This is a genomic window from Burkholderia stagnalis (genome assembly GCF_902830275.1).
Taxonomy (GTDB): domain Bacteria; phylum Pseudomonadota; class Gammaproteobacteria; order Burkholderiales; family Burkholderiaceae; genus Burkholderia; species Burkholderia stagnalis.
The window spans coordinates 167,265-222,147 of sequence record NZ_CADESW010000006.1; the positions used below are offsets into that span (position 1 = coordinate 167,265).

57 protein-coding genes and 1 pseudogene (1 of these 58 running past the window's edge) are annotated in these 54,883 nt (G+C 69.0%); 33 read left to right on the forward strand and 25 right to left on the reverse strand.

Annotated features, from left to right (window positions below):
- Positions 1-7: 7 nt before the first annotated feature.
- A complete protein-coding gene (locus HWY45_RS13400; RefSeq protein ID WP_059563734.1) occupies positions 8-520 on the reverse strand; it encodes a winged helix DNA-binding protein in 513 nt (170 codons plus the stop codon).
- A 149-nt stretch (positions 521-669) separates the two neighbouring features.
- Between HWY45_RS13400 and pxpB the strand changes: the two genes are divergently transcribed.
- The 4 genes from pxpB (at position 670) to HWY45_RS13420 (ending at position 3,617) form a co-directional block, all read left to right on the forward strand.
- Positions 670-1,326, forward strand: coding sequence for a 5-oxoprolinase subunit PxpB (gene pxpB, locus HWY45_RS13405; RefSeq protein ID WP_059886526.1), 657 nt, complete (start codon positions 670-672; stop codon positions 1,324-1,326).
- A complete protein-coding gene (locus HWY45_RS13410; RefSeq protein ID WP_059886528.1) occupies positions 1,323-2,390 on the forward strand; it encodes a 5-oxoprolinase subunit C family protein in 1,068 nt (355 codons plus the stop codon). The genes pxpB and HWY45_RS13410 overlap by 4 nt, the downstream gene beginning before the upstream one ends.
- Before the next feature lie 68 nt (positions 2,391-2,458).
- A complete protein-coding gene (gene pxpA, locus HWY45_RS13415) occupies positions 2,459-3,223 on the forward strand; it encodes a 5-oxoprolinase subunit PxpA (RefSeq protein WP_059886530.1) in 765 nt (254 codons plus the stop codon).
- Between the two features lie 76 nt (positions 3,224-3,299).
- Positions 3,300-3,617, forward strand: a complete 318-nt coding sequence (locus tag HWY45_RS13420) for a hypothetical protein (protein WP_150999289.1) — start codon at positions 3,300-3,302, stop codon at positions 3,615-3,617.
- A gap of 154 nt (positions 3,618-3,771) precedes the next feature.
- Here HWY45_RS13420 and HWY45_RS13425 read toward each other — a convergent pair whose 3' ends face one another.
- The 10 genes from HWY45_RS13425 to HWY45_RS13470 all read right to left on the reverse strand — a co-directional run bounded on the left by HWY45_RS13425 (position 3,772) and on the right by HWY45_RS13470 (position 15,235).
- Positions 3,772-4,920, reverse strand: a complete 1,149-nt coding sequence (locus HWY45_RS13425) for a TraB/GumN family protein (protein WP_059563730.1) — start codon at positions 4,918-4,920, stop codon at positions 3,772-3,774.
- Positions 4,913-5,932 (reverse strand): peptide ABC transporter ATP-binding protein, encoded by a 1,020-nt coding sequence (locus HWY45_RS13430; RefSeq protein ID WP_059803442.1) that lies wholly within the window; start codon positions 5,930-5,932, stop codon positions 4,913-4,915. The genes HWY45_RS13425 and HWY45_RS13430 overlap by 8 nt, the downstream gene beginning before the upstream one ends.
- On the reverse strand, positions 5,929-6,975 hold the full coding sequence (locus tag HWY45_RS13435) for an ABC transporter ATP-binding protein (protein ID WP_059563728.1): 1,047 nt from the start codon (positions 6,973-6,975) through the stop codon (positions 5,929-5,931). The genes HWY45_RS13430 and HWY45_RS13435 overlap by 4 nt, the downstream gene beginning before the upstream one ends.
- A gap of 105 nt (positions 6,976-7,080) precedes the next feature.
- Positions 7,081-7,998, reverse strand: coding sequence for an ABC transporter permease subunit (locus tag HWY45_RS13440; RefSeq protein ID WP_059886532.1), 918 nt, complete (start codon positions 7,996-7,998; stop codon positions 7,081-7,083).
- Between the two features lie 3 nt (positions 7,999-8,001).
- Positions 8,002-9,012 carry an ABC transporter permease subunit gene (locus HWY45_RS13445; protein ID WP_059563726.1) on the reverse strand — a complete coding sequence of 337 codons (1,011 nt, stop codon included), beginning with the start codon at positions 9,010-9,012 and terminating at the stop codon, positions 8,002-8,004.
- Positions 9,013-9,124: 112 nt separating this feature from the next.
- Positions 9,125-10,753: an ABC transporter substrate-binding protein gene (locus HWY45_RS13450; protein WP_059886534.1), complete on the reverse strand. Its 1,629-nt coding sequence runs from the start codon at positions 10,751-10,753 to the stop codon at positions 9,125-9,127.
- Between the two features lie 245 nt (positions 10,754-10,998).
- Positions 10,999-12,306, reverse strand: coding sequence for an MFS transporter (locus tag HWY45_RS13455; protein WP_059886536.1), 1,308 nt, complete (start codon positions 12,304-12,306; stop codon positions 10,999-11,001).
- 183 nt (positions 12,307-12,489) lie between these two features.
- Complete coding sequence (locus HWY45_RS13460) at positions 12,490-12,807, reverse strand: high-potential iron-sulfur protein (protein ID WP_059803446.1); 318 nt, start codon at positions 12,805-12,807, stop codon at positions 12,490-12,492.
- A gap of 206 nt (positions 12,808-13,013) precedes the next feature.
- Positions 13,014-14,123 (reverse strand): NAD(P)/FAD-dependent oxidoreductase, encoded by a 1,110-nt coding sequence (locus tag HWY45_RS13465; RefSeq protein ID WP_059886538.1) that lies wholly within the window; start codon positions 14,121-14,123, stop codon positions 13,014-13,016.
- A 131-nt stretch (positions 14,124-14,254) separates the two neighbouring features.
- On the reverse strand, positions 14,255-15,235 hold the full coding sequence (locus tag HWY45_RS13470) for an AAA family ATPase (RefSeq protein ID WP_017334555.1): 981 nt from the start codon (positions 15,233-15,235) through the stop codon (positions 14,255-14,257).
- A gap of 229 nt (positions 15,236-15,464) precedes the next feature.
- Here HWY45_RS13470 and HWY45_RS13475 point away from each other — a divergent pair, with 229 nt between their 5' ends.
- From HWY45_RS13475 to HWY45_RS13515, 9 genes are all read left to right on the forward strand, one after another.
- Positions 15,465-16,184, forward strand: a complete 720-nt coding sequence (locus HWY45_RS13475) for a nitroreductase (protein WP_059886541.1) — start codon at positions 15,465-15,467, stop codon at positions 16,182-16,184.
- A gap of 146 nt (positions 16,185-16,330) precedes the next feature.
- Positions 16,331-16,813 (forward strand): hypothetical protein, encoded by a 483-nt coding sequence (locus HWY45_RS13480; RefSeq protein WP_059886543.1) that lies wholly within the window; start codon positions 16,331-16,333, stop codon positions 16,811-16,813.
- Between the two features lie 6 nt (positions 16,814-16,819).
- Positions 16,820-17,635: an endonuclease/exonuclease/phosphatase family protein gene (locus HWY45_RS13485; protein ID WP_059803457.1), complete on the forward strand. Its 816-nt coding sequence runs from the start codon at positions 16,820-16,822 to the stop codon at positions 17,633-17,635.
- Positions 17,636-17,933: 298 nt separating this feature from the next.
- Positions 17,934-18,581 carry a LysE family translocator gene (locus HWY45_RS13490; protein WP_059881884.1) on the forward strand — a complete coding sequence of 216 codons (648 nt, stop codon included), beginning with the start codon at positions 17,934-17,936 and terminating at the stop codon, positions 18,579-18,581.
- Between the two features lie 214 nt (positions 18,582-18,795).
- A complete protein-coding gene (locus HWY45_RS13495; protein WP_059563717.1) occupies positions 18,796-19,566 on the forward strand; it encodes a ferredoxin--NADP reductase in 771 nt (256 codons plus the stop codon).
- 418 nt (positions 19,567-19,984) lie between these two features.
- The gene (gene rqpS, locus HWY45_RS13500) at positions 19,985-20,806 is read left to right on the forward strand and encodes a quorum system sensor histidine kinase RqpS (protein ID WP_059810392.1); all 822 of its coding nucleotides are present in this window, start codon (positions 19,985-19,987) and stop codon (positions 20,804-20,806) included.
- A 7-nt stretch (positions 20,807-20,813) separates the two neighbouring features.
- Positions 20,814-21,470 carry a response regulator transcription factor RqpR gene (gene rqpR, locus HWY45_RS13505; protein WP_059810393.1) on the forward strand — a complete coding sequence of 219 codons (657 nt, stop codon included), beginning with the start codon at positions 20,814-20,816 and terminating at the stop codon, positions 21,468-21,470.
- 166 nt (positions 21,471-21,636) lie between these two features.
- The gene (bcaP, locus tag HWY45_RS13510) at positions 21,637-23,043 is read left to right on the forward strand and encodes a branched-chain amino acid transporter BcaP (RefSeq protein ID WP_059881886.1); all 1,407 of its coding nucleotides are present in this window, start codon (positions 21,637-21,639) and stop codon (positions 23,041-23,043) included.
- A gap of 378 nt (positions 23,044-23,421) precedes the next feature.
- The gene (locus HWY45_RS13515) at positions 23,422-24,447 is read left to right on the forward strand and encodes an XdhC family protein (protein WP_059881887.1); all 1,026 of its coding nucleotides are present in this window, start codon (positions 23,422-23,424) and stop codon (positions 24,445-24,447) included.
- 25 nt (positions 24,448-24,472) lie between these two features.
- Here the strand turns inward: HWY45_RS13515 and HWY45_RS13520 are convergent, their stop codons facing one another.
- From HWY45_RS13520 to fliE, 6 genes are all read right to left on the reverse strand, one after another.
- The gene (locus HWY45_RS13520) at positions 24,473-25,189 is read right to left on the reverse strand and encodes a PepSY-associated TM helix domain-containing protein (RefSeq protein ID WP_059881889.1); all 717 of its coding nucleotides are present in this window, start codon (positions 25,187-25,189) and stop codon (positions 24,473-24,475) included.
- A 142-nt stretch (positions 25,190-25,331) separates the two neighbouring features.
- A complete protein-coding gene (locus tag HWY45_RS13525; protein WP_059563711.1) occupies positions 25,332-25,652 on the reverse strand; it encodes an EscU/YscU/HrcU family type III secretion system export apparatus switch protein in 321 nt (106 codons plus the stop codon).
- A complete protein-coding gene (gene fliK / locus HWY45_RS13530; protein WP_059881891.1) occupies positions 25,649-27,016 on the reverse strand; it encodes a flagellar hook-length control protein FliK in 1,368 nt (455 codons plus the stop codon). The genes HWY45_RS13525 and fliK overlap by 4 nt, the downstream gene beginning before the upstream one ends.
- A 112-nt stretch (positions 27,017-27,128) precedes the next feature.
- Positions 27,129-27,464, reverse strand: a complete 336-nt coding sequence (locus HWY45_RS13535) for a flagellar protein FliT (RefSeq protein ID WP_059563709.1) — start codon at positions 27,462-27,464, stop codon at positions 27,129-27,131.
- Positions 27,461-27,892: a flagellar export chaperone FliS gene (gene fliS, locus HWY45_RS13540; RefSeq protein ID WP_026045260.1), complete on the reverse strand. Its 432-nt coding sequence runs from the start codon at positions 27,890-27,892 to the stop codon at positions 27,461-27,463. Before fliS ends, HWY45_RS13535 begins: the two co-directional genes overlap by 4 nt.
- Positions 27,893-28,023: 131 nt before the next feature.
- A complete protein-coding gene (gene fliE, locus HWY45_RS13545) occupies positions 28,024-28,368 on the reverse strand; it encodes a flagellar hook-basal body complex protein FliE (RefSeq protein ID WP_059563708.1) in 345 nt (114 codons plus the stop codon).
- A gap of 256 nt (positions 28,369-28,624) precedes the next feature.
- Here fliE and fliF point away from each other — a divergent pair, with 256 nt between their 5' ends.
- The 6 genes from fliF to HWY45_RS13575 are packed head-to-tail and all read left to right on the forward strand — an operon-like array spanning position 28,625 to position 35,411.
- Complete coding sequence (gene fliF / locus HWY45_RS13550; RefSeq protein WP_059881893.1) at positions 28,625-30,391, forward strand: flagellar basal-body MS-ring/collar protein FliF; 1,767 nt, start codon at positions 28,625-28,627, stop codon at positions 30,389-30,391.
- Positions 30,381-31,376, forward strand: coding sequence for a flagellar motor switch protein FliG (gene fliG, locus HWY45_RS13555; RefSeq protein ID WP_059563706.1), 996 nt, complete (start codon positions 30,381-30,383; stop codon positions 31,374-31,376). The genes fliF and fliG overlap by 11 nt, the downstream gene beginning before the upstream one ends.
- On the forward strand, positions 31,369-32,052 hold the full coding sequence (fliH, locus tag HWY45_RS13560) for a flagellar assembly protein FliH (RefSeq protein WP_059563705.1): 684 nt from the start codon (positions 31,369-31,371) through the stop codon (positions 32,050-32,052). The genes fliG and fliH overlap by 8 nt, the downstream gene beginning before the upstream one ends.
- On the forward strand, positions 32,046-33,566 hold the full coding sequence (gene fliI, locus HWY45_RS13565; RefSeq protein WP_059810407.1) for a flagellar protein export ATPase FliI: 1,521 nt from the start codon (positions 32,046-32,048) through the stop codon (positions 33,564-33,566). The genes fliH and fliI overlap by 7 nt, the downstream gene beginning before the upstream one ends.
- Positions 33,567-33,571: 5 nt before the next feature.
- Positions 33,572-34,030: a flagellar export protein FliJ gene (gene fliJ, locus HWY45_RS13570; protein WP_059563703.1), complete on the forward strand. Its 459-nt coding sequence runs from the start codon at positions 33,572-33,574 to the stop codon at positions 34,028-34,030.
- Between the two features lie 31 nt (positions 34,031-34,061).
- A complete protein-coding gene (locus HWY45_RS13575) occupies positions 34,062-35,411 on the forward strand; it encodes a flagellar hook-length control protein FliK (RefSeq protein WP_059881895.1) in 1,350 nt (449 codons plus the stop codon).
- A gap of 17 nt (positions 35,412-35,428) precedes the next feature.
- Here the strand turns inward: HWY45_RS13575 and HWY45_RS13580 are convergent, their stop codons facing one another.
- The gene (locus tag HWY45_RS13580) at positions 35,429-37,066 is read right to left on the reverse strand and encodes a GMC family oxidoreductase (RefSeq protein ID WP_059881897.1); all 1,638 of its coding nucleotides are present in this window, start codon (positions 37,064-37,066) and stop codon (positions 35,429-35,431) included.
- Positions 37,067-37,349: 283 nt separating this feature from the next.
- Here HWY45_RS13580 and HWY45_RS13585 point away from each other — a divergent pair, with 283 nt between their 5' ends.
- Together HWY45_RS13585 and HWY45_RS13590 are read left to right on the forward strand one after the other, a co-directional pair.
- Positions 37,350-37,721: a hypothetical protein gene (locus HWY45_RS13585; protein WP_155631220.1), complete on the forward strand. Its 372-nt coding sequence runs from the start codon at positions 37,350-37,352 to the stop codon at positions 37,719-37,721.
- 39 nt (positions 37,722-37,760) lie between these two features.
- A complete protein-coding gene (locus tag HWY45_RS13590) occupies positions 37,761-39,203 on the forward strand; it encodes a coniferyl aldehyde dehydrogenase (RefSeq protein WP_059810414.1) in 1,443 nt (480 codons plus the stop codon).
- Between the two features lie 72 nt (positions 39,204-39,275).
- On the opposite strand, the gene HWY45_RS13595 is transcribed toward HWY45_RS13590, so the two are convergent.
- Positions 39,276-40,304, reverse strand: coding sequence for a serine/threonine protein kinase (locus HWY45_RS13595; RefSeq protein ID WP_059881899.1), 1,029 nt, complete (start codon positions 40,302-40,304; stop codon positions 39,276-39,278).
- 49 nt (positions 40,305-40,353) lie between these two features.
- Entirely contained in the window at positions 40,354-40,566 is a 213-nt protein-coding gene (locus HWY45_RS13600) for a hypothetical protein (RefSeq protein ID WP_006402972.1), read from the reverse strand.
- On the opposite strand from HWY45_RS13600, the gene HWY45_RS13605 reads away from it, so the two are divergent.
- From HWY45_RS13605 to HWY45_RS13615, 3 genes are all read left to right on the forward strand, one after another.
- Positions 40,561-40,929, forward strand: a complete 369-nt coding sequence (locus HWY45_RS13605) for a hypothetical protein (protein ID WP_155631877.1) — start codon at positions 40,561-40,563, stop codon at positions 40,927-40,929. The two genes, HWY45_RS13600 and HWY45_RS13605, sit on opposite strands and share 6 nt — an antisense overlap.
- A gap of 345 nt (positions 40,930-41,274) precedes the next feature.
- Positions 41,275-42,141 (forward strand): DMT family transporter, encoded by an 867-nt coding sequence (locus tag HWY45_RS13610; RefSeq protein ID WP_059882061.1) that lies wholly within the window; start codon positions 41,275-41,277, stop codon positions 42,139-42,141.
- Positions 42,142-42,431: 290 nt separating this feature from the next.
- The gene (locus HWY45_RS13615; RefSeq protein ID WP_059563758.1) at positions 42,432-42,617 is read left to right on the forward strand and encodes a hypothetical protein; all 186 of its coding nucleotides are present in this window, start codon (positions 42,432-42,434) and stop codon (positions 42,615-42,617) included.
- Positions 42,618-42,708: 91 nt separating this feature from the next.
- On the opposite strand, the gene mgrA is transcribed toward HWY45_RS13615, so the two are convergent.
- Positions 42,709-43,752: an L-glyceraldehyde 3-phosphate reductase gene (gene mgrA / locus HWY45_RS13620; RefSeq protein WP_059881900.1), complete on the reverse strand. Its 1,044-nt coding sequence runs from the start codon at positions 43,750-43,752 to the stop codon at positions 42,709-42,711.
- A 174-nt stretch (positions 43,753-43,926) separates the two neighbouring features.
- On the opposite strand from mgrA, the gene HWY45_RS13625 reads away from it, so the two are divergent.
- A complete protein-coding gene (locus HWY45_RS13625; RefSeq protein ID WP_059563696.1) occupies positions 43,927-44,133 on the forward strand; it encodes a DUF3185 family protein in 207 nt (68 codons plus the stop codon).
- Between the two features lie 175 nt (positions 44,134-44,308).
- Here the strand turns inward: HWY45_RS13625 and HWY45_RS13630 are convergent, their stop codons facing one another.
- On the reverse strand, positions 44,309-45,079 hold the full coding sequence (locus tag HWY45_RS13630) for a phytanoyl-CoA dioxygenase family protein (RefSeq protein WP_059563695.1): 771 nt from the start codon (positions 45,077-45,079) through the stop codon (positions 44,309-44,311).
- Positions 45,080-45,437: 358 nt separating this feature from the next.
- Here HWY45_RS13630 and HWY45_RS13635 point away from each other — a divergent pair, with 358 nt between their 5' ends.
- Entirely contained in the window at positions 45,438-45,779 is a 342-nt protein-coding gene (locus tag HWY45_RS13635; RefSeq protein WP_059881902.1) for a hypothetical protein, read from the forward strand.
- Positions 45,780-45,849: 70 nt separating this feature from the next.
- On the opposite strand, the gene metK is transcribed toward HWY45_RS13635, so the two are convergent.
- Positions 45,850-47,037 (reverse strand): methionine adenosyltransferase, encoded by a 1,188-nt coding sequence (gene metK / locus HWY45_RS13640; RefSeq protein ID WP_017334589.1) that lies wholly within the window; start codon positions 47,035-47,037, stop codon positions 45,850-45,852.
- A 226-nt stretch (positions 47,038-47,263) separates the two neighbouring features.
- On the opposite strand from metK, the gene lpxL reads away from it, so the two are divergent.
- The gene (gene lpxL, locus HWY45_RS13645; RefSeq protein WP_269112997.1) at positions 47,264-48,187 is read left to right on the forward strand and encodes a lauroyl acyltransferase LpxL; all 924 of its coding nucleotides are present in this window, start codon (positions 47,264-47,266) and stop codon (positions 48,185-48,187) included.
- Positions 48,188-48,206: 19 nt separating this feature from the next.
- On the opposite strand, the gene HWY45_RS13650 is transcribed toward lpxL, so the two are convergent.
- Together HWY45_RS13650 and HWY45_RS13655 are read right to left on the reverse strand one after the other, a co-directional pair.
- Positions 48,207-48,509 (reverse strand): HigA family addiction module antitoxin, encoded by a 303-nt coding sequence (locus tag HWY45_RS13650; RefSeq protein ID WP_059881907.1) that lies wholly within the window; start codon positions 48,507-48,509, stop codon positions 48,207-48,209.
- A 13-nt stretch (positions 48,510-48,522) separates the two neighbouring features.
- Positions 48,523-48,802, reverse strand: a pseudogene (locus tag HWY45_RS13655) (type II toxin-antitoxin system RelE/ParE family toxin).
- A gap of 380 nt (positions 48,803-49,182) precedes the next feature.
- On the opposite strand from HWY45_RS13655, the gene dapF reads away from it, so the two are divergent.
- From dapF to dksA, 6 genes are all read left to right on the forward strand, one after another.
- Positions 49,183-50,052, forward strand: coding sequence for a diaminopimelate epimerase (gene dapF / locus HWY45_RS13660; protein WP_059881909.1), 870 nt, complete (start codon positions 49,183-49,185; stop codon positions 50,050-50,052).
- A 34-nt stretch (positions 50,053-50,086) separates the two neighbouring features.
- The gene (locus tag HWY45_RS13665; protein ID WP_059563689.1) at positions 50,087-50,812 is read left to right on the forward strand and encodes a DUF484 family protein; all 726 of its coding nucleotides are present in this window, start codon (positions 50,087-50,089) and stop codon (positions 50,810-50,812) included.
- A 23-nt stretch (positions 50,813-50,835) separates the two neighbouring features.
- A complete protein-coding gene (gene xerC / locus HWY45_RS13670; RefSeq protein WP_059881911.1) occupies positions 50,836-51,756 on the forward strand; it encodes a tyrosine recombinase XerC in 921 nt (306 codons plus the stop codon).
- 79 nt (positions 51,757-51,835) lie between these two features.
- On the forward strand, positions 51,836-53,044 hold the full coding sequence (locus tag HWY45_RS13675) for a class I SAM-dependent rRNA methyltransferase (protein WP_059563687.1): 1,209 nt from the start codon (positions 51,836-51,838) through the stop codon (positions 53,042-53,044).
- A gap of 155 nt (positions 53,045-53,199) precedes the next feature.
- Complete coding sequence (locus tag HWY45_RS13680; RefSeq protein ID WP_059881914.1) at positions 53,200-54,276, forward strand: CobW family GTP-binding protein; 1,077 nt, start codon at positions 53,200-53,202, stop codon at positions 54,274-54,276.
- 484 nt (positions 54,277-54,760) lie between these two features.
- On the forward strand, positions 54,761-54,883 hold the 5' end (the start) of the coding sequence (dksA, locus tag HWY45_RS13685) for an RNA polymerase-binding protein DksA (protein ID WP_017334597.1). 294 nt of this gene lie beyond the right edge of the window; 123 of the gene's 417 nt are visible here — the first part of the coding sequence; the start codon lies at positions 54,761-54,763; its stop codon lies off the right edge, out of view.

The following is a 54,883-nucleotide window of genomic DNA, read 5'->3' on the forward strand; positions in this document are numbered from 1 at the left end:
CGGCCGCCTACAGCGACGCCGCCGCCCGCGCGGCGGTGTCGTACAGGCCGGACGCGTGGCGCAGCAGCTGCGCCGCGTTGCCGATCTGTTCGTTGGTGAGGCCACTGTCCTTGAGCGTCTCGATCAGGCAGTGTTCGCGCACCTCGCGATACTTCAGGCACAGCTCGCGCCCGGTGTCCGTCGCGAAGAAGAACACTTCCTTGCCGCTTTTCTCGCTCTTGACGTAGCCTCGGGCGATCAGTTTTTTCAGCGCGTAGGTCGCGACGTGCGTATCCTCGATGTTGAGCACGAAGCAGATGTCGGCGAGCTTCTTCTTGCGTTCGCGATGGCTGACGTGATGCAGCAGCGACACCTCGACCGCCGTCATGTCCTTCGCGCCGGCGGCCGACATGCACCGCACCATCCAGCGGTTGAATGCGTTGCCCGCCATGATGAGCCCGTATTCGAGCTCGGACAGCTCCGCGCTCGAATCGGAAACCAGGTGTTCGGAAGAAACGAACTGGGGCGGTTGACGCTTCATGAGGCACTCGGCGCGGGCAGGAGGTCAGGGTGTGCCGAGTGTACGACACCTGCCTGCGGGCACCAGCTAGGCAAAAACGCTTACTGGCAAGTTATCGATATCTTCTTGACAATGTGCGCTAACATGAGCGCCCGAACCGTGCCAGAACGATGACGCATCCACGCATCTACCCGCTCGGCGACGCCGCGCTCGTCTGCGAAGTGCCGCCTCCCGCCACGCTCGATTGCCAGCGCCGCGTCTGGGCCGTTGCCGAGGCCGCGCGCGCCTGGCCGCACGTCGTCGACGTCGTGCCGGGCATGAACAACCTGACGATCGTGTTCGACCTGCTCGCCGCGTCCGCCGAATCGCTGTCGGCCGCGCTGCTCGACGCGTGGGAGAACGCCGACGTCGAGCACGCGGACGGCCGCGAGATCGAGATCCCGGTCGAATACGGCGGCGACGCCGGGCCCGACCTGCAGGCCGTCGCCGCGCACACGGGCCTCACGGTCGACGAGGTGGTCGCGCGGCATGCCGCGGCCGAATACGTGGTGTTCTTCCTGGGCTTCCAGCCGGGCTTCGCGTATCTCGGCGGGCTCGACGCATCGCTGCACACGCCGCGCCGCGCGACGCCGCGCCTCGAGGTGCCGGCCGGTTCGGTCGGCATCGGCGGCGCGCAGACGGGCGTCTATCCGACCACGTCGCCCGGCGGCTGGCAGCTGATCGGCCGCACGTCGAGCGTGCTGTTCGATCCGTCCCGGCAGCCGCCGGCGCTGCTCCTGCCCGGCGACCGGGTGCGCTTCACCATTGCGGGGGTCCACGCGACATGAGCCAGAGCAAAGCGCCGGGCAGCATCGAGGTGTTGCGGGCCGGCCCGCTGTCGACCGTGCAGGATCTCGGCCGCCACGGTGCGCGCCATCTCGGCGTCGCGCAGGGCGGCGCGCTCGACAGCCTCGCGCTCGAGGTCGGCAACCGGCTCGTCGGCAACCGCCCCGACGCGGCCGCCGTCGAGATCACGATCGGCCCGGCCGCCTTCCGCTTCACGCGCGCGACACGCATCGCGATCACCGGCACCGAATTCGGCGCAACGCTCGACGGCAGGCCGGTGTTTTCGTGGTGGAGCCTGCCGGTCGAGGCCGGCCAGACGCTGACGCTGCCGGCCGCGAAACGCGGGATGCGCGGCTATCTGTGCATCGCGGGCGGCATCGACGTGCTGCCGATGCTCGGCTCGCGCAGCACCGATCTCGCGTCGCGCTTCGGCGGCCTCGGCGGCCGCGCGCTGCGCGACGGCGATCGTCTGCCGGTCGGCGCGCCGCCGGCGGGCGCCGGCTGCCTCGCGGCCGACGCGCCCGAGTTCGGCGTCAAGGCGCCGGCCTGGTGCGGGTTCGTGCGCGTCGACGAGCCGCCGCGCCGGCACCGGCCCACGCACGCGCCGTGGGCGATGCCGGTGCGCGTGCTGCCCGGGCCCGACTACGCGTCGTTCGCCGCGGCTGCGCAGCAGGCGTTCTGGGATGAGGAATGGCTGGTGACGGCCAACAGCAACCGGATGGGCTATCGGCTCGCCGGCGCCGAGCTGGCGCGCGAGCGGCCGGTGGAGCTGCTGTCGCACGCGGTGCTGCCCGGCACGATCCAGGTGCCGCCGAACGGGCAGCCGATCGTGCTGATGCACGACGCGCAGACGACGGGCGGCTATCCTAAGATCGGGACGGTGATTCGCGCGGACCTGTGGAAGCTCGCGCAAGCGCGCCTGAACCTGCCGATCCGCTTCGTGCGCACGACGCCGGACGTCGCGCGCGACGCACTCGCCGCGGAGCGTGCCTACCTGCGGCAGATCGACGTCGCGATCGCGATGCGCGAGGAGGCCCGCCAGCGCGCGCAGTCGCGCGCGGCATGACGATACCTGTGCAATAACAGGCGCCGCGTCCAGGCGCCGCATCACGCAATAAGTGGACGAGGAACATCATGGAAATCGATCTGAACGCCGATCTCGGCGAGGGATACGGATCGGACGAGGCGCTGCTCGATCTCGTCACGTCGGCGAACGTCGCGTGCGGATGGCATGCGGGCGGCCCGAACGCGATGCGCGACTGCGTGCGCTGGGCCGTGCAGAAGGGCGTGTCGATCGGCGCGCATCCGAGCTTTCACGATCCGGAGAATTTCGGCCGCAAGGAAATGCAGCTGCCGGCCGGTGACATCTATGCGGGCGTGCTGTACCAGCTCGGCGCGCTGTCCGCGATCGCGCAGGCCGAAGGCGGCCGCATCGCGCACGTGAAACCGCATGGCGCACTGTACAACCAGGCCGCGCGTGATCCGATGATCGCCGACGCGGTGGTATCCGCGATTCACGATTTCGATCCGTCGCTCGCGGTGTTCGGCCTGGCGAACAGCGTGTTCGTCGCGGCCGCGCGACAGGCGGGGCTCGCGGCCGTGGAGGAAGTGTTTGCCGATCGCGGCTACCGCGCGAACGGTTCGCTCGTGCCGCGCAGCGAGCCGGGCGCGCTGGTCGACGACGAAGACGAGGTGATCGCGCGCACGCTCGACATGGTGCGCGACCGGCGGGTGCGCGCGGTCAGCGGCGAGTGGGTGCCGCTCAATGCGCAGACGGTCTGCCTGCATGGCGACGGGCCGCATGCGCTGGCGTTTGCGCGGCGGATTCGTGCGGCGCTGGAGAAGGCAGGGATCGATGTCGTCGCGCCGGGGGCGTTGCAGGCGGACGAGGGCGCGTGAGCGGCCGGCAGGACTGAGCCGGGACGCGAGAACCACTCACCGAAAAACAAAAAAGCGCCCATAAGGCGCTTTGCTGTTGGCTGAATACGGCCTGCGGCCGACCGTCAACGTCGAAGCCGTCCGAAGACGGCGACCGGAAAGCCATGCTCCGGATCAAAAAACGCCCGCCGCCGCCCGTTACTGCATCCCCCGGCCGGACGACGGAACGTCGCTTATCCGCAAGTCGGACTACATGCGTTTGTATCGGACGATGGTTGGCCCCGCCGTGCATGCAGACTCTCCGCGGCCGGCACGCGAATTACGTGCCGGCAACGCTAACCCCGCGCTTTATTTTTGCTACCCCGTAGAACTTATCTGTTGTTTGCAATTTTTCAACTTATGGGATGAAGAATAGATATTGGCCGAACGGGATGTCAATCGTTTTAAACGCCATTTTCTGAGGAATCGAGGGTTTTCCTTACGGATGCGCGCCACCGTGCGGGCGTGCGACGCCGCGCGCGAATCGGCAATCAAACGGGGGAGGATCAGGGCCGCGCGACGGCGCGCACTCAGTTCGCGTCGACGCGATAGCCCTGCTGGCGCAACAATTCGAGCACGCCGCGCCCGCCGCCCAGATGCAGCGCGCCGATTGCGACGAACAGGGGCCGGTTCGGCGCGGTCATTGTCGCCATCCGCGCAACGAAGCGCCGGTTGCGCTCGAACAGGATCTTGTTGTCGATCGACGCGGACAGCGCCTTCGAGCGCGACAGCCGCTCGCTCTTCGCGACGGCCCACGCGGCAAGCGCATCGGCGTCGCCGATGCGCCACAGCCGGTGCAGCGCCTTGATGTCGGCGGCGTTCTGCGCGGGCGTCTGCACCATGTCCTGCGCGAGCATCTCGCGCTGCTCGGCGAGCGTGAGGCCCGTGAACGCGCGCATCTGCTCGGCGAGCGTCTCGAGCCCGACCACCTTGCCGCCCTTCTTCTTCAGGAATACGTTCTGCAGCTGCGCCTCGGTGCCGTATTCGGTCTGCAGGCCGGCCGCCAGCGAATCGTAGGTCTCGACGACGAGCGCCGCGAGCCACGGCCGCATCTTGCGGATGCCGGCCAGCGCGGCCGGGTTGCCGCGCAGCCGCGCCGCGAGCTGCTGCCACAGCGGCTCCGGCAACAGGCGCGGCAGGCACGCGTAATTGCAGACGCCGTACTTCGACACGTCGTCCTGCGATTCGAGCAGGTCGTCCGGCGACAGCTCGAGCGCGAGCGTCGGCGATGCGGCGAGCGCCGCGAGGACGCGCGGCCGGAACGGCTGCGCGGCCGGATAGTCGGACGGGTCGCCGGTGTGCAGCGTGCCCAGCACGTAGATCGTCACCTTGCCCTTGGTCGCGACGTAGAACGGCATGCGCGCGGGCTCCGCACGCACCGCGCCGCTCGCCACCGTGCCGTTCGACACCGACGGCGGCGTGTGGAAGCCCGGCAGGCTCATGCCGGGCGGCGGCACCTGCGACGGATGGAGCGGCGCCGTCGCCGGCGCGCGCCCCTCGGCGCGCACGAGGTTGACGGGTACGACGAGGCTGGCCGCCGCGCACGCACCGGCCAGCGCCGCGCCGGACATCGTGCGCACGCTCCAGCGGCGTGCGTTGCGGTACGCGCGACGCACGCGCGTACCGCCGATGCGCACTCGGCGCGCAGACGAATCGCGCGCCGCCAAGCCTTCAGGCATTCGCCTCCCCCACCTCCTCGGCGCGGTGGCAAGCCACGTAGCGCCCGTCGACTTCACGCAGCTGCGGCTCCTCGGCCCGGCAGCGCTCGACTGCATACGGGCAGCGCTGATGGAACGCGCAGCCCGACGGCGGATTGAGCGGCGACGGCAGCTCGCCCTGCAGCTTGATCTGCACGCGGCGGTCTTCCTCGAAGATCGCCGGCGTCGCCGACATCAGCGCACGCGTGTACGGATGGCGCGGATGCGCATAGATCTTCGCCTTGTCGCCGAGCTCGGCCACGCTGCCGAAATACATCACCATCACGTCGTCGGCGACGTGCTCGACCACCGCGAGGTTGTGCGAGATGAACACGTAGCTGGTCTTGAACTGCTCCTGCAGGTCCATGAACAGGTTCAGGATCTGCGCCTGGATCGACACGTCGAGCGCGGACACCGGCTCGTCGGCGACGACGATCCGCGGATCGAGGATCATCGCGCGCGCGATCGCCACGCGCTGCCGCTGCCCGCCCGAGAACATGTGCGGATAGCGCTTCGCATGCTCGGGCCGCAGGCCGACCGTGCGCATGATCTGCGCGACGCGCTGCGCGCGCTCCTGCGCGGAGAGGTTCGTGTTGATCTCGAGCGGCTCGGACAGCGTCTGCTCGACGGTCTTGCGCGGGTTCAGCGACGCGAACGGGTTCTGGAACACCATCTGCACGCGGCGGCGCAGCTCGGCGATCGTCTGGCGGTCCGCGCCGGCGACGTCCTTGCCGTCGATCGTCAGGTGGCCCGCCGTGGGCGTCTCGATCATCGTCAGCTGGCGCGCGAGCGTCGATTTCCCGCAGCCTGACTCGCCGACGACGGCGAGCGTCTTGCCGCGCTTGAGCGAAAACGACACGCCGTTCAGCGCCTTCACCGTGCCCTGGCCGAACATCCCGCGCTTCACCGTGTAGTGCTTCGCGAGCTGGTCGGCCACCAGCACCGCATCCTCGTCGTGCGGCACGCGAGGCGTTTCGTGGATTGTTGTATTCATTGCGTCCTCCTGTCGACCGGAGTTGGCGCTTTAGCGCTTACTCCGGTCCCATGCAAAGCCGTGAGGTCGGAGTTCGAAAGATTCAGCGGCTTGATGCAGCGCGCGCGCATCGCGTCGTTGCCCGCCACGAGCGTGTCGAGCGCCGGGCGCGCCTTGCGGCAATCGTCGACGGCATACTTGCAGCGCGGCGCGAACAGGCACCCGGACGGGCGATCATCGCGGCCCGGCACCATCCCCGGCAATGCGGCAAGGCGACGCGCCCCCTTGTTGTGCTCGGGAATCGCCGCGAGCAATGCTTCGGTGTACGGATGATGCGGATGCGCGAAGATGTCCGGCACGCGATTGGTCTCGATGACCTCGCCCGCGTACATCACCGCGACGCGCTGCGCGACCTCCGACACCACGGCGAGATCGTGCGAGATCAGCACGAGCGCCATGCCGCGCTCCTTCTGCAGCTTCACGAGCAGATCCATGATCTGCGCCTGGATCGTCACGTCGAGCGCGGTGGTCGGCTCGTCGGCGATCAGCAGCTTCGGGTTGCACGCGACGGCCATCGCGATCATCACGCGCTGGTTCATCCCGCCCGACATCTGGTGCGGGAACGAATCGATGCGGCTCTTCGGGTCGGGAATGCCGACCTGGTCGAGCAGCTCGAGCGCACGGCGGTGAAGCGCGTCGCCGCGCAGCCCCTCGTGCAGCTTCAGCACTTCCTTGATCTGGTAGCCGACCGTGTAACTCGGGTTCAGGCTCGTCAGCGCGTCCTGGAACACCATCGCGATGTCCTTGCCGATGATCTTGCGGCGCGCCTTCGGCGACGCCTTCAGCAGGTCCACGCCATTGAACGTGACTTCGTCGGCCGTCACCTTGCCCGGCGCGTCGATCAGGCCCATCAGCGCCATCATCGTCACGCTCTTGCCCGAGCCCGATTCGCCGACGACGCCCACCACCTCGCCCGGCGCGATCGACAGGTTGATCCGGTCGACGGCGGGCAGGCCGTTGAAATTCACCGCGAGATTGCGGATGGTCAGTAGGTTCTCGCTCATGTCAGCCTCCGCCGGGCCGTCGGGTGCTTCAATGATTGTGCCCGATGAAGACGGGGGGGCTTCGCCCCCCCGAGCGAACAAAGAGAGCGTGGGGGTCGTTTCATATCAGGCCATCCGTTTCAGTTTGGGATCGAGCGCGTCGCGCAGCCCGTCGCCGAGCAGGTTGATCGCAAGCACCGAAATCAGGATCGACAGGCCCGGCATCGTCACGATCCACCATGCGTTGTCGATGTAGTCGCGCGCGGAGGCCAGCATCGCGCCCCACTCGGCGGTCGGCGGCTGCACGCCGAGGCCGAGGAAGCCGAGCGCGGCCGCGTCGAGGATCGCCGACGAGAAGCCGAGCGTCGCCTGCACGATCAGCGGCGCCGTGCAGTTCGGCAGCACTTGCGAGAACATCAGCCGCAGCGTGCCGGCGCCCGCCACGCGCGACGCCGTCACGTATTCCTTCTGCAGCTCGCCGAGCGCGGACGCGCGCGTGAGGCGCACGTACGCGGGCAGCGCGACGATCGCGATCGCGAACATCGTGTTGGTGAGGCCCGGGCCGATGATCGCGACGACCGCGACCGCGAGCAGCAGCGACGGCAGCGCGAGCAGCACGTCCATCACGCGCATCACCGGCGTGTCGGCCCACTTCTGGAAGAACGCGGCGACGAGCCCGAGCACGATGCCCGGGATCAGCGCGAGCACGACCGACACGAAGCCGATCCAGAACGACATCCGCGCGCCGTACATCAGCCGCGAGAGGATGTCGCGGCCCGCTTCGTCGGTGCCGAGCACGAACTTCCAGTTGCCGCCTTCGAGCCACGCGGGCGGGATCTTCACGAAATCGCGGTATTGCTCGACCGGGCTGTGCGGCGCGATCAGCGGCGCAAACAGCGCGACGACGATCAGCACCAGCACGACGATGCCCGCGCCGACGGCGCCGCGGTTGCGCGAGAAATTGGCCCAGAATTCGCGCAGCGCGAGCGTGCGCCCGCCGACCGGCGCGGTTTCGCTCGGCAAGGTGTTTTGCAGGTTGCTCATGATTTACCTCGTGTGGCGGATGCGCGGATTCAGCACGCCGTACAGCAGGTCGACGGCCAGGTTCACGACGATCACGAGGGTCGCGATCAGCAGGATGCCGCCCTGCACGACCGGATAGTCGCGGCGGCCGATCGCGTCGATCAGCCACTTGCCCACGCCGGGCCACGAAAACAGCGTCTCGGTCAGCACCGCGCCGGCGAGCAGCGTGCCGATCTGCAGGCCGATCACGGTGACGACCGGGATCAGCGCGTTGCGCAGCGCATGCACGACGACGACGCGCACGGGCGACAGCCCCTTCGCGCGCGCGGTGCGGATGTAGTCCTCGCGCAGCACTTCGAGCATCGAAGAACGGGTCATCCGCGCGATCACCGCGAGCGGAATCGTGCCGAGCACGATCGACGGCAGGATCAGGTGGCTGACCGCCGAGCGGAACACGCCTTCGTCCGGCGCGAGCAGCGCGTCGATCAGCATGAAGCCCGTCACGTGCGGAATCTCGTATTCGACCGCGATGCGGCCGGACACGGGCGTCCAGCCCAGGTACGACGAAAACACCATGATGAGGATCAGCCCCCACCAGAAGATCGGCATCGAATAGCCGGTGAGCGCGGTGCCCATCACGCCGTGGTCGACGATCGAGCCGCGCCGCAGCGCCGCGATGACGCCGGCCGGCAGGCCGACGGCGAGCGCGAAGACGAGCGCGCACAGCGACAGCTCGACGGTCGCCGGGAAGCGCGCGAAGAACTCGCCGGCCACGCTCGTGTTGGTGATGATCGACGTGCCGAGGTCGCCCGACAGCGCACGGCCGATGTAGTGGAAATACTGCACGGGAAGCGGCAGGTCGAGCCCGAGGCGCTTCATCGCCTCTGCATGCATCGCGGGATCGACGCCGCGCTCGCCCATCATCACTTCGATGGGGTCGCCCGGTATCAGGTGAATCAGCGCGAACGCGAGGATGGTGATGCCGATGAAGGTCGGGATCACCATGCCCACGCGGCGCAATACGAATCGGAACATGATGCGTCTCGTATTTTCTTGTGGGAAATGTGCGACCGGCGACGAGGAGCTCGTGGCCCCTCGCCGCCGGGTGTTTTCAAGCCGGTTTTCGTGACAGCTTACGCCTGCTGCGTTACTTCACGCTCACACCATCGAAGCGTGCGTAGCCGAGCGGCTCGATGCGCATGTCGACGATATTCTTGCGCACCGGCTGGTAGACGGTCGAGTTCGCGATCGGCGAGAACGGCACCTGCTGCGCGAACACCTGCTGCGCCTGCGTGTAGATCTTCGTGCGTGCGTCCTGCCCGTTCGTCGTGCGGCCCTTCTGGACGAGCTCGTCGAACGGCTTGTAGCACCAGTGCGAGAAGTTGTTGCCCTTGATCGCCTCGCAGCCGAGCAGCGTGCCGAGCCAGTTGTCCGGATCGCCGTTGTCGCCGGTCCAGCCGATCAGCATCGTGTCCTGCTCGCCGCCATGCGCGCGCTTGATGTACTCGCCCCACTCGTACGTGACGATCTTCGCCTTCACGCCGATCTTCGCCCAGTCGGCCTGGATCATCTCGGCCATCAGGCGGCCGTTCGGGTTGTATGCGCGCTGCACCGGCATCGCCCACAGCGTGATCTCGAAGCCGTTCGGGAAGCCGGCCTTCGACAGCAGCGCCTTCGCCTTCGCGGTGTCGTACGCCGGCATCTTCAGGCTCTTGTCGTACGACCATTGCGTCGGCGGCATCGGCGCGTTCGCGGCCTGGCCCGCGCCCTGGTACACCGATTCGAGGATCGCCTTCTTGTTGATCGCCATGTCGAGCGCCTGGCGCACCTCGAGCTTGTCCATCGGCTTGTGCTCGACGTTGTACGCGAGGTAGCCGAGGTTGAAGCCCGCCTGCGACGGCATGTCGACGTTCGCGTCGGCCTTCAGCGTCGCGATGTCGGCCGGACGCGGATAGGTCATCACCTGGCACTCGTTGCGCTTGATCTTCTGCACGCGCACGCCCGGATCGGGCGTGATCGAGAAGATCAGCTTCGCGATCTTCACTTCGCCCTTCTTCCAGTAGTCAGGATTGCCATCGAAACGGATCGTCGCGTCCTTCGTGTAGCTGCGGAAGATGAACGGGCCCGTGCCGATCGACTTCTGGTTGATGTCGGCGGCCTTGCCGGCCTTCAGCAGCTGGTCCGCGTATTCGCCCGACAGGATCGACGCGAACTCCATCGCCATGTTCTGGATGAACGGCGCGTTCGGTTCCGACAGCGTGAATTTCACGGTGTACGGGTCGACCTTCTCGACCTTCGTGATCAGCTTGTCGAGGCCCATGTCGGTGAAGTACGGGAACGACACCGGGTACGCCTTGCGGAACGGCTGGTTCGGGTCGAGCATGCGCTGGAACGTGAACACGACGTCGTCCGCGTTGAATTCGCGCGTCGGCTTGAAGAAGTCGGTCGAATGGAACTTCACGCCGTGGCGCAGGTGGAAGGTGTAGACCTTGCCATCCGGGGACACATCCCATTTTTCGGCGAGGCCCGGTTCGACCTTCGTGCCGCCGCGCTCGAATTCGACGAGACGGTTGTAGACGGTGAACGTGGCGGCGGTGAAATCGACGCCGGTGGTGTATTGCGCGGAATCGAACCCCGCCGGGCTGCCTTCTGAGCAGTAGACGAGCGTTTTGTTCGGGATCTGTGCGAATGCAGAGCCCGCGATGCCGAACGATGCCGCTGCCACGCCTGCCATGGCGGTAACACGCAGGGTGTGCAACAGACGGTTGTATTCCATGTTTCCTCCAGGTCTCCAGATCGGAACCGGCCCTCAGGGGGCCGGGTACGCGGATATTACTTGAGCTAGCGATACCGCAACAAGCTGGAGAAAAAACTCCTCTAGGCGCGCCGGCGCGGCTCGCGGCGGATGTTTCCGCTACGTGACACACGCAGCCGCCCGCGCGAGCGGCGGTTTCGATCGTGCGGCGCGTGTTTCCTTCGACAACTAAACAATTTCCGCGCCGCGGCGAACGGGCGCGGCGCTCACGCGCCAGCGTCGAGATCCGCGCTGCGCGCCGGCACGAACGCGACCGCGACGATCGACAGCGCGAGCCCCGCCATCACGTACCAGGTCGGCGCGAACGGCGAGCCGGTGACCTTGATCAGCCACGTGACGATGAACTGTCCGAATCCGCCGAACAGCATCACCGCGACGTTGTACGCGACCGACAGCCCGGTCGAGCGCACGTTGGCGGGGAACAGCTCGGCGATCATCGCGCCGAACGGCCCGTAGTAGCCCGCGAGCGCCACCGACAGCACCGCCTGCACGATGATGAGCCGCCCGATGCTCGGCGCGGCGTCGAGCCACGTGAACAGCGGATAGATCAGCGCGAACGTCAGCACGAGCGACCACAGCGACAGGCCCTTGCGGCCGATGCGGTCCGACCATGCGCCGGCGAGCGGCGACAGCACGGTGAGCAGCAGGTTGCCGACGATCACCGCGTAGAACGACTGCGCATACGGCAGCTTCAGCTGCTTCACCGCGAAAGTCGGCAGGTAGCTGATCAGCACGTAGATCGTCACGGTCAGCGCGATCACCGCGCCGAGCCCGCACAGCACCTCGCGCGAGTGGCGCGCGAACACGTCGCCGAGCGTCGCGCGCCGCGCGCTCTGCTGCGCGTGCAGGAAGGCTTCCGAATCGGCGAGATGGCGGCGGATGTAGAAGCCGATCGGCCCGATCACGAGCCCGAGGATGAACGGCACGCGCCAGCCCCACGCGCGCAGCACGTCGGGCGTGAAGCCGCGCGTGACGGCTGCGCCGACGAGCGCGCCGATCAGCAGCGCCGCGGCCTGGCTCGCCATCTGCCAGCTGCCGTAGAAGCCGCGCTTCGAGAACGGCGCGGCTTCGATCAAGAGCGCGGTCGCGCTGCCGAACTCGCCGCCCGCGGAAAAGCCCTGCAGCAGCCGGCCGAGCACGATCAGGAGCGGGCCGCCGATGCCGATCGCCGCGTACGGCGGCGCGACCGCGAGCAGGAAGATGCCGCCCGTCATCAGCAGGATCACGAGCGACAGCGCGGCCTTGCGCCCGGCGCGGTCCGCATACAGCCCGAGCACGACGCCGCCGATCGGCCGCATGAAGAACGCGACGCCGAAGGTCGCGGTGGTCAGCAGCAGCGACGAATATTCGCTGGACGTCGGGAAGAACAATTCTGCGATCACGACCACCATGAAGCTGAAGACCGTGAAGTCGTACCACTCGAGCGCGTTGCCGATGACCGCCGCCACCACTGCGCGCCGGTTCAGCGCGCGCTCCGGACTGACTGAATTCGTTGAACCCGCAATCGTCGCCATGCGTGTCTCGCCCCTCGTGAAGTCGCCGTGCCGGAGTGCGCCGCGCGGGAGCCGCTGCTGCGCGCCGGTCTGGAGCGAGTGTAGAAAGGTGCGGAACCGTTTTCAAGCATTAAAAAACGCCAGCCATCCATCGATGGCGGGCGCTTCATGATTGCTGCGGCACCGCATGATGCCGCGCGGGCGTCACGCCTTCTTCGAGAATGCGCTGCACCAGCCCTTGGCTGCTACCTGCTTGCCCGGGAATGCGCCGCACGGGCCGGATGCGGAGCCCGGCTTGCCCTGGTACAGCATGCAGGCCGCGCAATCCTGGCCCGCTGCGTACTTCGCATACTTCGCCTTGTCGACCTTGGTGGCGTCTGCCTTGTAGCCGAGCGCCTGCGCGGTCGGATCGCTTTCGGAGAGCATCGGCAGGTCGGCGGCCAGCGCTTCGCGCGACGACAGCGCGACGGCAGACACGGCGGCGACGCTCGTGATCAGGAAACTGCGACGGGATGTTTTCATGAGGACTCGCTCCAACGTTATAAGTTTGAAAGCTGTTCTAGCGACAGCCGTTCGACAGCATAACGCCCGGGCGCGGGAATGTGCGGCCCGAAATGCCGGAGATAAAAGAATTAACACGGATGGTTTCGCCGCTTGCCGCGGCGCCTCCCGCCGCCCGCCGCCCGCCTCCCGCCTCCCGCCTCCCGTCACCCGTCACCCGTCACCCGTCACCCGTACGCAGTCATGTCGCCCACCCGCTGCGCGAGCGCGAGCGCCGCGGTGAGCCCCGGCGACTCGATCCCGAACAGGTTCACGAGGCCGCGCACGCCGTGCTGCGCCGCACCCTGCACGATGAAATCGGCAGGCGCTTCGCCGGGCCCCGCGACCTTCGGGCGGATGCCCGCATAGGCCGGCTGCAGCGCACCGTCCGGCAGCGCCGGCCAGTACGCGCGGATCGATGCGTAGAACGCGTCCGCGCGCGCCGGATCGACGTCGTAGCGCAGCGTGTCGATCCATTCGACGTCCGGCCCGAAGCGCGCCTGCCCGGCGAGGTCGAGCGTCTGGTGGATGCCGAGCCCCGCGCGGTCCGGCAATGGATAGACAAGGTGCGAGAACGGCGCGCGGCCGGACAGGCTGAAATAGTTGCCGCGCGCGAGATAGAGCGGCGGCACCCAGCGCGGATCGAGCCCGCGCGTGCGGCGCGCGAGCGCCTGCGCGCCGAGGCCCGCGCTGTTGATCACGCAGGCCGCCTCGAACTCGGCCGGCGCGTCGCCGCCCGTGCGCACGACGAAGCGCTCGCCGCGCAGCACGTCGATCGATTCGACCGGGGATTTCAATACGCAGACGGCGCCGTCGCGTTCGGCATCGCCGAGCAGCGCGAGCATCAGCTGATGCGAATCGACGATGCCCGTGCTCGGCGAGAACAGCGCCTCGACGCATTCGAGCGCGGGCTCGAGCGCCTGCGCCTCGGTGCGCGTGAGCGGCGTCAGGTCGAGCACGCCGTTTTCCTCGGCGCGCGCGGCGATCGCCTTCAGCTGCTTCACCTGCGTGGCGGAGGTTGCGACGAGCAGCTTGCCGATGCGCCGGTGCGGCACGTGATGCGTCTCGCAGAATTCGTACAGCAGGTCGCGGCCATGCACGCACGACAGCGCCTTCAGCGAGCCGCGCGGATAGTAGAGGCCAGCGTGTATCACCTCGCTGTTGCGCGAACTCGTGCCGGTGCCGATCGCGTCGGCCGCCTCGAGCACGAGCGTGTCGCGGCCGCGCGCCGCAAGTTCGCGAGCGATCGCGAGGCCGACGACGCCTGCGCCGATCACCACACAATCGATCTGCTCCATGGCTTTTCGCGTCGTTATCGCGTCGAGGGAGAGAAGACGATTGTACGTCCCGGCTCGCACGCATGCAGGACACATGTGTAGCCGGATGTATCTCGCCGATCCCGCGCCGCCGCCCGCCGCGCTCCCGAATGTCAGAACCCGATCGGGCGGCGCTTGGCCGCACCTTCGTCCGCGCGGATGTCGCGCGGCTCGACCGCGTCGCGCCCGTCGAGGCGCGCGGCGCCGAACGCATGCAGCAGCGCGCGCCGCATCGTGCGCGGCGGCGTCGCGGCGAGCACGTCGAGCGCGTCGTCGCCGAGCGTGGCCGGGAACCGCCGGCCCCACGCGTGCGACGTGCGGATCTCGTCGTAAATCGTCTGCGCGATGCGGCGCGCGCCGGCCGCGTCGGGCGGCGCGATCTCGTAGATGTTCATCCGGTTGAGCAGCGGCTCCGGAATCGCCTGCGCGTCGTTCGCGGTCGCGACCCAGATCACGTTGCCCGCATCGATCGGCACCTCGGCGAATTCGTCGACGAACACGCGCGCGGTATCGTGCTCGAGCAGCGCATACAGCGCGCCGAGCGGATCGTATTGCGCATCGCTGCCCGCCTTGTCGATCTCGTCGACCGCGATCACCGGGTTCGCATAGCTGCCGTTCACGAGCGCGTCGAACACCTTGCCCGGCTTCGCGTTCTTCCATTGCGACGACGCGCCCGACAGGATCCAGCCCGCGGTCAGCGAACTCATCGGCACGTAGTGGTACGACGTGCCCAGCAATTGCGCGAGCGCCTTCGCGAAATGCGTCTTGCCGATGCCCGGCGGGCCGAGCAGCAGGATCGGCATCAGCTCGAGCCGGTCGTCGGTCTCGAGGCACAGCGCGACCTGCTTGCGCACGTCGTCGAGCGGCTCGACGAAATTCGGCAACACCTCGCCGAGCTCGTCGAACGACGGCATCCGGTTCGGCTTCACGCAAAAGCGCAAGTTGCCGGTCTTCAGCATCCGCTCGTAGGTGGCGCGCAGTGCGTCGCTCGCGCCTTCGTTCAGATCGTTCAGCGCCGTCTCGACCTGATCGAGGTCGTACACCGTGCTGAAGGACGCCACCGCCAGTTCCTGTTTCACCATCGCCGTCGTCATACCAACCTCGCTGCCGCTTACGTACCGCACCATCAGACCCTTTCGATTTCAGTGTAGCGGGCCAGCACTCCAGCGCAAGCAAGCAGCCGCGCGCGTGTGCTGCTAGCAGGCCGCGCGCGCTGCACGCCCGCGCGGCGCGGCGTATCATCGACAGCTTGCCGGCCGCCGCGCCGGCCCCGCCGATGGCGCCGCGCGCGCCGCCGCCGCTCCCCGCTGCGAAGGAACGCCGATGTCCGTCCCCGCCGTTTCCGCCCGCGCCGATGCCGACGCGATCCGCGCCGTCGACGACGCACTGACCACGCGCCGCGCGATCCGCGCGTTCCTGCCGACGCCCGTGCCGCGCGACACGCTCGAGGCCATCCTCGAAGCGGCGAGCCGCGCGCCGTCGGGCACCAACATCCAGCCGTGGCGCGTGTACGTCGCGACGGGCGCGACGCGCGATGCGCTCGCCGATGCGCTCGCCGCGGCCTACGACGACCCCGCGCGCGACGAGAAGTACGTGGCCGAATACGACTACTATCCGCGCGAATGGATCTCGCCGTACATCGACCGGCGGCGCAAGGTCGGCTGGGACCTGTACAGCCTGCTGGAGATCCGCCGCGACGAGAAGGACCGCATGCATGCGCAGCACGCGCGCAACTTCCGCTTCTTCGATGCGCCGGTCGCGCTGTTCTTCACGCTCGACCGCGTGATGACGCACGGCGCGTGGCTCGATTGCGGGATGTTCCTGCAGGGCCTGATGACCGCCGCCCGCGCGCGCGGCCTCGACACCTGCCCGCAGGCGGCGTTCGTGCCGTTTCACCGGGTCGTCGCCGCGCATCTCGGCATTCCGGACCACGAGCAGCTCGTGTGCGGAATGTCGCTCGGCCATGCGGACCCGGCCGCGATCGAGAACCGCCTCGTCACCGAGCGCGCGCCGGTCGCCGAGTTCGCGCGTTTTTTTGCTTGAAAACGCGTGACGGGCACTTACCTTTCCTGCATGGGCGCATCGCGCGGCGCATTCGCCGCGGCGCATCCGGTCGCATCGTCGACGATGCCGATCGGGCGTAAGATGGGCGTCCGTTTCCCGCAACACCGAGACTCCGGAGAGGCTTCATGCTGAAACACGGCCTGGCCGTCCTGCTGGCGGGCGCCGCGCTCGCCGCCCACGCGCAGAGCCCCGCGCCCGCGGTCGTCGCATGGGAGATCCAGGTGGTGAGCGACGGCCAGACGATCGACACGTTCCAGCAGCACACCACCGTCGGTCAGACCCGCACCGACACCCATCGCTACCCGTCCGCCGTGCCCGTCGGCTGCGGCGACAAGGCGCGCGTCGTGCCGGTCGAGCGCACGCGCGCCGTCACCGTCGCGCCGCTCGCCGCCGACGCGAACGCGATCTCGCTCGCGCTCGACGTGCAGGAGACGCTCGACGATACGAACGCGAAGCCGGCCGACCCGTGCCTGCCGACCTCGCCGCGACAGATCGTCGCAAGCCATCCGGGGCTGTCGGTCGGCGCCGATGCGTGGACCGACTGGACCCTCATCGAGCAGCGCCCGCATCTCGTGTACCGCGTGCGCGCGCACGTCGCGAAGGACTGAGCCGCCATGTCCGCCGACGCCCTGTCCCTGCCGTTCGCCGAGCCGCACGCCGCGCCCGACGAACTCACGGCGGTCAGCTGGAACCTGCACAAGGGCCGCTCGCCGCTCGGCTTCACCGCGTGGAACGCGATGCGCAACTGGATGCAGTCGACGCACGCCGACGTGTATTTCCTGCAGGAAGCGATGGCGCGCCGGATGCCGCGCCCCGTGCTCGCGCCCGGCTTCGGCACGCCGATGGACGACGCGTACGACGACGTCTGGCATTGCCAGGCGACCGAGATCGCGGAGTCGCTCGACTGGCAGATCGCGCTCGGCCCGAACGTGTTCAAGCCGTCGTGGCGGCACGGCAACGCGATCCTGTCGCCGCACCCGCTCGACCTCGGCGGCCGCTGGGACATCTCCGCGCACCGCTTCGAGCGGCGCGGCCTGCTGGTCGCGCGCGCGACGCTCGCCGGGTCGCGCCCGGTCACGCTGCTGTGCGCGCATCTCGCGCTCACGCGCGCGGCGCGGCTGCGCCAGATGCACTGGATCGCGCACTGGATCGTGCGCCACGCGAAGGACGGCCCGCTCGTGCTCGCCGGCGATTTCAACGACTGGCGCAACGACTCGATCCCGCTGTTCGCCGAGATCGGCCTGTCCGAGGTCGCGACGCTGCTCGGCGAGTCGGGGCGCACGTTCCCCGCGTTCTCGCCGGCGCTCGCGCTCGACAAGATGTTCGTGCGCGGGCTCACGCCGCTCGAATGGAGCGCGCCGTCCGGCGAGACCGCGTGGCTGTCGGACCACCTGCCGTACATCGCCCGCCTGCGGCTCGACCCGCAGTGAGCGCGGCGGCGCGACCCTGGTCGGGTTGGGTCGGGTTGGGTCGGGTTGGGTCGGGTTGGGTCGGGTTGGGTCGGGTTGGGTCGGGTCGGGTCGGGTCGGGTCGGGTCGGGTCGGGTCGGCTCGGCTCGGCTCGGCTCGGCTCGGCTCGGCTCGGCTCGGCTCGGCTCGGCTCGGCTCGGCTCGGCTCGGCTCGGGTCGAGTCGCATCGCATCGCATCGCATCGCGTCGCGTCGGGTCGGCTCGGGTCGAGTCGGTTCGCGCTACAGTAGCGGCTTGCCCCGCCCCGAGCCGCGCCGCCATGAGCTATCTGCCGATCCTGCTGCAAATCGCCGCCGTCTACCTCGTCGCGCTCGTCACGCCCGGGCCGAACATCTTCATGATTTCGCAGCTGTCGCTCGCCGGCCGGCGCAGCCTCGGCGCCGTGTCGGCGCTCGGCGTCGGCACCGCGTCGGTCACCTGGGCGACGCTCGCGATGCTCGGCCTCGCGGCCGTGCTGCACCAGGTCGAATGGCTGTACGAAACGATCCGGATCGGCGGCGCCGCGTACCTCGTCTATTTCGGCTTCAAGCTGCTGCGTTCGAGCACGCGGCGCGATCCGGCCCCGGCGGCCGACGACGCGGCAGCGGCCGCGCTGCCCGCGCCGCAGGCGCGCGACTACCTGCGCGCGTACCGCACCGGGCTGCTCACGTGCCTGACGAACCCGAAGTCCTGCGCGTTCTGGACCAGCGTGTTCGCGGCGATGCTGCCCGCGCACGTGCCGCTGTGGTTCAACGGCGCGGCGCTGCTGACGATCGGCTCGATGTCGGTCGGCTGGTATTGCAGCGTCGCGTACCTGTTCGCGAGCCCGCGCGCGCAGCGCGGCTACCGGCGCGTGCGCCGCCCGCTCGACGCGCTGTGCGGCGCCGCGCTGGTCGGCCTCGGCGCGAAGCTCGCCGCCGATCGATGAAAGCATTTTGAAATGAAACGTTGCGCGAAATCCGCGCATCGGCCGTGGTCAAGCGCGCGAAGCACGCAAGCAGGGTAAAATAAGCAGTTCTCCGATCGTCTGTCACAGAGAAGGCGCGTGTTCGGCGCGCCGCCGGCCGATCCCCCGATCGGGCCGACGCCCTCGTTTTTCGCCCGTTACACGCGTTCCGCGACGCGCGTCCGTTTTCAAAGCCATGAGCAAATACGACACCGCCACCGTCCAATCCGTCCACCACTGGACCGACACGCTTTTCAGCTTCACCTGCACCCGTGAGCCGAGCCTGCGCTTCAACAACGGCGAATTCACGATGGTCGGCCTCGAGGTCGACGGCAAGCCGCTCGCACGCGCATACAGCATCGTCAGCCCGAACTACGAGGAGCACCTCGAGTTCTTCAGCATCAAGGTCCAGAACGGCCCGCTGACGTCGCGCCTGCAGCACCTGAAGGTGGGCGACACGGTGCTGATCGGCAAGAAGCCGACCGGCACGCTCGTCGCCGACAACCTGCTGCCGGGCAAGACGCTGTGGATGCTGTCGACGGGCACGGGCCTCGCGCCGTTCATGTCGATCATCCGCGATCCGGACATCTACGAACGCTTCGACAAGGTCATCCTGACGCACACCTGCCGCCTGAAGGGCGAGCTCGCGTACATGGACTACATCAAGCACGACCTGCCGGGCCACGAATACCTCGGCGACATCATCAAGGAAAAGCTCGTCTACTACCCGACGGTCACCCGCGAGGAGTTCGAGAACGAAGGCCGGATCACCGACCTGATCGCGACGGGCAAGCTGTTCACCGATCTCGACGTGCCGCCGTTCTCGCCGGAACACGACCGCGTGATGCTGTGCGGCAGCACCGCGATGCTGAAGGACACGACCGACCTGCTGAAGCAGGCCGGCCTCGTCGAAGGCAAGAACAGCGCGCCGGGCCACTACGTGATCGAGCGCGCGTTCGTCGACTGATCCGCCCCTCGAATTTGTGCGCGGTCAAGAAACCGGAGCGAAAGCTCCGGTTTTTTTTCGCGGGTGCGCGGCGAATTCGTAACAATGGACGAGCGCTCATCTCAAATAGTTACATTTGGACACGGCGCAAGTGGCGGCTCGCGTGTCGGTGTTTTTCCTACAACACATTCGTTCAGATTGTTCACACTTACCCTTAAATGTCCCACCCATCATGACTTTTCGCGAAATTTTGAGATATTATGCGCGGCGCGCGTCCGTAATCCGGACGCACACTGAAGGGTCGGACCAATGTGTTACAAGATGTAAATTTTGTTACCCTGGTGTGTGACAATTGCCGACCGGCCGCCGTCTACGAAAACGGCATCCGGCACGCGCCGCCGATCGGTGTCTGAATCGCTTTCTGACAGCAGGGAGAGTCATGGATACGTCGCTTAACGCGCCCGAAGGCGCCCACGCCCCGTTCCCGTCGCAGCAGCCTGCGGCGGCCTGTGCCCCTTCCACCACCCGGTCTCGCCTCACGAGCGCCGCGAGCCGCGACGCGCTCGACGCGCGGATCGCCGAACTGTCCGCCGCACTGCTGAGCGCCGACGAAGCGGCGCGCCGCCATCTGGCCGGCGAGCTGCACGACGGGCTCGGCGCCGAACTCACCGCCGCGCGTTTCGCGCTCGCGAACGTCGATACCTGGCTGCCCGCCGACGCGCCCGAAGGCTGCCGCCGCGCGCTCGACCTGGCGCTGCGCGCGCTCGACGCCGCGAGCGATGCGAACCGCCGGCTGATCGACGAGCAGGACACCCCGGCGCTCGACGCCGGCCTCGTCGGCGCGCTGTCGGCGTGGGTCGCCAGCCATGCGGAGCGCAGCGGCCTGCGCACGAGCTTCGTGTGCGCCGCCGATGCGCGCCTGCCGCAGCTCGCGGGCCCCGGCGCGCTCGCGATCTTCCGCGTCGCGCAGGAAGCGCTGTCGAACGTCGCGAAGCATGCCCGCGCGACGTCGGCCGACGTGCGGATCGAAGCGGACGGCCGCTTCCTGTCGCTGATCGCGGCCGATGATGGGATCGGTTTCTCCCGCGCGCACCGCCACGGCTATGGCCTCGCCGGCATGCGCGCGCGCTGCGAGGCGTTCGGCGGCAGCTTCGAGCTGACCGAGCCGGCCGCCGGCCGCGGCACCCGGCTCGTCGCGCGCTTCGCATGGGATGCACTGTTCGCGGCGCCGGCAACGGCGCGTCGCGCCTTGCTTTCGTGAGGTCGCGATGAGTCTGAACATCCTGCTCGTGGACGACCACGCAATCGTCCGGCAAGGCATCCGCCAGCTGCTGATCGACCGCGGCATCGCCCGGGAAGTCACCGAGGCGGAAACCGGCGGCGAAGCCGTGGCGGCCGTCGACAAACGCGAATTCGACGTGATCCTGCTCGACATCTCGCTCACCGACATGAACGGCATCGAGGTGCTGAAGCGCCTCAAGCGCAAGCTGTCGCAGACGCCGGTGCTGATGTTCTCGATGTACCGCGAGGACCAGTACGCGGTGCGCGCGCTGAAGGCGGGCGCGGCCGGCTACCTGTCGAAGACGGTGAACGCCGCGCAGATGATTTCCGCGATCCAGCAGGTCGCCGCGGGCCGCAAGTACGTGAGCCCGGCAATGGCCGAGGCGCTCGCCGAATACGTGTCGTTCGAGAACGAGCCGCTGCCGCACGAGAAGCTGTCGGACCGCGAATACCAGACGCTGTGCATGCTCGCGTCCGGCAAGCGGCTCACCGACATCGCGCACACGCTGTCGCTGTCGGTGAAGACGGTGAGCGTCTACCGCACGCGGCTGCTCGAGAAGATGCGGCTGTCGAACAACGCGGAGCTGACCTTCTACGTGATGAGCAACCGGCTCGTCGACATGGCGCCCGCGCCCGGCGCCTGACACGCGCACCGGCACGCCGCCCGGCGTACCGAAGCGCTTGTTTTGCCTGACGATTCCGCCGTCCGGTGCCGCACCGCGGCGGGTCGTGTCGGCCAGATCGGTTAAAATTTCAGGTTTTTCACTCAGTCGACGCGACGCGCCCGCGCGCGCCGGCGATCCATCCGCAATGTCCCTCTTCCGCAAGAAAAACGTCGATCGCATGATCGCCGGCGCACAGGCCGCCGGGCTCAAGAAAGCGCTCGGCGCGATCGACCTCACCTTCCTCGGCATCGGCGCCATCATCGGCACCGGGATCTTCGTGCTGACCGGCACCGGCGCCGTGCAGGCCGGCCCCGCGCTGATGCTGTCGTTCGTGATCGCCGCCATCGCCTGCGGCCTCGCCGCGCTGTCGTATGCCGAATTCGCGTCGACGATTCCGGTCGCCGGCTCGATCTACACGTATTCGTACGCCACCCTCGGCGAACTCGTCGCGTGGATCATCGGCTGGGACCTGATGCTCGAATACGGGCTCGCCGCGTCGGCCGTGTCGGTCGGCTGGTCGGGCTACCTGCAGTCGCTGCTGCAGGGCTTCGGCGTGTCGCTGCCGACCGTGCTGACGGCCGCGCCCGGCGCCGTGCCGGGCGTCGTCACGTGGTTCAACCTGCCGGCGTTCCTGGTGATGATCGTGATCACGACGCTGCTGTCGATCGGCATCCGCGAATCGACCCGCATCAACAACGTCATGGTGTTCATCAAGGTGTCGGTGGTGCTGCTGGTGATCGCGGTCGGCATCTTCCACGTCAAGCCGGCGAACTGGCAGCCGTTCATGCCGCACGGCTGGAACGGCGTGTTCGGCGCCGCGGCCGTGATGTTCTTCGCGTTCATCGGCTTCGACGCGGTGTCGTCGGCGGCCGAGGAAGTGAAGAATCCGAAGCGCGACCTGCCGATCGGCATCATCGCGTCGCTCGCGGTGTGCGCGGTGCTGTACGTGACGGTCGCGGCCGTGGCCACCGGCATCGTGCCGTCGGCCCAGTACGCGAACGTCTCGCACCCGATCTCGTATGCGCTGCAGATCGCCGGCGAAAAGTGGGTCGCGGGCTTCATCGACCTCGGCGCGGTGCTCGGCATGCTGACCGTGATCCTCGTGATGAGCTACGGCCAGACGCGCATCATCTTCGCGATGTCGCGCGACGGCCTGCTGCCGGCGATGCTGTCGCGCGTGCATCCGCGCTACGCGACGCCGTTCCTGACGACCTGGCTCGTCGGCCTGTTCTTCGGCCTGATCGCCGCGCTGGTGCCGCTCAACGTGCTGGCCGAGCTGATCAACATCGGCACGCTCGCCGCGTTCTCGATGGTGTCGATCGCGGTGCTCGTGCTGCGCCGCACGCATCCGGAGCTGCCGCGCGCGTTCCGCTGCCCCGGCGTGCCGGTCGTGCCGATCCTCGCGGTCGGCGCGTGCCTGTTCCTGATGCTGAATCTGCAGCCCGTCACGTGGGCCGCGTTCGGGATCTGGCTCGCGATCGGCCTCGTGATCTACTTCCTGTACTCGCGGCGCCACTCGAAGCTCGCGCACGGTCCTCACGACGCGCACTGACCCCACCGCTGCGCGTGCACGCCGCGCGCGGCGGCGCAGCGCCATCAAGCTGCGCAGGGCCGGGACGGGCCGCGCGCGGCGCCCCTCCCCCCGCCCGCATCGGCCGCCGCGCATATGCGCGGCGCGGCCGGACGCGGCCCGCTACGCCTCTCCCTCTCCCTCTCCCTCTCCCTCTCCCTCTCCCTCTCCCTCTCCCTCTCCCTCTCCCTCTCCCGCCCGCTGCCGACGGCTGCCCGATCGTCGCGATGATTTGCCCATCCCTCCGGATTTGCACGGGCCCGCCGCGCGCCGCCGGCATGCTTGCGCCGGGCGGTTCATAATTCCGCCATCGAACGGCGGCCCGCACCGGCGCGGCCGTCCAGCAACAGGAAACGGAAGATGGAAAGCGTCGATCTCGATGTATTGAAAACCAGCGCGCGCTGGCTCGACGAAGGCCGCCGCGTGCTGCTCGTCACGGTCGTGAAGACGTGGGGCTCGTCGCCGCGCCCCGAAGGCGCGATGCTCGCGGTGCGCGACGACGGGCTCGTCGTCGGCTCGGTGTCGGGCGGCTGCATCGAGGACGACCTGATCGCCCGCGTGCACGCGAGCGGCATCGCCGCCGATGCGCGCCCGGAAGCGGTGAAGTACGGCGTGACGGCCGAGGAGGCGCACCGCTTCGGGCTGCCTTGCGGCGGCACGATCCAGCTCGTGCTGGAGCCGCTCACGCGCGACAGCGGCATCGCCGCGCTGTGCGCGCAGGTCGAGGCGGGCCGCCTCGTCACGCGCACGATGACGCTCGCGACCGGCCGCGCGTCGCTGTCGCCCGCGCAGGCCGCCGACGGCGTCGCGTTCGACGGGGAGCGGCTCGTGACGATCCACGGCCCGCGCTACCGGATGCTCGTGATCGGCGCGGGGCAGTTGTCGCGCTATCTGTGCCAGATCGCGGTCGGGCTCGACTACCAGGTGACGGTGTGCGATCCGCGCGAGGAATACACGGATGCGTGGGACGTGCCGGGCACGCGCGTCGTGCACACGATGCCCGACGACACGGTGCTCGAGATGCAGCTCGACGCGCGCTCGGCGGTGATCGCGCTCACGCACGACCCGAAGCTCGACGATCTCGCGCTGATGGAGGCGCTGAAGACGCCCGCGTTCTACGTCGGCGCGCTCGGTTCGCGGCGCAACAACGCGGCGCGCCGCGAGCGGCTGCGCGAATTCGACCTGAACGAAACGGAGCTGGCGCGGCTGCACGGGCCGGCCGGCATCTACATCGGCAGCCGCACGCCGCCGGAAATCGCGATCTCGATCCTCGCCGAGGTCACGGCCGCGAAGAACAACGTGTCGCTGCCGACGATCCTGCAGGTCGAGGGCGCGAAGGCCGCGCGCGAGATCGCGGCGCGCGGCGGCGAGGCCTGCGGCGTCTGAGCCGCGGATGTGTGGGCCGGGGGCGTCAGGCGAGGCCCGCGGCGAGCGCCGCGGCGACCGAGCCGGCCACCAGCACCACGCCGACGGTGCGGCGCTTGTTCAGCTCGGTCCACAGCAGGACGCCCGTCAGCGACAGCAGGATCAGCGAGCCGGCGATCGTGTCCATCAGCAGCACCCAGCCGAGGTTCATCCCGACGCCGCGGTGCAGGTTGTTCAGCGTCGTCATGAACGAATTGCCGGTGCGCTTCACCGACACGTAGCCATTCCCCACCCAGTATTCGGCCTGCAGGTTCTGCTGCGGCCCGAACAGGCCGAACTGCCAGTGCTCGGGCTGCATCACGCGCTTGTCGCCCCACGCCACCGGCTGCGCGGGGTCCTTGCGCACCCGGCCCGGGCGGCCGTCGAAGTGCAGCTCGCGCGCGAGCCACTTCGTCATCGCGGCGGGCGTCGCCGGCACCGGATCCGGCAGCGCGAGCTGCAATTCCTCGACCTGCGGCTCGCCGGTCGGGATCTTCAGCGGCGGCGCGCGATGGTTGAGCACCACGCCCGTCACGCCGAACAGCAGCCCGAGCACCGCGCCCCACAGGCCCACCCAGCCGTGCACCTTGCGCAGCCACTTGATGAAGGTCGCGCGGCGCGAACGCTGGCGGCGCGCGGACAGTTCGTCTTCAGTGAGATGGCGTGCCGGGCGCAGCACGGTAACGCCCGCACGGGGCTTGTCGATCGTTTCGGGCGCGTTCACGCGAGCAATTCCATTCGTTCAAAACAACGGGCGGCGCGCTGGTATCGCGCGCCGCCCGGCGGACATGAAATGAGAATGGATATCATTACATAAATTGCAGCCCGGCTCAATCGCGGCGGCGCGTCACCGCGGCCCGGCGCGCTCAGCGCAGCCGCGGGAGCGGAAACGGCGGCGGCGCGGCGCCGCCCGCCGCGCCATCGGCGCGCTCGAGCGCGTACAGCCACGCCAGCAGGTCGGCCACCGCCTGATACAGCTGCGGCGGAATCCGATCGTCGAGATCGACCTGCATCAGCAGCGACACCATTTCCGGCGCGGTATGCACGTAGAGCCCGGCATCGCGGGCGCGGGCGACGATCATGTCGGCGAGCACGCCGTAGCCCTTCGCGATCACCCGCGGCGCGGCATCGCCGCCCTTCGCGTCGTAGACGAGCGCGGCCGCGCCCTTGCGGGACGGCCCGCTCATCGCGGCCCCCGTTCGTCGGCGCCAACGTCGCGGCCTGCGTCGACCACTTCGTCGGCGACACCGCGTGCATACGCGGCGGCCGCCGCCTTCACGGCGAACGCGTCGAACCCGTCCGGCGCGCCGTCGACCGCGCGGATCGACAGCCCGCCGAGCTGCAGCCCCGACGCCTCCAGCCGCTGCCGCAGCGCCGCTTCATTTCGGGCCAGGCGGCCCGCGCCGGCCTCGTTCGCGCGCAACCGCGCGACGAGCTGCCCGCCGTTCAGCACCAGTTCCGCATCGACCGTGCCGAGCGTCGGCAGCATCAGCGTGAGGCGGGTCCGCCACGCGATGCCGTCGCCGGCATCGTCGCGCGGCGCATGGCCGCCCGAGCCGTCGGGCTCGATCGTCCAGTCGAGCCGCGCGCCGGGCCACGCTTCGCCGATCCAGCGGAACTGGTCGGTCGCGAGCACGTCGAGCTGCTGGCGCACCAGCGGCACGGCGGCCGGATGCACCGGCAGCGGCGCGGATGCCGGCGTGTCGGCCGACGCCGCGCCGGCCAGCGCGGCGCGCGCGGGCGTCCAGCGCGATTCCGGGGTGTCCGGGTGCGGGCCCGTGCCGCCGGCAATGCGCGGCGGCGGCGCATCGGGCGCGAGGAAGTCGCGGGCCGGCACTGCCGCGTTCGCGTGCGGCGCCGCGCCGGCCGGCGTGCCGGGCCCCGGCTGGCCCGCCGTGCGAGGCGCCGGCGACGGCAGCGGCAGGCGGGCGTCGAGCAGCGCGTCGAGCGTGCTGTCGGCGTTGTCGGGCGGCGGGTTCGCGGCGGCGGGCGTCGGCGTGGCCGGCAGGCGCGCCTGCGGCTCGCGCTCGAGCGCGGCGAGCGGCCGCTGGCCGGCCAGCCATTGCGCGAGATGGGATTCGTAGAACAGGCCGCTTTCGCTCACGGCCTGCGCGAGCGCGGCGCGCAGCGCCAGGACCGGCGCGGCGGCCGTCGCGTCGCGCGCGGGGGCCGCGGCCTGCGACGCCGCCGCGCGCGCCGCGTCCTGCGGCGCGACACTGCCCGCCGACGCGGTCGCCGGGGTCGAATCAGTCAGCAGCACGGTCGGGTCGGCGAGCAGCGGCGCCCGTCCGACGACCGCCGGCGTGGCGTCGCCGCCGAACCGCGAGATCGCATCGAGCGTGAGCCCGACCTCGGACAGCGCCGTCTGCGCGGAGGCCTGCGGCGGTGTGGCGGCGGGAGGGGGCGTGGCAGGCGCCAGCGGCGCGCCGGTGGCCGACGTGCCGACCTGCGCCGTCGCCGCGCCGCCGGCCGGCGGCGTCACGACGCCGTTCAGCAGGCTGTCGAGGCGGCTCGCCAGCAAGGCGGCGGCTACGGAGTCGATACCGGTCATGATCGGAGCGTGCTCCCCTCAGCAACATCGATGCGCATCCGGAAGATGCGGATTCGGGAATCTGCGTCGCCGCCGACGCCACGCGCGGCGCGCATTGCGCGCCGCCGGGCCGTCAACCGCCGCGCGCGCGGTACAGGTCGGTCAGCACCTTGGTCGAGCGGCGCGTCTCGAACAGCGCGGACAGCCGCGCGATTTCCGGGCTGGCGAGATCGCGGATCGCGGCGTCGTCGGCGAGAATGCGGCGGATCAGTTCGAGCTTGCGGCCGAGTTCGGCCTCGTCGAGCGCGACGCCCACCCCGGCGTCCTTCAGCCCGTCGACGAGCTGCAGGTACACCTCCTGCAGCGCCGACAGCGCGCTCCAGTCGGCGCCGCGCGCCGCGCGCAGCATCTGGTCGGACACGTCCGCGATCGCCTCATAGCGCGCGAAGTATTCGTCCTTGCGGTTCATCGCGGCTGGTCCGCCTGTTGGGCGGCCATCCGGGCGACTTCCGGCGCGATGCCCGTCCACGCTTCCTCGAGCGTCGCGAGCAGCCCGTCGACCTCGACCAGGATCGGCTCGCTGGCCTTCGCGTTCGCTTCCACCAGGCGCCGGCCGATATAGCTGTACAGCGCATCGAGGCGCGCGGCGATCTCGCCGCCCTGCTCACGGTTCAGCGCGGTCTGCAGGCCGCTCTCGACGATCCGGATCGCCTTGCCGATCGCCTCGCCGCGCGCGGGAATGTTGCCCTGCTGCAGGTGCATGCGCGCAAGCGCGATGGCCTGCCGCGCGCCCTGGTAGAGCATCGCGATCAGGCGATGCGGTGACGCGCCCATCACCCCCGTCTCGACGCCGACGCGCGCATACGCATTGGCTCCAGCGTGTCCTGGGGAAAACATGCGCTTCTCCTTGTTGATGCGGTGGATCTGGATAGCCCGCGCGCGCGGCGCGGCCTGTTCCCGGAGTTATCGGAAAGGAAATTAAAAGCTTTAGGCAAACCGGATGGGGACGGACGGGCCGTGCGGCCGCGTCAGACCGGCATTTGCGCGATTTCGTTGTACGCGCTGACGAGCCGGTTGCGGACCTGCAGCCCGAACTGGAAGCCGATGTTGGCCTTCTGCATGTCGACCATCACGTCGTTCAGCGACACGTTCGCCGCGCCGACCTCGAACGCCTGCGCCTCGCCGAGCGCGCGCTGCTGGTCGCCGCTGATCTTGTCGAGCGACGCCTTCATCGCGCTCGCGAAGGTGCCGGCCGTCGCCGCGCCCGAGCCCGCGAGCGCCGCGGTCGGGCTGGCCGTGCCGCCGGCCGCCTGCGCCGCCATCGCCTGCATCTGTTGCAACACCGAACCGATTCCGCCGACGCTCGTCGTCATGCCGTTTCCCCATCCAATATAAAGGGCCCGTACGGGCCAGGCCGGGCGGGCCGCCGGCGCATGCCGCGCGCGTCCGCCTTGCCGGATCGCGAAAAAGCATAGCAGCGCACCGTCCGGCAAAGCCGTGAAAGTACGGGGGAAACCCGGCTCTTTTCGGCCGATCGGATCGGGGCCGGCGTCACGATAATCGCATCGTGTCATTGTCCGCCCGCTCGTCCGAGCGGCTCAGTCGTCCCGCTCCGGAGAACCTCGACGCATGGATTCGCAGGCAAATTCGCTGATCAACCCCGACGCCCGCGCGGGCCTCCCCAGCCCGGCTCCCGGCGCCGCCGCGGCGCTGCCGGGCGCGGGCGGCGCGAGCGTGGATTTCGGGCTCGGCGGCTTCGCTGAACGGATTCCGGGCATCGCGCGGATGCGCGGCAACCCGAAGCTGCCGTTCGTGATCGCCGCCGCGTTCGCCGTCGCCGTGATCGTCGCGCTCGTGCTGTGGAGCCGCGCGCCCGACTACCGCGTGCTGTACAGCAACCTGTCCGACCGCGACGGCGGCGCGATCATTGCCGCGCTCCAGCAGGCAAACGTTCCCTACAAGTTCGCCGACGCCGGCGGCGCGATCCTCGTGCCGGCGAGCCAGGTCCACGAAACGCGCCTCAAGCTCGCCGCGCTCGGGCTGCCGAAGGGCGGCTCGGTCGGCTTCGAGCTGATGGACAACCAGAAATTCGGCATCAGCCAGTTCGCCGAGCAGATCAACTACCAGCGCGCGCTCGAAGGCGAGCTGCAGCGCACGATCGAATCGATCAACGCCGTGAAGACGGCGCGCGTGCATCTCGCGATCCCGAAGCCGTCGGTGTTCGTGCGCGACAAGGAAGCGCCGAGCGCGTCCGTGTTCGTCGATCTCTACCCGGGCCGCGTGCTCGACGAGGGCCAGGTGCAGGCGATCACGCGGATGGTGTCGTCCGGCGTGCCCGACATGCCCGCGAAGAACGTCACGATCGTCGACCAGGACGGCAACCTGCTGACCCAGCAGGCGTCGGCCACCGGCCTCGACGCGAGCCAGCTGAAGTACGTGCAGCAGGTCGAGCGCAACACGCAGAAGCGCATCGACGCGATCCTCGCGCCGATCTTCGGCACCGGCAACGCGCGCTCGCAGGTGAGCGCCGACCTCGACTTCTCGAAGCAGGAGCAGACGTCGGAAAGCTACGGCCCGAACGGCACGCCGCAGCAGGCCGCGATCCGCAGCCAGCAGACCAGCACCGCGACCGAGCTCGCGCAGGGCGGCGCATCGGGCGTGCCGGGCGCGCTGTCGAACACGCCGCCGCAGCCGGCGTCCGCGCCGATCGTCGCGGGCAACGGCCAGAGCGGGCAGCAGACGACGCCGGTCAGCGACCGCAAGGATGCCACCACCAATTACGAGCTCGACAAGACGATCCGCCACATCGAGCAGCCGATGGGCAGCGTGAAGCGGCTGTCGGTCGCGGTCGTCGTCAACTACCAGCCGGTCGCCGATTCGAAGGGCCACGTGACGATGCAGCCGCTGCCGCCCGCGAAGCTCGCGCAGGTCGAACAGCTCGTGAAGGACGCGATGGGCTACGACGCGAAGCGCGGCGACTCGGTGAACGTCGTGAACAGCGCGTTCACGACCGCCGGCGACCCGTACGCCGACCTGCCGTGGTACCGCCAGCCGGACGTGATCGACATGGCGAAGGAAGCCGCGAAGTGGCTCGGCATCCTGGGGGTCGCGGCGGCGCTGTACTTCGCGGTGGTGCGCCCGGCGATGCGCCGCGCGTACCCGCCGCCCGAGCCGGCCGCGCCCGCGCTGCCGGCGCCGGAAGACGCGGTCGCGCTGGACGGCCTGCCCGCGCCGGAGAAGAGCGCCGCGAACGAAGACGCCGACGCGCTGCTGCTCGGCTTCGAAAACGAGAAGCACCGCTACGAGCGCAACCTCGACTACGCGCGCACGATCGCCCGCCAGGATCCGAAGATCGTCGCAACCGTCGTGAAGAGCTGGGTGAACGATGAACGCTGAAGGCTTGACCAAGAGCGCGCTCCTGCTGATGTCGATCGGCGAGGAAGAGGCCGCGCAGGTATTCAAATTCCTCGCGCCGCGCGAGGTGCAGAAGATCGGCGCCGCGATGGCCGCGCTGCGCAACGTCACGCGCGAAGAGGTCGAGCGCGTGCTGAACGAGTTCGCGAAGGAGGCCGAGCAGCACACCGCGCTGTCGCTCGATTCGAACGACTACATCCGCTCGGTGCTGACCAAGGCGCTCGGCGAGGACAAGGCCGGCGTGCTGATCGACCGCATCCTGCAGGGCAGCGACACGAGCGGCATCGAAGGCCTGAAGTGGATGGATTCGAGCGCGGTGGCCGAGCTGATCAAGAACGAGCATCCGCAGATCATCGCGACGATCCTCGTGCATCTCGACCGCGACCAGGCGTCCGAGATCGTGTCCTGCTTCACCGAGCGGCTGCGCAATGACGTGATGCTGCGGATCGCGACGCTCGACGGCATCCAGCCCGCCGCGCTGCGCGAGCTCGACGACGTGCTGTCGGGCCTGCTGTCCGGCAGCGACAACCTGAAGCGCAGCCCGATGGGCGGCATCGGCACCGCGGCCGAGATCCTGAACTTCATGACGTCGGTGCACGAGGAAGGTGTGCTCGAGAACGTCCGCCAGTACGACCAGGACCTCGCGCAGAAGATCATCGACCAGATGTTCGTGTTCGAGAACCTGCTCGACCTCGAGGATCGCGCGATCCAGCTGCTGCTGAAGGAAGTCGAATCGGAGACGCTGATCATCGCGCTGAAGGGCGCGCCGCCCGCGCTGCGCCAGAAGTTCCTCGCGAACATGTCGCAGCGCGCGGCCGAACTGCTCGCCGAGGATCTCGACGCGCGCGGCCCGGTGCGCGTGTCCGAGGTCGAGACGCAGCAGCGCCGCATCCTGCAGATCGTGCGCAACCTCGCCGAAGGCGGCCAGATCGTGATCGGCGGCAAGGCGGAAGACGCATATGTCTGATCCGGCGAGCGACCGCACGGGCGACGTCACCGCGTACCAGCGGTGGGAAATGGCGTCGTTCGATCCGCCGCCTCCCCCGCCGCCGCCCGACACGGCGGCCGCGGCAGCGGCCGCGCTCGCCGAGGAATTGCAGCGCGTGCGCGACGCCGCGCATGCGGACGGCATGTCGTCCGGCCACGTCGAGGGCCAGGCGCTCGGCTACCAGGCCGGCTACGAACAGGGCCACCAGCAGGGTTTCGAGGCCGGCCAGGCCGAGGCGCGCGAGCAGGCCGCGCAGCTCGCCGCGCTGGCCGCGTCGTTCAAGGAGGCGCTGGCCGCCGCCGAGCACGATCTCGCGGCCGACGTCGCGCAGCTCGCGCTCGACATCGCGCAGCAGGTCGTGCGCCAGCACGTGAAGCACGACCCGACCGCGCTCGTCGCGGCGGTGCGCGACGTGCTCGCGGCCGAGCCGGCGCTGTCCGGCGCGCCGCAGCTGGCCGTGCATCCGGCCGACCTGCCGGTCGTCGAGGCGTACCTGCAGGAAGAACTCGACGCGATCGGCTGGAGCGTGCGCACCGATGCGGCGATCGAGCGCGGCGGCTGCCGCGCGCACGCGGCCACCGGTGAAGTCGACGCGACGCTCGCGACCCGCTGGCAGCGCGTCGCCGCCGCGATCGGCAAGGTGAGCGCATGGTGACGCACACGCCCGAGTCATTCGCGCACGACGGCATGACGCCGCTCGAACGCGAACTCGCGCTGGCGTCGTTCGGCCCGGAGGCCGCGCACGACGCCGCCCCGGCCCTGGCAGGCGACGCGCCGCGCGCGCCGCACAACCCCCATCTGTCGCACTGGCGCGCGCACCTGAACGGCCTGGCCACGCGCAGCCATCGCGCGCTGCCGCTGCGGCCGTGCGGCCGCCTGACCCGCGCCGCGGGCCTCGTGCTCGAGGCGATCGGGCTGCGCCTGTCGGTCGGCGCCGAATGCACGATCGAACTGCCGCCCGGCAGCACGCTGCCGGTCGCGGAAGCGGAAGTCGTCGGCTTCTCCGGCGACCGCCTGTTCCTGATGCCGACCACCGACGTCGCGGGCGTGCTGCCCGGCGCGCGCGTGTGGCCGCTCGAACGCGCGCCGGTCGCCGATCCGCTCTCCGGCGCGAAGCGGCTGCCGGTCGGCTGGAACATGCTCGGGCGCGTCGTCGACGCGGCCGGCCGCCCGCTCGACAACCTCGGCCCGCTGGCGTCGACGGTCGACGCGCCGCTGTCCGCGGCGTCGATCAACCCGCTCGAGCGCGAACCGATCCATCACGTGCTCGACGTCGGCGTGCGCGCGATCAACGCGCTGCTCACCGTCGGGCGCGGCCAGCGGATGGGCCTGTTCGCGGGCTCCGGCGTCGGCAAGTCGGTGCTGCTCGGCACGATGGCGCGCTACACGAGCGCCGAGGTGATCGTGATCGGCCTGATCGGCGAACGGGGCCGCGAAGTGAAGGAATTCATCGAGCAGATCCTCGGCGAGGACGGCCTCGCGCGCTCGGTCGTGGTCGCGGCGCCCGCCGACGTGTCGCCGCTGCTGCGGATGCAGGGCGCCGCGTACGCCACCGCGCTCGCCGAGTATTTCCGCGACCAGGGCAAGCACGTGCTGCTGCTGATGGATTCGCTGACCCGCTACGCGATGGCGCAGCGCGAGATCGCGCTCGCGATCGGCGAGCCGCCCGCGACCAAGGGCTATCCGCCGTCGGTGTTCGCGAAGCTGCCCGCGCTCGTCGAGCGCACCGGCAACGGCCCGGAAGGCGGCGGCTCGATCACCGCGTTCTACACGGTGCTGACCGAGGGCGACGACCAGCAGGACCCGATCGCCGATTCCGCGCGCGCGATCCTCGACGGCCACATCGTGCTGTCGCGCGCGCTCGCCGAGGCCGGCCACTATCCGGCGATCGACATCGAGGCGTCGATCAGCCGCGCGATGACCGCGCTGATCGACGAGCCGCACCTCGACCGCGTGCGCCAGTTCAAGCAGATGCTGTCGCGCTACCAGCGCAACCGCGACCTGATCGCGGTGGGCGCCTACGCGCCCGGCCGCGACGCGCAGCTCGACCGCGCGATCGCGCTCTATCCGCGCATCGAATCGTTCCTGCAGCAGGGCTTTCGCGAATGCGCGCCGTTCGCGTCGAGCCTCGAGGGGCTCGACGCGCTGTTCGACATCCACGGAGGCTGACGCTCATGGCACAAGGCTTTCCCCTGCAGATCCTGCTCGATCGCGCGAACGAGGATCTCGACACGGCGACCCGGCAGCTCGGCGTCGCCCAGCGCGAACGCACCGACGCCGCCGACCAGCTCGACGCGCTGCTGCGCTATCGCCACGAATATCACGTGCGCTTCGCGCAATCCGCGCAGAGCGGCATGCCCGCCGGCAACTGGCGGAATTTCCAGGCGTTCCTCGACACGCTCGATGGCGCGATCGCCCAGCAGCGCCGCGTGCTGGCCGCCGCCGAGGCCCGCATCGACGAGGCGCGCCCGCACTGGCAGCAACAGAAACGCACCGTCGGCTCGTATGAAATCCTGCAGGCGCGCGGCGTCGCGCAGGAAGCCCGCCGCACCGCGAAGCGCGAACAGCGCGACGCCGACGAACACGCCGCGAAGATCCTGCGCATGCGGGCCGACGCGGCGAAATCGACGTAACCGCTCAACGCATCCGAACGAGAGATACGCCATGCCTTCCCTGTCCCTGCTCGGCGCCCTGATCGACACCGCCAGCTCCGCCGTCAAGGCCGGCCGCAAAGCGGCCACCCCGGACGCGTCCGCCACGGGCGACGCGTCCGCGCTGCCGTTCGCGCAGACGCTGCAGCAGAGCGTCGCGTCGCAAGGCGCATCGGCGCAGGCCGACGCGTCGTCGTCAGCCGCCGCGGCGCCATCGGCCGCGACGGGTGCGCCGTCGTCGTTGGCCGGCGGCGCCAAGCCGTCCGGCTCCTCCAACCCGTCCGACGACAAGACGCGCGACGACGCGAACGCGGCCGTCAACCCGGAAGCGGCCGCGCTCGCCGCCGCGGCCGCCGTGCAAGCGCAACTGCTGGCCCGCCCCGACGGCACGCCCGCCGCGACGGACGCCGCGGCAGCCGACGCGTTGTCGCGCACCGGCGACGCGGCAGCGGCTGCGATCGCGTCCGCCGCGAACGCGACGAAGAACGCCGCGCAACCGGCGGACGCCGCCGAACCCGCGTCCGGCCGCGATGCGCTGCATGCGGTGCTCGAGAAACTCACCGGCGGCGCGAACGCGATCGCGATGCCGGCCGCCGCCGGCGCGGCTGCCGCGCCGCAGCCGGCCGCATCCGCGACCGCCGCGCCGCTGACCCCGAAAGCCGCAACCTTCGACAAGACGCTGGCCGACGCGAAGGGCGCGCTCGCCGCGCCGCAGGGTGCGCAAACGCCGTCCACGCAGGCCGAACTCGCAGCAAATTCCGACGCGACGACCCATGTGGCGCAGGCGCTCGCGGCCGCGAAGGATGCCGCCGACCCGGCCCATGCGGCGCTGGCCGCCGCGGCGGCCGCGCAATCGAATGCGTCGGTGGCGCCGGCCGCGCCCGGCGTCGCCGCCGCGAACGCGAACGTGCTCGCACCGCACGTCGGCACCGCCGACTGGACGGACGCGCTGAGCCAGAAGGTCGTGTTCCTGTCGAATGCGCACCAGCAGAGCGCCGAGCTGACGCTCAACCCGCCGGATCTCGGCCCGCTGCAGGTGGTGCTGCGGGTCGCGGACAATCATGCGCACGCGCTGTTCGTGTCCCAGCACGCGCAGGTGCGCGACGCGGTCGAAGCCGCGCTGCCGAAGCTGCGCGACGCGATGGAGGCGGGCGGCCTCGGCCTCGGCAGCGCATCCGTCAGCGACGGCGGCTTCGCGCAGCAACAGCAGCAGAACGCCCAGCAGTCGTTCGCCGGCGGACAATCGTCGCGGCGCGGGAACGGCGCACCGTCATCCGGCGACGCGACGGCCGACGTCGCGCCACCCGCAGCGTCGAGCGGCGCGACCGCCAGCCGCACCGGCCTCGTCGATACATTCGCCTGACCTTCCGCACGCGCCGCTCAGCGGCCGTGCAATGCGGCCGTCGCTGCGCCCGGCGCGCCCGCCTTGCGCGCGGCGGCGATGAAATCCGCCGCGCGCTCGCCGATCATCACCGACGGCGCATTCGTGTTCCCGCCGATCAGCGTCGGCATCACCGACGCATCCACCACCCGCAGCCCTTCGACCCCGCGCACGCGCAACTGCGTATCGACCACCGCGCGCGCGTCCGTGCCCATCCGGCAGGTGCCGACCGGGTGGTAGATCGTGTCGGCATGCGCGACGATCGTCGCGCGCAGCTCGGCTTCGGTCTGGTCCGGCCGCGTGTACAGCTCGCGGCCGCCCTGCGACGCGAGCGGCGCCTGCGACAGGATGCTGCGCATCGCGTGCGCGCCGCGCACGAGCAGGTCGAGATCGCGCGCATCGCTGAAGAAGCGCGGGTCGATCAGCGGCGCGTCGCGCGCGTCGCCGCTCGCGAGCGCCACCGTGCCGCGGCTGAACGGCCGCAGCGCGCACACGTGCAGCGAATAGCCGAAGCCCCAGTGCATCTTGCGGTTGTGGTCGTCGACGAGCGCGGTGCAGAAATGCAGCTGCAGGTCGGGACGCTCGAGCGACGGATCGCTCTTGATGAAGCCGCCCGCCTCCGCGACGTTGCTCGTCATCATCCCGGTGCGGCTCGAGAAGTAGCGCGCGAGCGCGGGCGTCATCTTCGCGATCCCGCGCAGGCAGATGCCGACCAGCTCCGACGCATTCACGCGCGTGTTGATGATGAAGTCGATATGGTCGATCAGGTTCGCGCCGACGTCGGGCGCGTCCTGCACGACCGCGATGCCGTGCCGGCGCAGTTGCCCGGCCGGGCCGATGCCCGAGCACATCAGCAGTTGCGGCGAGTTGAACGCGCCGGCCGACAGGATCACCTCCGCGCGCGCGCCGAGCGTCTGCACCTGGCCGTTGCGCGACAGCACGACGCCGACCGCGCGCTTGCCGTCGAAGCCGACGCGCAGCACCGTCGCATCGGGGACCACGTGCAGGTTCGGCCGGTTGCGGCCGTAGATGTAGGCGCGCGCGACGCTGCAGCGCGAGCCGTCGCGATGCGTGACCTGGTAGAAGCCGACGCCTTCCTGCGAGGCGCCGTTGAAATCGTCGTTGAGCGGATAGCCGGCTGCATGCGCGGCCGCGATGAATCGTTCGGAGAACGGATTGCGAAAGCGCAGATCGGACACCGTGAGCGGGCCGTCCGCGCCGTGCCACGCGTTCGCGCCGCGCTGGTTGCCTTCCGCGCGCCGGAAATACGGCAGCACCTCCTCCCAGCTCCAGCCGGTCGCGCCGAGCCGCGCCCATTCGTCGTAGTCGAGCGGATGGCCGCGCGTGTAGATCATCGCGTTGATCGCGCTCGAGCCGCCCATCCCGCGTCCGCGCGGCTGGTAGCCGCGGCGCCCGCCGAGGCCCGGCTGCGGCACGGTTTCGTAGCCGTAGTTGGTGCCGAGCTTGAACGGCACCAGCGCCGCGATGCCGACCGGCATGTTGACGAGCAGGTTGCGCTCGGTGTGCGCGCCCGCCTCGATCAGCGCGATCGTCGCGTCGGGGCACGCATCGGCGAGCCGGCCCGCGAGGCTCGCACCGCCCGAACCCGCCCCGACGATGATGTAGTCGTATTGCATGCATGTCTCCTTCATGTCATGAATGGCGCCCGGCGCGGCCGTGCGGCCCGAGTCTTCTATCTTCTAGTCCGGGCATTGTAGGAATGGCCGTTGCGCACGCGGCGCGCGGATTCAAGAGCGATTCCTCTAAACGCGCGCGTGAACTAAATTTAAGATGCGTGGATTCGCTTGGTGCGACGCAGCCGGCCGCCAGAAGCCGATCCGTCGCGAAATGGGAGAGACCGTCATGCAGCGTCACGTTCTGCAGGCTTTGCGTCGGCCGGCTTGTCCGGCGTCGCGTCACATGTCCCCGATTTCATTTCAAACAGCCCCGTGTTCAACCGCGGGTATCGCCGCGTACGCGGCGCGCCGGAATCGAACGGCGGGCCATCCCCCGGATCGTTTGAATTGCATGCCGGCGCGGGCGCGCGGCACGCTGCGCGCGGCGTCGACACGCGTCATGCGATGCGCCGCACCGGTGTACGCGACGCGGCCGGCCACCCGGTTTCGCCGCGCAGTTAACCGCGATGCGCCCCCGTACGTCGGCCCATCATGCGCCGCGCATCACGCCGTTTTCACCGCCGCCGACCGTCGCGCGGATGCGACGCCCGACGATGCCGCCCCGCTCACCCCGATCCGCCACGCCGCGCTCGTCGAGCGGGCGCGGGCGGCCTGACTGCTGGCCGCCGCGCCACGCCCCACTGGAGGAGACGACATGAAGAACGACCTGCCCGAACTCGCGCCGCACGAGAACGCCGCGATCGCCGCGCTGACGCCGCTGCTGCAAGCACAGCGCGCCGCCTACCTGCGCGCGCCGTATCCCGACTGGGAAACCCGCGCGAAGCACCTGCGCGCGCTGCGCACGATGCTGATCGACCATGCGGACGCGCTCGCCGACGCGATCAGCGCGGATTTCGGCCATCGCGCGAAGCAGGAAGTGCTGCTGTCGGAAATCTGGATGGCGAAGGAAGAGATCGACGAGGCGCTCAAGCACGGCAAGCGCTGGATGAAGCCGATGCGCAAGGCGATGAACAAGTGGCTGCGGCCCGCGCGCGCGAAGGTGATTCCGCAGCCGCTCGGCGTGGTCGGCATCGTCGTGCCGTGGAACTATCCGGTGCTGCTCGCGGCCGGCCCGCTGATCTGCGCGCTCGCGGCCGGCAACCGCGCGATCGTCAAGATGTCCGAACTGACGCCGCGCACGTCCGCGCTGTTCGAGCAGCTGATCGCGAAGACCTTCGAGCGCGATCACGTCGCGGTCGTCAACGGCGATGCGGACGTCGGCGCCGCGTTCAGCGCGCTGCCGTTCGACCACCTGCTGTTCACCGGTTCGACGCAGGTCGGGCGGCACGTGATGCGCGCGGCGGCCGAGCACCTCACGCCCGTCACGCTCGAACTCGGCGGCAAGTCGCCGGCGATCGTCGGGCCGAACGCGCGCTTCGACGCGGCCGTCGATGCGATCGTCGCCGGCAAGACGCTGAACGCCGGGCAGACCTGCATCGCGCCCGACTACGTGCTGCTGCCGCGCGGGATGGAAGCCGCGTTCATCGAGCGCGCCCGCGCGCGGCTCGCGAAGATGTATCCGGATTTCGCGCGCAACGCCGACTACACGACGATCGTGTCGGACCGGCATTTCGCGCGCCTGCAGCAGCTCGCGAGCGATGCTCAGGCGGCCGGCGCGCAACTGCACCCGCTCGCGGATGCGTCGTCCGATCCGGCAACGCGCCGCTTCGTGCCGTGCGCGGTCACGCACGTGAACGCCGCCACGCCGCTGATGCAGGAAGAGATCTTCGGCCCGCTGCTGCCGCTCGTGCCCTATGAGCGGCTCGACGAGGCGATCGCGTACGTGAATGCACGGCCGCGCCCGCTCGCGCTGTACCTGTTCGACGAAGACGCGGGCACGGTCGATCGCGTGATGCACGAAACGATCTCGGGCGGCGTATCGGTCAACGAAACGCTGATGCACATCGCGTGCGGCAGCATGCCGTTCGGCGGCGTCGGTGCGAGCGGGATGGGCGCGTACCACGGCTACGACGGCTTCGTGACGTTCTCGAAGATGAAGCCGGTGCTCGTGCAGGCGCGCCTGAACGCGCGCAACCTGCTCGCGCCGCCGTACGGCAAGCGCTTCGCCGCGCTGATCAAGCTGATGCTGAAGTTCTGAACGGCGCGCGCCGCGCGAGCGCGTGGCGGCCCGCACCCGGCGCACTGCCGCGCCGGCGCGGGTGCGCGTGCATCACACGGGCCAGAGCGGCCCTTCCTGCATCGCGCCGATCTGCTCGCGCAGTTCGAGCACGCGCGCTTCCCAGTAGCGATGCGTGTTGAACCACGGGAACGCGGCCGGGAACGCGGGATCGTCCCAGCGCCGCGCGAGCCACGCGGCGTAGTGGATCAGCCGCAGCGTGCGCAGCGCTTCGACCAGATGCAGCTCGCGCGGCTCGAATTCGCAGAAATCCTCGTAGCCGGCGAGCAGGTCCGCGAGCGCGCGCGACGCGCCCGGGCGATCGCCCGGCAGCAGCAGCCACAGATCCTGGATCGCGGGCGCCATCCGGCTGTCGTCGAAGTCGACGAAATGCGGGCCCGCATCGGTCCACAGCACGTTGCTCGGGTGGCAGTCGCCGTGGGTGCGCAGCAGGCGAAGGTCGCCCGCGCGCTCGAACGCGGCCTCGACGCCTTCGAGCGCCAGCGCGACCGCGGTTTCGTACGCGGGCCGCACGTCGGCGGGAATGAAATCGTGCGCCAGCAGGTAGTCGCGCGGCTCGTAGCCGAACGTGCGGATGTCGAGCGTGGGGCGCGCGGCGTACGGCTCGGTCGCGCCGACCGCGTGGATGCGGCCGATGAAGCGGCCGAGCCATTCGAGCGTATCGCTGCGGTCGAGATCGGGCGCGCGGCCGCCGCGCCGCTCGAAGATCGAGAAGCGAAAGCCGTCGAACGCGTGCAGCGTGCGGCCGTCGAACGTGCGCGCCGGCACCGCCGGAATCTCGCGTGCGGCGAGTTCGGCGACGAACGCGTGTTCCTCGAGGATGGCCTCGTCCGACCAGCGTGCCGGGCGATAGAACTTCGCGACGATCGGCGGGCCGTCTTCGATGCCGGCCTGGTAGACGCGGTTTTCGTAACTGTTGAGGGCGAGCAGGCGGCCGTCGGTGCGCAGGCCGGCCGGCATCAGCACGCTGTCGAGCGCGTCGAGCACGCGCTCGGGCGTGAGGCCGGCAAACGGCGGCTCGGCGGAAGGCGTGGCGGAGGTGACTTCGTTCATGCCCGGCATTGTGCCGCCTGCCGGGCAGAAAGACGAGCGTCCGGCAATGCGCGAACGCTCAGTGAATGGCCGCGCCCGCCGGCAGCACGGATTCGCCCGTGTCGATCAGATCCTCGAGAAAGAACGGCTCGGTGTTGAGTTCCTTCGACTCGCCCGGCACGCCCGCGTACCAGGTCACCATCGCCATGTCGCCCAGAATGCGCTGGACGATGCCGCGCGCGCCCTTCGGCACCGCGATATGGGTTGTGCAGACAATCGACCCGACATGCATGATGTTTCCCCACTCCTGAATCCCGAGGCCGGCCACGTCATCGGCCGGCAGATGCACGACACGCGCCGCCGTCGATGCGGCAACGCGTATCCCATTGTTCATGGTTTATCGAAGCGCGAAAAGAAGAAGAAGCAGGCGAGACGCCGCGAATTCGTCGAATGTCTCCAATCAACCACTGCGCCGCCCGTGTGCTTGCACCGGCGACACCCCCATCATACCCTGTCGAATGTGACCGCCCGGCGCGCGCGTATTCGGCCGTGGTTCGCGCTGCGGTTCGCGCCGTGGTTCGCGCCGTGGTTCGCGCCGTGGTTCGCGCCGTGGTTCGCGCCGTGGTTCACGCCGTGGTTCGCAGTCGACGCATGACGTCGACACGCCGGTTGCCGCACGCGTCCGTGTTGCGGTACCTTTGAGCTTCGTTCGCTTTCCACCGTATTCCTCCGCCGCGATGCCTGCTTTCATGCCCGCCCTTCCGAAGTCCCGGTCGCCGCTCGACGCGCGGCCGCGGGCGGGCGCGCATCCGTCTGCACCGCCTCCCCCTGTCGCACCGCCGCTCGTCGGCGCGGCGCCGCCTCCCCCGGCGGCGTTCGCCGGCTGACTGCCGGCCCCGGTTTCCGCTTCCATTCGCCAGCCCGCCGTTCGTGCGTCGTGACGCACGGCGCCGCGCGCGTGCGCATGGAACGTTCTCATCCGTTCGACAGGTGGAATCACATGTTCACGTTCAAACGCGCGCTCGCCGCGCATGGGGCGACGTCGCTCTTCGTGCTGCTCTGGAGCAGCGGGGCGATCTTCGCCGAACTCGGTCTGCGGCATGCGTCCGCATTCGCGTTCCTCAGCGCGCGCTTCGCGCTCGCGTCGCTCGTGCTGTTCGCGTTGTCCGCCGCGCGCGGGCGCTGGCTGCCCGCGCCGGGCGAGCGCCGCATCGCGGTCGCGACCGGCGTGCTGCTGATGGGCGGCTATTCGATCTTCTATCTGCTCGCGCTCGAACGCGGCATCGCGCCCGGCGTGCTCGCGACGATCCTCGGCGTGCAGCCGATCCTCACGCTCGCGTTCGTCGAGCGGCGCTGGCAGGCCACGCGCATCGCGGGGCTCGGCCTCGCGCTCGCCGGGCTGGCGCTGGTCGTGTGCCGCGGCATCGGCGGCACGGATATGCCGATCGCCGGCATCGCCTGCGCGCTCACCGCGCTCGTCGCGCTGACCGCCGGCGCGCTGCTGCAGAAGCGCGTGCGCTCGGCGCCCGCCGACGTGCTGCCGCTGCAGAATGCGATCGGGCTGGCGCTGTGCGCGGCGATCGTGCCGTTCCGGCCGATCGCGTTCGACACGACCTGGGCGTTCGTCGTGCCGCTCCTGTGGCTCGGCATCGTGATCTCGGTGGTCGCGCAACTGCTGTTCTACCGGCTGATGCAGCGCGGCGACCTGGTGAACGTCACGAGCCTGTTCTACCTCGTGCCCGTCGTCACGACGCTGATGGACGCCGCCTGGCTCGGCAACCGCCCCGAGCCGCTCGCGCTGGCCGGCATGGGCGCGATCGTCGCAGGCCTGGTGCTGGTGTTCCGCGCACCCGCCGCTCGCGGGTAACCGGACGGGCCGCCTGCCGGCGACGGCGGGCGGCCCGCGGCGCGATGGCCGCGCGCTTTCGGCGGGCCGTCGGGCCGCGAGCCCGGAAAGTCACACGAAAGCAAAGCGCAAGGTTTGCGTTGAATTCGCGGCCGAAATCGGCATTTCCTTGCCTTTTCCCCTAGCTTTTTAATGGTTCGGATAGCGAAAAACGTCGCGGCGTTTCCTATACTCGAAAAGACCAGCCACCCCGCAATCGGGTCGGAGCACAACGAGACAGCCCCGCATGGGGCCCGGCCAAGGAGACACGCATGACCACCTATTTCACGATCGGCGATTTCATCCTGCTGATTCCGATGGCGCTTGCCGGCGCGCTGTTCCTCGGCGCGGTGCCGTGCGCGACCCAATTCCGCCACAACCTGCTGCGCGTGCTGGGCATGATGCTCGGCGTCGGCGTCGCGGTGCTGCTGGTCGAAGGCCTGCCTGCGCTGATCTAGCGACGCGTCCCGCGCGCCGTTCCGTCGCCGCGACGGAACGGCCGGTCGAATTCGACGCGGCGGGCATGGCGCACGCCGCGTTTCCTGCCGGTCAGATCGCCTGATCGGTGGACGGTTTTTCCCACAGATTGATGCCGCCTTCCGTCGCGTCGCGATCGATCTCGGCGATTTCCTCGGCCGAGAACGTGAGGTTCTTCAACGCGCCGACGTTTTCGCGCACCTGCTCCGCGCGGCTCGCGCCGATCAGCGCCGACGTCACGCGCCCGTTGCGCAGCACCCACGCGAGCGCCATCTGCGCGAGGCTCTGGCCGCGACGCTCGGCGATCGCGTTCAGCTTGCGAACGTGTTCGAGGTTGTCCGCGCTCAGGTGGTCATCCTTCAGCGAGCCGCCGCCCGGCTTGTTGACGCGTGCGTCGGCCGGCACGCCGTTCAGGTATTTCGACGTCAGCAGCCCCTGCGCGAGCGGCGTGAATGCGATGCTGCCCGTGCCGATCTCGTCGAGCGTGTCGAGCAGTTCGCGCTCGACCCAGCGGTTCAGCAGGTTGTACGACGGCTGATGGATCAGCAGCGGCACCTTGTACGCGGCGAGCAGCGCAGCCATTTCGCGCGTCTTCGCCGCCGAGTACGACGAAATGCCGATGTACAGCGCCTTGCCCTGCTGCACCGCCGCCGCGAGCGCGCCGGCCGTTTCCTCGAGCGGCGTGTGCGCGTCGAAGCGGTGCGAGTAGAAGATGTCGACGTAGTCGAGCCCCATCCGCGACAGGCTCTGGTCGAGGCTCGCGAGCACGTACTTGCGCGAGCCGCCGCCGCTGCCGTACGGCCCCGGCCACATGTCCCAGCCGGCCTTCGTCGAAATCAGCAGCTCGTCGCGATACGGCCGGAAATCCTCCTTCAGCAATCGCCCGAAGTTGGTTTCGGCGCTGCCGTACGGCGGCCCGTAGTTGTTCGCGAGATCGAAGTGATTGATGCCGAGATCGAACGCGGTGCGCAGGATCTCGCGCTGGGTCGAGATCGGCGTCGTGTCGCCGAAGTTGTGCCACAGGCCGAGCGACAGCGCGGGCAGTTTGAGCCCGGATCGGCCGCAGGTGCGGTATTGCATGTCGGCATAACGTTCGGAAGCTGCTTCGTAGGCCATGAGAATTTCCGTCAGAACGTCGATTGGCGCGCGCCAGCGCAGGCCCGGCCGGCGGCGAAGGGGTCGTGCGACGGATATGGTAGCGAACGCAGCCAAAGCGCGCACGGCGATGGACGCAGCCGCGACGCTCACCTACACTGCGGCGTCTCGAATCACCGTTTCAGCGAGGTTTGTATGACCCGGGTCATCTCGGTTGCGCTGCTCGTCGGCGGCGTCGTGCTGCTGTATTTCGGCGGGCAGTCGTTCCACTCGATCAACGACGACGTGTCGCGCTTCTTCACCGGCTCGCCGGCAACGAAGACGATCCTGCTGATCGCCGGCGGCGCCGTCGCCTCGTTCGTCGGCCTGATCGGCCTCGCGATGCCGGGCAAGAAGCGCTGACGCCTGCGCCGCGGCAACGATGCCGCAGCGCACCTCCCCATGAAAAATCCCTGCCGGGCGCAGCCGCCGGGCAGGGATCATATCGAGCGCTTCGCGACGGGCGGCATGCGGCGCCAGCCGCTGCCCGCATGAATCGGCCCCAAACCGAGCACCGAAACAGGCACTGGAACCGCCCCTAGAACCGCACTTCCGGCGTCGCCGCCGAGCGCGTGCCCGCAATCGGCCGGTTGCTTTCGCCGTGATACGTGAACACGAGCGAGAACTTCACCTGGTCGGAACGGTTCTGCCCGGCCGAATGCAGCGTGTTGCAGTGGAAGAACACGACGTCGCCGGCGGCGAGCGGCGGGCACGTCGCCGCGTCGATCATCTTCCGGTTTTCCGGCAGGTCGCTGCGGAAGAACTTCGCGTCGTCGAACGCCTGCGCGCCGAACTCGGCGGTATGCGAGCCCGGCACCAGCCACAGCGCGCCGTTCTCGTTCGTTTCCGGCCCGAGCGCCAGCCACGCCGACACCATGTCCGAGCGCTCGAACGCCCAGTAGCGGAAATCGCGGTGCCAGCCGGTGAGGCTGCCGTACGCGGGATGCTTCGTCATCATGCAGTTGTGATGCGCGCGCGACAGCACCGGCCGCTCGCCGAAATACGCGTGCATCCACTCGCCGATTTCCGGTGCGATCGCACGCTCGGCGAATGCCGGATCGCGCGCGTACGCATCGAGCAGCCGCCGCACCGTGTGACCGCCGGGCGCATGCTTCGACTCGGGCGCGCCCGGATAGCGCAGGTCGGCCTCGAATTCGATCGGCTGCGCAGCTTCCTGCAACTGTCGCTCGGCAATCCGCTTCAGCGCCGCGCACTGCTCCGCGTCGACGAGGCCGCGGGCGATCACGAAGCCGCGTTCGCGCAGTTCCGCCACCTGCGCCCGAATCAAATCCGACTGCAATGAAGACATGGGATGCTCGATGTATTTCTTGTGAATGTTTCGATTGTAAAACGGCGCCGGATGGTGCGCGCAGCATCAATGTCGTGCGCAGGGAATTGCCGGCCGGCAATTTGATCCACAGCAAGGGAACTGTGCGCCGCCGCGGTGGCCTCAGCGACAGGCAGTATGTAATGCATGCCTTGCGGCACAAGGGTTATCCGCGACTTTTGCCCGTCACGAATCCCCTGTAGCCTGACGCGGCCTGTCAGTTCTGGCGGGCGCGGCGCGCAGCGACATTGGATACCATGCGCTGCGCCATCCGAGGCCGTTACATATCAGTGCGCTCGTCAAGGGCGCCATCCATTCAAGCAAGCAAAGCATCGTTCACATGCCATTCCGTCTGACTTCCCGTCTCAGCCGCGCTGCGAAGCGCGTCGTGCCGTCCGCCCCGCTTCGTCCGCTGCGCCATCATCGCGCACGCGCGCAAGCGCTCGCCGTGCACCCGCAGGCGCACGCACGGCTCGACGGCATCCGCGCGTGGTTTCACGCATTCTTCTCGATGATGGGCACGCAGGCGTTCGCGCGCCGCGCGGGCCTGCGCTCGCTGCTGCAAAAGCCGTCGTCGCTGCGCGCGCTTGCGCTGCGCCGTGCGAACGGCCCGCAGCGCCGAGTCAACCGCCCGCGCCGCCTCGCGGCAAGCACCGGCTGGTTCGCGTTCGCGGCACGCTGACTCGCGCGGCGCACGCAGCCATAAAAAAACCCCGGCCAGGCCGGGGTTTTTCGTTTCGGGCAGCGGACGCTTACGCGACGCGCACTGCCGGCTCCACACCGGCCGCTTCGGCCAGCGCGAGCGCCTTGTCGGTCGCTTCCCACGAGAATTCCGGCTCTTCGCGGCCGAAGTGGCCGTAGGCGGCGGTCTTCTCGTAGATCGGGCGCAGCAGGTCGAGCATCTTGATGATGCCCTTCGGACGCAGGTCGAAGTGCTCGCGCACGAGCTTCGTGATCGTCGCGTCCGACACGCGGCCCGTGCCGAACGTGTTGACCATCACCGAGGTCGGCTCGGCGACACCGATCGCGTACGACACCTGGATCAGCGCGCGCGACGCGAGGCCGGCCGCGACGATGTTCTTCGCGACGTAGCGGCCTGCATAGGCTGCCGAACGGTCGACCTTCGACGGATCCTTGCCCGAGAACGCGCCGCCGCCGTGCGGTGCAGCACCGCCGTACGTGTCGACGATGATCTTGCGGCCCGTCAGGCCGCAGTCGCCCTGCGGGCCGCCGATCACGAACCGGCCGGTCGGGTTCACGAGGAACTTGATGTCGCCCTTGATCAGCTCGGCCGGCAGCGTCGGCTTGATGATCTCCTCGATCACGGCTTCGCGCAGCGCCGGCAGCTCGATGTCCGGTGCGTGCTGGGTCGACAGCACGACGGTGTCGATCGAATCCGGCTTGCCGTCGACGTAGCGGATCGTGACCTGCGACTTCGCGTCCGGGCGCAGCCACGGCAGGCGGCCGTCGCGGCGCAGGCTCGCCTGGCGCTCGACCAGGCGGTGCGACAGGTGGATCGGCAGCGGCATCAGTTCCGGCGTTTCGTCGCATGCGTAACCGAACATCAGGCCCTGATCGCCCGCGCCCTGGTCGAGGTTGTCGTCGTGCGCGCGGTCGACGCCCTGCGCGATGTCCGGCGACTGCTTGTCGTACGCGACGAGCACCGCACAGCCCTTGTAGTCGATGCCGTAGTCGGTGTTGTCGTAGCCGATGCGCTTGATCGTGTCGCGCGCGATCTGGATGTAATCGATGTTGGCCGTCGTGGTGATTTCACCGGCGAGGACGACAAGACCCGTGTTGCACAGCGTTTCAGCGGCAACGCGCGAGTATTTGTCTTGAGCGAGGATGGCGTCGAGAATCGCGTCCGAGATCTGGTCAGCGACCTTGTCCGGATGGCCTTCGGAAACGGATTCGGAGGTGAAGAAATAATCGTTTGCCACTTTTTCAGGCTCCTGTGTGGTTACGGTTGGTATCACGTAGCCAGCTTCGTTGGGGCCTGAAGCGGCGACGCTTTAGCGGATTACCAGTACCGGGCAGCGCGCTTCGCGCCAGCCGGCTTCGCCCCGCAAGTTGTCAGTTAACTCGGCGAAGCCCGTATTATAGCGGCTTTCCAGAATTGTCACAGAGCATTGCCGTGCTGCTTCTTCCGCTGTCATTCAACCCCGTTTGCAACGTGCCGGCCCGCCGGAGTCATGGAGGTTCCGCATGCTAGGCCGCCTCGGCACGTATCTCGCCATCGGCTTCCTGAAACTGCTCGCGCTCCTGCCGTACGGCCTGACCGCACGGCTCGGCGACGGCCTCGGCTGGCTGCTCTACCAGATCCCGAGCCGGCGAAAGCGCATCGTACACACCAATCTGAAACTCTGCTTCCCGGATTGGAGCGACGCGCGCCGCGAGGAAATCGCCGGCCAGCACTTCCGCCACGCGATCCGCAGCTACGTCGAGCGCAGCGTCCAGTGGTTCGGCTCCGCGAAGAAACTCGAGAAGCTGATCGAGATCGACAGCGCGGTCGACCTCACCGATCCGGACCTGCCGCCGACGCTGTTCCTCGGCCTGCACTTCGTCGGCATCGAGGCCGGTTCGATCTGGCTCAACCGTTCGCTGCAGCGCCGCTGCGGGTCGCTGTACCAGCCGTTCTCGAACCCGGTGCTCGAGGAAGCCGCGAAAGCGGCGCGCGGCCGCTTCGACGCCGAGATGGTCGGCCGCGCGGACAGCGCGCGCGTGGTGCTGCGCTGGCTGCGCGACCGCAAGCCGGTGATGCTCGGCGCCGACATGGATTACGGGCTGCGCAACTCGACGTTCGTGCCCTTCTTCGGCGTGCCGGCGTGCACGCTGACGGCGGTCGGCCGGCTCGCGAAGACGGGCCGCGCGCAGGTCGTGCCGTTCATCGGCGAGGTGCTGCCGAACTACAAGGGCTACCGGCTGAAGGTCTTCAAGCCGTGGGACCACTATCCGACCGGCGACGACGATCTCGACGCGCGACGGATGAACGAATTCCTCGAAGAGCAGATCCCGCTGATGCCCGAGCAGTACTACTGGGTCCACAAGCGCTTCAAGACCCGCCCGCCCGGCGAGCCGAGCGTCTATTGAGCGCGGCATGCAGGCGCCGTCAGGTGCGCGCCTGCGCCCGCGTCACTTTCGGCATGCCTTTCGCGCGCGCCTGCCACAGGTCGTAGGCGGCCTGCTGAGCGAGCCAGAGATCCGCGCGGCCGCCGTTTTCCTCGCCTAGCCAGCCCTCGATCCGCAGCGCCATTTCGGGCGAGATGCCGGCATGGCCGTGCAGCACGCGGGATAGCGCCGCCCGGGTCACGCCGAGTTGCGCCGCGGCCTCGGTGACGGTCAGTCCGAGCGCCGGAAGCACGTCCTCCCGCAGCGTTTCGCCCGGATGCGGTGGATTGAAAATGCGTGTCATGCCTTTGGTGACCTCAGTGGTCGTCCTGGTAATCGACCAGAACGGCGTCGGGCCCTTCGAACCTGAAAGTCAATCGCCAGTTGCCGTTGACGCTGACGGCGTAGTGGGCGGCCAGCGAACCCTCGAGCCGGTGAAACCGCCAGCCCGGCACGTTCATGTCGAGCGGCGCGCCCGCCGCGTCGAGCCGGGCGAGCTGGCGCCGCAGCCTCGGTGCATGGTCGGGCCGGATGCCCGCCTTGCTTCCGTTCCGAAAAAAGCGCTTCCACGCCCTTGTGTTGCCATGACTTGATCATGGACCTCCTGCACGCAGGTCGCGATGGCCAGTGGCCTCGCACGTGTGAGCGTATAGCCACGCTATACGACCCGCCTCGTTCGTTGGTCAAACTGCCCGCAATCGCCGCACCGCAGGCCGCGCGACACCGGACGCATTGCGCGGCGCGCACGATTTGCCACCGGCGCCAGCGCCCAACGAGCCTAAAACGGGCCTTCCCGTCGCCACAAGCCGGCCATTCGGCCATCGCAACTCCTTCCGACCGCATTGCGCGAAGCCATCCCGCCCCCCGCCCGCGCGGGACGCCCATGGCCGCTGCATGTATCATTCGCGGTTGAGATCAGCACGCCGAAGCAGGCTGCCCGGCACGCTGAGCCCCCCAATTGCAACGGAACACCCGCAGTGAAGCTCTCGTTCACCAAGATGCACGGCGCCGGCAACGACTTCGTCGTGCTCGACGGCTACTCCAGCGAACTGCCGCCGCTCACCGAAACGCAGGTGCGCGCGCTCGCGAACCGCCATTTCGGCGTCGGCGCCGACCAGTTGCTGCTGGTCGAGAAACCGACCGTCGACGGCGCGGACTTCAAGTACCGGATCTTCAATTGCGACGGCGGCGAAGTCGAACACTGCGGCAACGGCGCGCGCTGCTTCGTGAAGTTCGTGCTCGACAAGCGCCTGACCGACAAGCGCAGCGTGCGCGTCGAAGTCATGAAGGGCCTGATCACGCTGACGATGCAGGACAACGGCGAAGTCGTCGTCGACATGGGCGCGCCCGTGTTCGAGCCGGCGCAGGTGCCGTTCGACGCATCGGGCCTCGAAGGCCGCCCGGAAGGCCGCGATACGCTCTGGCCGCTCGACGTGAACGGCGCCACGCGCTGGATCTCGACGGTCTCGATGGGCAACCCGCACGCGGTGCAGGTGGTCGACGACGCCGAAGCGTATCCGGTGCTCGCCGAAGGCCCGCTGATCGAACGTCACGTGCGCTTCCCCCAGCGCGTCAACGCCGGCTTCCTGCAGATCGTGTCGCGCCATGAAGTGAAGCTGCGCGTGTACGAGCGCGGCGCGGGCGAAACGCTCGCGTGCGGCACCGGCGCCTGCGCGGCGGTGGCGGCCGGCATCCGGCGCGGCCTGCTCGACACGCCGGTGACCGTGCACACGCACGGCGGCACGCTGACGATCAGCTGGGACGGCGCGCGCGACGAAACCGCCCCGTTGCTGATGGCGGGCCCCGCCACGACCGTGTTCGAAGGCGCGATCGACCTGGCTGTCTGACCCTTTCACCGTCCTGATTGAACGCTCCCGTCCCATGAACGATCGCGAAGTCGCCGACTACCTGCTCGCCAACCCCGAATTCTTCGCGCAGCACGCCGAACTGCTCGCCACGATCCGTCTCGCGAACCCGCACGGCAAGGCGGCGATCTCGCTGCAGGAGCGGCAGATGGAGATGCTGCGCGACAAGAACAAGCATCTCGAGCGCCGGCTCGCGGAGCTGGTGCGCTACGGCCACGAGAACGACAGCCTGTCGGCGAAGTTCAGCCGCTGGACCGCGCGCGTGATCGCCGAGCGCGATCCGTACGCGCTGCCGCGCACGATCGCCGACGGCCTCGCCGACGTGTTCGACGTGCCGCAGACCGCGCTGCGCGTGTGGGACGTCGCCGACACCTATTCGCAGGCCGAATTCGCACGCCAGGTCGGCGAGGAAGTGCGCCTGTTCACGAACGGCCTGTCGACGCCGTACTGCGGCGCGAACACGGGCTTCGAGGCCGCACAGTGGCTCGCGCCGGTGCTCGCCGCGCCGGCCGCCAACGCGACGGACGGCAGCGACGCCGCCGCCGTCGGCGACGGCTCGGCCACCTCGGTCGCGCTGCTCGCGCTGCGCGCGCCGCAGGCCGGCGCCGATGCGCCCGCGTTCGGCCTGCTGGTGCTCGGCTCGCCGGACCCGCGCCGCTTCCACGAAGGCATGGCGACCGACTTCCTCGCGCAGATCGCGACGCTCGCGAGCGCCGCGCTTACGCGCCTGCTGCCGCACTGACACCGATCCAGGCCCGCCGCCCGATGCCCGACGATCCGATCGCCGCCTACCTGTCGAACCTGAAGCACGTCAGGCAGCTGTCGGAGCACACGCTGCGCGCGTACACGCACGAGCTCGACGAACTGAAGAAGCTCGCCGCCGGCCGGCCGCTCGAATCGCTGAGCGCCGTCGACATGCGCGGCGCGGTGTTGCGCGCGCATGCGGGTGGACTGTCCGCGCGCTCGATCTCGCATCGGCTGTCCGCATGGCGCGCGTTCTACCGCTGGCTCGCGCAGCGCATCGAGATGCCCGCGAATCCCGTCGCCGGAGTGCGTGCGCCGAAACGCGAGAAATCTCTGCCGAAGGCGCTATCGGTCGATGACGCGGTCGCTCTGATGGACACCCCGCTGCCCGCCACGACCGAAGGCCTGCGCGACCACGCGATCCTCGAGCTGTTCTACTCGTCGGGCCTGCGCCTGGCCGAGCTGATCGGGCTCGACGTCATGTACACGCAGGCGGACGGCTATCGCTCCGAAGGCTGGCTCGACCTCGCCGAAGCCGAGGTCACCGTGCGCGGCAAGGGCAACAAGGAACGCAAGGTGCCGGTCGGCCGCAAGGCGATCGACGCGCTGAACGCGTGGCTCGCGGTGCGCGGCGAGTTCGTGAAGCACGACCCGCATCCGCTGTTCCTGTCCGTGCGCGGCAACCGGATGTCGCCGGGCGTCGTGCGCGAGCGCGTGAAGCGCGCGGCGCTTGCCGCCGGCATTCCGGCGCACGTCCATCCGCACGTGCTGCGCCACTCGTTCGCGACGCACGTGCTGCAGTCGAGCGGCGACCTGCGCGCGGTGCAGGAGCTGCTCGGCCACGCGAGCGTCGCCGCGACGCAGGTGTATACGTCGCTGGACTTCCAGCATCTCGCGAAGATTTACGACAGCGCGCATCCGCGCGCGAAGAAGCGCGACTGACACGCGCGTCCCGTTTTTCCCCGCCGCGCGCGACGATCGACGTCACGTCCCGTCGCACGCGGCCCCATTCGATCCAGCCATGCAAACCGTCACTCTCAAGCCGTCCAAGGACAAATCGCTGCTGCGCCGCCATCCGTGGATCTACGCCAATGCGATCGACCGCGTCGACGGCAAGCCCGCGCCCGGCGCGACCGTCGTCGTGCGCGCGCACGACGGCCGTTTTCTCGCGCGCGGCGCGTACAGCCCGCACTCGCAGATCCGCGTGCGCGTGTGGAGCTTCGACGAGAACGAGCCGATCGACCACGCGTTCTTCAAGCGCCGCGTGCAGCGCGCGGTCGCGCACCGCAACACGATGATCGCCGGCACCGGCGCGGTGCGGCTCGTGTTCGGCGAGGCCGACGGGCTGCCGGGCCTGATCGTCGATCACTACGTCGAGGATTCCGGCGATGCGTCGCCGCGCGGCCAGCTCGTCTGCCAGTTCATGGCCGCGGGCGTCGAAGCATGGAAGGACGCGATCGTCGCCGCGCTGGTCGGCGCGACCGGCTGCCCGAACGTGTACGAGCGCTCGGACGTGTCGATCCGCGAGAAGGAAGGCCTCGAGCAGACGACCGGCGTGCTCGCCGGCGACGCGCCGCCCGCGACGCTGATCGCGAACGAGAACGGCGTGCGCTACCACGTCGACGTGCCGCACGGCCACAAGACCGGCTTCTACATCGACCAGCGCGACAACCGCGCGCTCGTCGCGCAATACGCGCACGAGCGGGACGTGCTGAACTGCTTCTGCTACACCGGCGGCTTCTCGCTCGCGGCGTTGAAGGGCGGCGCGAAACGCGTCGTGTCGATCGACTCGTCGGGCGACGCGCTCGCGCTCGCGCAGCAGAACGTCACCGCGAACGGCTTCGACGCCGGCCGCGCGAGCTGGCTCGACGCGGACGCGTTCAAGACGCTGCGCCGCCTCGTCGACGAAGGCGAGCGCTTCGACCTGATCGTGCTCGACCCGCCGAAGTTCGCGCCGACGCGCGACAGCGTCGATCGTGCCGCGCGCGCGTACAAGGACATCAACCTGAGCGGCTTCAAGCTGCTGCGCCCGGGCGGCCTGCTGTTCACCTACTCGTGCTCGGGCGCGATCGACATGGACCTGTTCCAGAAGATCGTCGCGGGCGCGGCCGCCGACGCGAAGGTCGACGCGCGGATCCTGAAGCGGCTCGGCGCCGGCGTCGACCACCCGCTGCTGTCCGCCTTCCCGGAAGGCGAATATCTGAAAGGGCTGCTGTTGCAAATCGTCTGATCGCCCGCATGTTGGCGGGCAGCCGCCTCCGCTGGTCGTTCGGACGAAGGGCGGGGGCTTGACAGATATGTTTCAATGAATGGTTGTGTGCCCGGTTCGCCGGGCGCGAGCACATCCTGGTTTTGACCCCGATTCACGAACCACAGGCGACCGACATGGCCACTCCCGTCACCATCCTCACCGGCTTCCTCGGCAGCGGCAAGACGACGCTGCTCAAGCGCATCCTGAACGAACAGCACGGCATGAAGATCGCCGTGATCGAGAACGAGTTCGGCGAAGAGAACATCGACAACGAAATCCTCGTGCAGGATACGACCGAGCAGATCATCCAGATGAGCAACGGCTGCATCTGCTGCACGATCCGCGGCGATCTGGCCCGCGCGCTCGGCGATCTGGCCGCGAAGAAGCGCGACGGCAAGCTCGACTTCGACCGCATCGTGATCGAGACGACCGGCCTCGCGAACCCGGGCCCGGTCGCGCAGACCTTCTTCATCGACAGCGAGATCGCCGACGATTTCCTGCTCGACGCCGTCATCACGCTGGTCGACGCGAAGCACGCCGACGCGCAGCTCGACGAGCACGAGGTCGTGCAGCGCCAGGTCGGCTTCGCCGACCGCCTGTTCATCACGAAGTCCGACCTCGTCGACGACCAGACGGTCGCCGAGCTCAAGCACCGCCTCGTGCACATGAACCCGCGGGCGGCGATCAAGGTCGTCAACTTCGGCGAAGCGGACATCAAGGAAATCTTCGACCTGCGCGGCTTCAACCTGAACGCAAAGCTCGAGATCGATCCGGATTTCCTCGCCGAGGACGATCACGCGCATCACGGCCATGACCACGATCACGACCACGCGCACTGCGACCACGATCACGGCCACTGCGATCACGATCACGATCACGCGCACGGCCACCATCACCACCACGCGCACCACGACGACAAGATCAAGTCGTTCGTCTACCGCAACGACCGCCCGTTCGATCCGAACAAGCTCGAGGATTTCCTCGGCGGGATCCTGCAGATCTACGGCGAGCGGATGCTGCGCTACAAGGGCGTGCTGTACATGAAGGGCGTCGACCGCAAGGTCGTGTTCCAGGGCGTGCACCAGATGATGGGCAGCGACCTCGCGGCGAAGTGGCTGCCGATCGAGAAGAAAACCAACAAGATGGTGTTCATCGGCGTCGATCTGCCGCAGGACCTGATCACCGACGGCCTCGACGCCTGCCTCGCCTGACGGCGGGCAGCGCGCCGCCCGCGACGCGTTCCGCGGCGGCGCCCCGGTGGCGGCAAAACGCCGCCACCGGCGAGGGTTTTCGCGTCATCGCTTTTTCGCGATTTGCGCGTTATATTTTCAAGATATTGGCGCAGCCGACGGGGATCGACCCGATACGGCGCAGACTTGCGATTCAGTTACAATACGTGCCCGCTGGAGTACGGCAACAACAGGCCCGGTTCTTGCAGCACGATCATCCGGGAATCGCAAACATGCCGGATCGCGTGTTCGCCACCCGGCCGCGACCGATACGATCTGCCGCGCAGCATTCCGGTTCGCCGCGCGCGCACATCGACGCCAGGCCTATCCTGGTATTTGAGAACCGGTTTTCCAGAGGCTTTCGGCCCCGCAGCGGCAAAACGCAAAGGATTGCAAGCGCGGTTGCGGGTAATCCCAAAGTGCAGGCAATATCTCGTGATTTGCCGCACATTGAAGAAGCAAGCAGATGACGAAGAAACTCTTGACCGAAGCCGAAATCCTGAAGATGAGCGACAAGGATTACATGAATGAGGATCAGCTCGCCTTCTTCAAAGCTCGGCTCGAACAATTGCAGGCGGAAATCCTCCAC

Bases quoted from the DNA above. Each gene is read 5' to 3' on its own strand.
- HWY45_RS13470 (WP_017334555.1), bottom strand. From the start codon at position 15,235: ATGACGACGGCGATGGTGAAACAGGAACTGGCGGTGGCGTCCTTCAGC.
- HWY45_RS13455 (WP_059886536.1), bottom strand. From the start codon at position 12,306: ATGGCGACGATTGCGGGTTCAACGAATTCAGTCAGTCCGGAGCGCGCG.
- HWY45_RS13630 (WP_059563695.1), bottom strand. From the start codon at position 45,079: ATGTCTTCATTGCAGTCGGATTTGATTCGGGCGCAGGTGGCGGAACTG.
- HWY45_RS13465 (WP_059886538.1), bottom strand. From the start codon at position 14,123: ATGGAGCAGATCGATTGTGTGGTGATCGGCGCAGGCGTCGTCGGCCTC.
- rqpR (WP_059810393.1), top strand. From the start codon at position 20,814: ATGAGTCTGAACATCCTGCTCGTGGACGACCACGCAATCGTCCGGCAA.
- HWY45_RS13535 (WP_059563709.1), bottom strand. From the start codon at position 27,464: ATGAACCGCAAGGACGAATACTTCGCGCGCTATGAGGCGATCGCGGAC.
- fliJ (WP_059563703.1), top strand. From the start codon at position 33,572: ATGGCACAAGGCTTTCCCCTGCAGATCCTGCTCGATCGCGCGAACGAG.
- HWY45_RS13485 (WP_059803457.1), top strand. From the start codon at position 16,820: ATGTCCGCCGACGCCCTGTCCCTGCCGTTCGCCGAGCCGCACGCCGCG.
- fliF (WP_059881893.1), top strand. From the start codon at position 28,625: ATGGATTCGCAGGCAAATTCGCTGATCAACCCCGACGCCCGCGCGGGC.
- HWY45_RS13490 (WP_059881884.1), top strand. From the start codon at position 17,934: ATGAGCTATCTGCCGATCCTGCTGCAAATCGCCGCCGTCTACCTCGTC.
- bcaP (WP_059881886.1), top strand. From the start codon at position 21,637: ATGTCCCTCTTCCGCAAGAAAAACGTCGATCGCATGATCGCCGGCGCA.
- fliI (WP_059810407.1), top strand. From the start codon at position 32,046: ATGGTGACGCACACGCCCGAGTCATTCGCGCACGACGGCATGACGCCG.
- HWY45_RS13425 (WP_059563730.1), bottom strand. From the start codon at position 4,920: ATGCCTGAAGGCTTGGCGGCGCGCGATTCGTCTGCGCGCCGAGTGCGC.
- HWY45_RS13580 (WP_059881897.1), bottom strand. From the start codon at position 37,066: ATGCAATACGACTACATCATCGTCGGGGCGGGTTCGGGCGGTGCGAGC.
- HWY45_RS13650 (WP_059881907.1), bottom strand. From the start codon at position 48,509: ATGACACGCATTTTCAATCCACCGCATCCGGGCGAAACGCTGCGGGAG.
- xerC (WP_059881911.1), top strand. From the start codon at position 50,836: ATGCCCGACGATCCGATCGCCGCCTACCTGTCGAACCTGAAGCACGTC.
- pxpA (WP_059886530.1), top strand. From the start codon at position 2,459: ATGGAAATCGATCTGAACGCCGATCTCGGCGAGGGATACGGATCGGAC.
- HWY45_RS13585 (WP_155631220.1), top strand. From the start codon at position 37,350: ATGTCCCCGATTTCATTTCAAACAGCCCCGTGTTCAACCGCGGGTATC.
- HWY45_RS13600 (WP_006402972.1), bottom strand. From the start codon at position 40,566: ATGCATGTCGGGTCGATTGTCTGCACAACCCATATCGCGGTGCCGAAG.
- HWY45_RS13410 (WP_059886528.1), top strand. From the start codon at position 1,323: ATGAGCCAGAGCAAAGCGCCGGGCAGCATCGAGGTGTTGCGGGCCGGC.
- mgrA (WP_059881900.1), bottom strand. From the start codon at position 43,752: ATGGCCTACGAAGCAGCTTCCGAACGTTATGCCGACATGCAATACCGC.
- fliK (WP_059881891.1), bottom strand. From the start codon at position 27,016: ATGACCGGTATCGACTCCGTAGCCGCCGCCTTGCTGGCGAGCCGCCTC.
- HWY45_RS13615 (WP_059563758.1), top strand. From the start codon at position 42,432: ATGACCACCTATTTCACGATCGGCGATTTCATCCTGCTGATTCCGATG.
- HWY45_RS13480 (WP_059886543.1), top strand. From the start codon at position 16,331: ATGCTGAAACACGGCCTGGCCGTCCTGCTGGCGGGCGCCGCGCTCGCC.
- HWY45_RS13610 (WP_059882061.1), top strand. From the start codon at position 41,275: ATGTTCACGTTCAAACGCGCGCTCGCCGCGCATGGGGCGACGTCGCTC.
- HWY45_RS13445 (WP_059563726.1), bottom strand. From the start codon at position 9,012: ATGTTCCGATTCGTATTGCGCCGCGTGGGCATGGTGATCCCGACCTTC.
- fliG (WP_059563706.1), top strand. From the start codon at position 30,381: ATGAACGCTGAAGGCTTGACCAAGAGCGCGCTCCTGCTGATGTCGATC.
- HWY45_RS13400 (WP_059563734.1), bottom strand. From the start codon at position 520: ATGAAGCGTCAACCGCCCCAGTTCGTTTCTTCCGAACACCTGGTTTCC.
- HWY45_RS13430 (WP_059803442.1), bottom strand. From the start codon at position 5,932: ATGAATACAACAATCCACGAAACGCCTCGCGTGCCGCACGACGAGGAT.
- HWY45_RS13495 (WP_059563717.1), top strand. From the start codon at position 18,796: ATGAGCAAATACGACACCGCCACCGTCCAATCCGTCCACCACTGGACC.
- fliE (WP_059563708.1), bottom strand. From the start codon at position 28,368: ATGACGACGAGCGTCGGCGGAATCGGTTCGGTGTTGCAACAGATGCAG.
- HWY45_RS13575 (WP_059881895.1), top strand. From the start codon at position 34,062: ATGCCTTCCCTGTCCCTGCTCGGCGCCCTGATCGACACCGCCAGCTCC.
- HWY45_RS13625 (WP_059563696.1), top strand. From the start codon at position 43,927: ATGACCCGGGTCATCTCGGTTGCGCTGCTCGTCGGCGGCGTCGTGCTG.
- HWY45_RS13590 (WP_059810414.1), top strand. From the start codon at position 37,761: ATGAAGAACGACCTGCCCGAACTCGCGCCGCACGAGAACGCCGCGATC.
- HWY45_RS13440 (WP_059886532.1), bottom strand. From the start codon at position 7,998: ATGAGCAACCTGCAAAACACCTTGCCGAGCGAAACCGCGCCGGTCGGC.
- rqpS (WP_059810392.1), top strand. From the start codon at position 19,985: ATGGATACGTCGCTTAACGCGCCCGAAGGCGCCCACGCCCCGTTCCCG.
- HWY45_RS13460 (WP_059803446.1), bottom strand. From the start codon at position 12,807: ATGAAAACATCCCGTCGCAGTTTCCTGATCACGAGCGTCGCCGCCGTG.
- HWY45_RS13595 (WP_059881899.1), bottom strand. From the start codon at position 40,304: ATGCCGGGCATGAACGAAGTCACCTCCGCCACGCCTTCCGCCGAGCCG.
- HWY45_RS13525 (WP_059563711.1), bottom strand. From the start codon at position 25,652: ATGAGCGGGCCGTCCCGCAAGGGCGCGGCCGCGCTCGTCTACGACGCG.
- HWY45_RS13635 (WP_059881902.1), top strand. From the start codon at position 45,438: ATGCCATTCCGTCTGACTTCCCGTCTCAGCCGCGCTGCGAAGCGCGTC.
- fliS (WP_026045260.1), bottom strand. From the start codon at position 27,892: ATGTTTTCCCCAGGACACGCTGGAGCCAATGCGTATGCGCGCGTCGGC.
- HWY45_RS13450 (WP_059886534.1), bottom strand. From the start codon at position 10,753: ATGGAATACAACCGTCTGTTGCACACCCTGCGTGTTACCGCCATGGCA.
- pxpB (WP_059886526.1), top strand. From the start codon at position 670: ATGACGCATCCACGCATCTACCCGCTCGGCGACGCCGCGCTCGTCTGC.
- HWY45_RS13680 (WP_059881914.1), top strand. From the start codon at position 53,200: ATGGCCACTCCCGTCACCATCCTCACCGGCTTCCTCGGCAGCGGCAAG.
- HWY45_RS13435 (WP_059563728.1), bottom strand. From the start codon at position 6,975: ATGAGCGAGAACCTACTGACCATCCGCAATCTCGCGGTGAATTTCAAC.
- HWY45_RS13675 (WP_059563687.1), top strand. From the start codon at position 51,836: ATGCAAACCGTCACTCTCAAGCCGTCCAAGGACAAATCGCTGCTGCGC.
- HWY45_RS13605 (WP_155631877.1), top strand. From the start codon at position 40,561: ATGCATGATGTTTCCCCACTCCTGAATCCCGAGGCCGGCCACGTCATC.
- HWY45_RS13665 (WP_059563689.1), top strand. From the start codon at position 50,087: ATGAACGATCGCGAAGTCGCCGACTACCTGCTCGCCAACCCCGAATTC.
- HWY45_RS13515 (WP_059881887.1), top strand. From the start codon at position 23,422: ATGGAAAGCGTCGATCTCGATGTATTGAAAACCAGCGCGCGCTGGCTC.
- HWY45_RS13475 (WP_059886541.1), top strand. From the start codon at position 15,465: ATGTCCGTCCCCGCCGTTTCCGCCCGCGCCGATGCCGACGCGATCCGC.
- fliH (WP_059563705.1), top strand. From the start codon at position 31,369: ATGTCTGATCCGGCGAGCGACCGCACGGGCGACGTCACCGCGTACCAG.